The sequence below is a fragment of the Robiginitalea marina genome, assembly GCF_024006985.1.
GTDB classification, from domain to species: Bacteria; Bacteroidota; Bacteroidia; order Flavobacteriales; family Flavobacteriaceae; genus Robiginitalea; species Robiginitalea marina.
Genome location: NZ_JAMXIB010000013.1, coordinates 1 through 56,541, shown reverse-complemented (window position 1 = coordinate 56,541; position 56,541 = coordinate 1). Strand labels below are relative to the sequence as shown.

Annotated in this window: 52 protein-coding genes and 1 tRNA gene (1 of these 53 only partly in view); 30 read left to right on the top strand and 23 right to left on the bottom strand. The window is 56.6% G+C overall.

Annotated features, from left to right (window positions below; all coding sequences use genetic code 11):
- From NG653_RS13215 to NG653_RS13190, 6 genes are all read left to right on the top strand, one after another.
- On the top strand, positions 1-284 hold the 3' end of the coding sequence (locus NG653_RS13215) for a Crp/Fnr family transcriptional regulator (protein ID WP_252742193.1). It extends 349 nt beyond the left edge of the window; only the last 284 of its 633 coding nucleotides appear in the window; the start codon falls outside the window, past its left edge; its stop codon occupies positions 282-284.
- A gap of 30 nt (positions 285-314) precedes the next feature.
- Entirely contained in the window at positions 315-2,048 is a 1,734-nt protein-coding gene (locus NG653_RS13210; RefSeq protein WP_252742192.1) for a SulP family inorganic anion transporter, read from the top strand.
- A 73-nt stretch (positions 2,049-2,121) separates the two neighbouring features.
- Positions 2,122-3,540 carry an MBL fold metallo-hydrolase gene (locus tag NG653_RS13205; protein WP_252742191.1) on the top strand — a complete coding sequence of 473 codons (1,419 nt, stop codon included), beginning with the start codon at positions 2,122-2,124 and terminating at the stop codon, positions 3,538-3,540.
- A 123-nt stretch (positions 3,541-3,663) separates the two neighbouring features.
- Positions 3,664-5,076: an MBL fold metallo-hydrolase gene (locus NG653_RS13200; protein WP_252742190.1), complete on the top strand. Its 1,413-nt coding sequence runs from the start codon at positions 3,664-3,666 to the stop codon at positions 5,074-5,076.
- 255 nt (positions 5,077-5,331) lie between these two features.
- Positions 5,332-5,943, top strand: coding sequence for a Tll0287-like domain-containing protein (locus NG653_RS13195; protein WP_252742189.1), 612 nt, complete (start codon positions 5,332-5,334; stop codon positions 5,941-5,943).
- 12 nt (positions 5,944-5,955) lie between these two features.
- A complete protein-coding gene (locus tag NG653_RS13190; protein ID WP_252742188.1) occupies positions 5,956-6,639 on the top strand; it encodes an aspartate/glutamate racemase family protein in 684 nt (227 codons plus the stop codon).
- On the opposite strand, the gene NG653_RS13185 is transcribed toward NG653_RS13190, so the two are convergent.
- The 4 genes from NG653_RS13185 to NG653_RS13170 are packed head-to-tail and all read right to left on the bottom strand — an operon-like array spanning position 6,623 to position 10,182.
- On the bottom strand, positions 6,623-7,537 hold the full coding sequence (locus tag NG653_RS13185) for a sterol desaturase family protein (RefSeq protein ID WP_252742187.1): 915 nt from the start codon (positions 7,535-7,537) through the stop codon (positions 6,623-6,625). The genes NG653_RS13190 and NG653_RS13185 overlap by 17 nt on opposite strands.
- A gap of 2 nt (positions 7,538-7,539) precedes the next feature.
- Positions 7,540-8,496, bottom strand: a complete 957-nt coding sequence (locus NG653_RS13180) for a sulfurtransferase (protein ID WP_252742186.1) — start codon at positions 8,494-8,496, stop codon at positions 7,540-7,542.
- Positions 8,480-8,962: a monoheme cytochrome C gene (locus tag NG653_RS13175; RefSeq protein WP_252742185.1), complete on the bottom strand. Its 483-nt coding sequence runs from the start codon at positions 8,960-8,962 to the stop codon at positions 8,480-8,482. The genes NG653_RS13180 and NG653_RS13175 overlap by 17 nt, the downstream gene beginning before the upstream one ends.
- Positions 8,962-10,182, bottom strand: a complete 1,221-nt coding sequence (locus NG653_RS13170; RefSeq protein ID WP_252742184.1) for a sulfite oxidase — start codon at positions 10,180-10,182, stop codon at positions 8,962-8,964. The genes NG653_RS13175 and NG653_RS13170 overlap by 1 nt, the downstream gene beginning before the upstream one ends.
- A 228-nt stretch (positions 10,183-10,410) precedes the next feature.
- Here NG653_RS13170 and NG653_RS13165 point away from each other — a divergent pair, with 228 nt between their 5' ends.
- The 3 genes from NG653_RS13165 to NG653_RS13155 are packed head-to-tail and all read left to right on the top strand — an operon-like array spanning position 10,411 to position 12,684.
- Complete coding sequence (locus NG653_RS13165) at positions 10,411-11,658, top strand: NAD(P)/FAD-dependent oxidoreductase (protein ID WP_252742183.1); 1,248 nt, start codon at positions 10,411-10,413, stop codon at positions 11,656-11,658.
- Positions 11,659-11,709: 51 nt separating this feature from the next.
- A complete protein-coding gene (locus NG653_RS13160) occupies positions 11,710-12,267 on the top strand; it encodes a YeeE/YedE family protein (RefSeq protein ID WP_252742182.1) in 558 nt (185 codons plus the stop codon).
- Positions 12,268-12,270: 3 nt separating this feature from the next.
- Positions 12,271-12,684, top strand: a complete 414-nt coding sequence (locus NG653_RS13155; protein WP_252742181.1) for a DUF6691 family protein — start codon at positions 12,271-12,273, stop codon at positions 12,682-12,684.
- Here NG653_RS13155 and NG653_RS13150 read toward each other — a convergent pair.
- Entirely contained in the window at positions 12,681-13,448 is a 768-nt protein-coding gene (locus tag NG653_RS13150) for a sulfite exporter TauE/SafE family protein (RefSeq protein ID WP_252742180.1), read from the bottom strand. The two genes, NG653_RS13155 and NG653_RS13150, sit on opposite strands and share 4 nt — an antisense overlap.
- Positions 13,449-13,516: 68 nt before the next feature.
- On the opposite strand from NG653_RS13150, the gene NG653_RS13145 reads away from it, so the two are divergent.
- Together NG653_RS13145 and NG653_RS13140 are read left to right on the top strand one after the other, a co-directional pair.
- Positions 13,517-15,331 (top strand): sodium:solute symporter family protein, encoded by a 1,815-nt coding sequence (locus tag NG653_RS13145; protein ID WP_252742179.1) that lies wholly within the window; start codon positions 13,517-13,519, stop codon positions 15,329-15,331.
- An 84-nt stretch (positions 15,332-15,415) separates the two neighbouring features.
- Positions 15,416-16,504: an acyltransferase family protein gene (locus NG653_RS13140; RefSeq protein WP_252742178.1), complete on the top strand. Its 1,089-nt coding sequence runs from the start codon at positions 15,416-15,418 to the stop codon at positions 16,502-16,504.
- On the opposite strand, the gene NG653_RS13135 is transcribed toward NG653_RS13140, so the two are convergent.
- Positions 16,501-17,094 (bottom strand): riboflavin synthase, encoded by a 594-nt coding sequence (locus tag NG653_RS13135; protein ID WP_252742177.1) that lies wholly within the window; start codon positions 17,092-17,094, stop codon positions 16,501-16,503. The two genes, NG653_RS13140 and NG653_RS13135, sit on opposite strands and share 4 nt — an antisense overlap.
- Positions 17,095-17,151: 57 nt before the next feature.
- On the opposite strand from NG653_RS13135, the gene pdxA reads away from it, so the two are divergent.
- From pdxA to NG653_RS13095, 8 genes are all read left to right on the top strand, one after another.
- Positions 17,152-18,219, top strand: coding sequence for a 4-hydroxythreonine-4-phosphate dehydrogenase PdxA (pdxA, locus tag NG653_RS13130; protein ID WP_252742176.1), 1,068 nt, complete (start codon positions 17,152-17,154; stop codon positions 18,217-18,219).
- A 66-nt stretch (positions 18,220-18,285) separates the two neighbouring features.
- Positions 18,286-18,831: a YceD family protein gene (locus NG653_RS13125; RefSeq protein WP_252742175.1), complete on the top strand. Its 546-nt coding sequence runs from the start codon at positions 18,286-18,288 to the stop codon at positions 18,829-18,831.
- Between the two features lie 9 nt (positions 18,832-18,840).
- Positions 18,841-19,038: a 50S ribosomal protein L32 gene (gene rpmF / locus NG653_RS13120; protein ID WP_252742174.1), complete on the top strand. Its 198-nt coding sequence runs from the start codon at positions 18,841-18,843 to the stop codon at positions 19,036-19,038.
- 166 nt (positions 19,039-19,204) lie between these two features.
- Entirely contained in the window at positions 19,205-20,200 is a 996-nt protein-coding gene (locus NG653_RS13115) for a beta-ketoacyl-ACP synthase III (RefSeq protein WP_252742173.1), read from the top strand.
- 28 nt (positions 20,201-20,228) lie between these two features.
- Complete coding sequence (gene accB / locus NG653_RS13110; protein WP_252742172.1) at positions 20,229-20,711, top strand: acetyl-CoA carboxylase biotin carboxyl carrier protein; 483 nt, start codon at positions 20,229-20,231, stop codon at positions 20,709-20,711.
- Between the two features lie 56 nt (positions 20,712-20,767).
- Complete coding sequence (gene accC, locus NG653_RS13105) at positions 20,768-22,123, top strand: acetyl-CoA carboxylase biotin carboxylase subunit (RefSeq protein ID WP_252742171.1); 1,356 nt, start codon at positions 20,768-20,770, stop codon at positions 22,121-22,123.
- Positions 22,124-22,165: 42 nt separating this feature from the next.
- Positions 22,166-23,299, top strand: a complete 1,134-nt coding sequence (locus tag NG653_RS13100; protein WP_252742170.1) for an NAD(P)/FAD-dependent oxidoreductase — start codon at positions 22,166-22,168, stop codon at positions 23,297-23,299.
- A 54-nt stretch (positions 23,300-23,353) separates the two neighbouring features.
- The gene (locus NG653_RS13095; RefSeq protein ID WP_252742169.1) at positions 23,354-24,730 is read left to right on the top strand and encodes a GntP family permease; all 1,377 of its coding nucleotides are present in this window, start codon (positions 23,354-23,356) and stop codon (positions 24,728-24,730) included.
- Here the strand turns inward: NG653_RS13095 and NG653_RS13090 are convergent.
- From NG653_RS13090 to NG653_RS13065, 6 genes are all read right to left on the bottom strand, one after another.
- On the bottom strand, positions 24,727-25,713 hold the full coding sequence (locus NG653_RS13090) for an ABC transporter ATP-binding protein (RefSeq protein ID WP_252742168.1): 987 nt from the start codon (positions 25,711-25,713) through the stop codon (positions 24,727-24,729). The genes NG653_RS13095 and NG653_RS13090 overlap by 4 nt on opposite strands.
- A 56-nt stretch (positions 25,714-25,769) precedes the next feature.
- Positions 25,770-27,923 carry a prolyl oligopeptidase family serine peptidase gene (locus tag NG653_RS13085; protein WP_252742167.1) on the bottom strand — a complete coding sequence of 718 codons (2,154 nt, stop codon included), beginning with the start codon at positions 27,921-27,923 and terminating at the stop codon, positions 25,770-25,772.
- A 92-nt stretch (positions 27,924-28,015) separates the two neighbouring features.
- Complete coding sequence (locus NG653_RS13080; RefSeq protein WP_252742166.1) at positions 28,016-29,005, bottom strand: aspartate-semialdehyde dehydrogenase; 990 nt, start codon at positions 29,003-29,005, stop codon at positions 28,016-28,018.
- Positions 29,006-29,195: 190 nt separating this feature from the next.
- Positions 29,196-29,606 (bottom strand): large conductance mechanosensitive channel protein MscL, encoded by a 411-nt coding sequence (gene mscL / locus NG653_RS13075; protein WP_252742165.1) that lies wholly within the window; start codon positions 29,604-29,606, stop codon positions 29,196-29,198.
- Between the two features lie 77 nt (positions 29,607-29,683).
- Positions 29,684-30,790, bottom strand: a complete 1,107-nt coding sequence (gene alr / locus NG653_RS13070; protein ID WP_252742164.1) for an alanine racemase — start codon at positions 30,788-30,790, stop codon at positions 29,684-29,686.
- On the bottom strand, positions 30,774-31,427 hold the full coding sequence (locus NG653_RS13065; RefSeq protein WP_252742163.1) for a thymidine kinase: 654 nt from the start codon (positions 31,425-31,427) through the stop codon (positions 30,774-30,776). The genes alr and NG653_RS13065 overlap by 17 nt, the downstream gene beginning before the upstream one ends.
- A 108-nt stretch (positions 31,428-31,535) precedes the next feature.
- Between NG653_RS13065 and NG653_RS13060 the strand changes: the two genes are divergently transcribed.
- Together NG653_RS13060 and rsmI are read left to right on the top strand one after the other, a co-directional pair.
- Positions 31,536-32,222, top strand: coding sequence for a DUF8457 domain-containing protein (locus tag NG653_RS13060; RefSeq protein ID WP_252742162.1), 687 nt, complete (start codon positions 31,536-31,538; stop codon positions 32,220-32,222).
- 70 nt (positions 32,223-32,292) lie between these two features.
- Positions 32,293-32,976, top strand: a complete 684-nt coding sequence (rsmI, locus tag NG653_RS13055) for a 16S rRNA (cytidine(1402)-2'-O)-methyltransferase (protein ID WP_252742161.1) — start codon at positions 32,293-32,295, stop codon at positions 32,974-32,976.
- A gap of 2 nt (positions 32,977-32,978) precedes the next feature.
- On the opposite strand, the gene NG653_RS13050 is transcribed toward rsmI, so the two are convergent.
- Positions 32,979-33,584, bottom strand: a complete 606-nt coding sequence (locus NG653_RS13050) for a carboxymuconolactone decarboxylase family protein (RefSeq protein WP_252742160.1) — start codon at positions 33,582-33,584, stop codon at positions 32,979-32,981.
- A gap of 50 nt (positions 33,585-33,634) precedes the next feature.
- Here NG653_RS13050 and NG653_RS13045 point away from each other — a divergent pair, with 50 nt between their 5' ends.
- Positions 33,635-34,063 carry an OsmC family protein gene (locus NG653_RS13045; RefSeq protein WP_252742159.1) on the top strand — a complete coding sequence of 143 codons (429 nt, stop codon included), beginning with the start codon at positions 33,635-33,637 and terminating at the stop codon, positions 34,061-34,063.
- Positions 34,064-34,135: 72 nt separating this feature from the next.
- The gene (gene recJ, locus NG653_RS13040) at positions 34,136-35,827 is read left to right on the top strand and encodes a single-stranded-DNA-specific exonuclease RecJ (protein WP_252742158.1); all 1,692 of its coding nucleotides are present in this window, start codon (positions 34,136-34,138) and stop codon (positions 35,825-35,827) included.
- Positions 35,828-35,830: 3 nt separating this feature from the next.
- On the opposite strand, the gene NG653_RS13035 is transcribed toward recJ, so the two are convergent.
- Positions 35,831-36,610 (bottom strand): UDP-2,3-diacylglucosamine diphosphatase, encoded by a 780-nt coding sequence (locus NG653_RS13035; RefSeq protein WP_252742157.1) that lies wholly within the window; start codon positions 36,608-36,610, stop codon positions 35,831-35,833.
- Positions 36,611-36,666: 56 nt separating this feature from the next.
- Positions 36,667-37,119 (bottom strand): 6-pyruvoyl trahydropterin synthase family protein, encoded by a 453-nt coding sequence (locus NG653_RS13030; protein WP_252742156.1) that lies wholly within the window; start codon positions 37,117-37,119, stop codon positions 36,667-36,669.
- Positions 37,120-37,204: 85 nt separating this feature from the next.
- Here NG653_RS13030 and NG653_RS13025 point away from each other — a divergent pair, with 85 nt between their 5' ends.
- The 4 genes from NG653_RS13025 to NG653_RS13010 all read left to right on the top strand — a co-directional run bounded on the left by NG653_RS13025 (position 37,205) and on the right by NG653_RS13010 (position 41,735).
- Positions 37,205-37,849, top strand: a complete 645-nt coding sequence (locus tag NG653_RS13025; RefSeq protein ID WP_252742155.1) for a 2OG-Fe(II) oxygenase — start codon at positions 37,205-37,207, stop codon at positions 37,847-37,849.
- Between the two features lie 71 nt (positions 37,850-37,920).
- A complete protein-coding gene (locus NG653_RS13020; protein WP_252742154.1) occupies positions 37,921-39,756 on the top strand; it encodes an ABC transporter ATP-binding protein in 1,836 nt (611 codons plus the stop codon).
- Positions 39,757-39,933: 177 nt separating this feature from the next.
- Positions 39,934-40,626 carry a hypothetical protein gene (locus NG653_RS13015; protein WP_252742153.1) on the top strand — a complete coding sequence of 231 codons (693 nt, stop codon included), beginning with the start codon at positions 39,934-39,936 and terminating at the stop codon, positions 40,624-40,626.
- The gene (locus NG653_RS13010) at positions 40,626-41,735 is read left to right on the top strand and encodes a BamA/TamA family outer membrane protein (protein ID WP_252742152.1); all 1,110 of its coding nucleotides are present in this window, start codon (positions 40,626-40,628) and stop codon (positions 41,733-41,735) included. The genes NG653_RS13015 and NG653_RS13010 overlap by 1 nt, the downstream gene beginning before the upstream one ends.
- A 166-nt stretch (positions 41,736-41,901) precedes the next feature.
- Here NG653_RS13010 and NG653_RS13005 read toward each other — a convergent pair whose 3' ends face one another.
- From NG653_RS13005 to NG653_RS12995, 3 genes are read right to left on the bottom strand one after another with little or no spacing between them, the layout of a single operon-like run.
- On the bottom strand, positions 41,902-42,675 hold the full coding sequence (locus tag NG653_RS13005; RefSeq protein ID WP_252742151.1) for an enoyl-CoA hydratase/isomerase family protein: 774 nt from the start codon (positions 42,673-42,675) through the stop codon (positions 41,902-41,904).
- 15 nt (positions 42,676-42,690) lie between these two features.
- Positions 42,691-44,025 carry an MATE family efflux transporter gene (locus NG653_RS13000; RefSeq protein ID WP_252742150.1) on the bottom strand — a complete coding sequence of 445 codons (1,335 nt, stop codon included), beginning with the start codon at positions 44,023-44,025 and terminating at the stop codon, positions 42,691-42,693.
- A complete protein-coding gene (locus NG653_RS12995; RefSeq protein WP_252742149.1) occupies positions 44,003-44,533 on the bottom strand; it encodes a GNAT family N-acetyltransferase in 531 nt (176 codons plus the stop codon). Before NG653_RS12995 ends, NG653_RS13000 begins: the two co-directional genes overlap by 23 nt.
- Before the next feature lie 57 nt (positions 44,534-44,590).
- On the opposite strand from NG653_RS12995, the gene NG653_RS12990 reads away from it, so the two are divergent.
- Positions 44,591-45,388 (top strand): universal stress protein, encoded by a 798-nt coding sequence (locus tag NG653_RS12990; protein ID WP_252742148.1) that lies wholly within the window; start codon positions 44,591-44,593, stop codon positions 45,386-45,388.
- A gap of 493 nt (positions 45,389-45,881) precedes the next feature.
- Here the strand turns inward: NG653_RS12990 and NG653_RS12985 are convergent.
- A tRNA-Ala gene (locus NG653_RS12985) sits at positions 45,882-45,955 on the bottom strand.
- Between the two features lie 129 nt (positions 45,956-46,084).
- Between NG653_RS12985 and NG653_RS12980 the strand changes: the two genes are divergently transcribed.
- On the top strand, positions 46,085-46,795 hold the full coding sequence (locus NG653_RS12980; protein WP_252742147.1) for an SDR family oxidoreductase: 711 nt from the start codon (positions 46,085-46,087) through the stop codon (positions 46,793-46,795).
- A 1-nt stretch (position 46,796) separates the two neighbouring features.
- Here the strand turns inward: NG653_RS12980 and NG653_RS12975 are convergent, their stop codons facing one another.
- The 4 genes from NG653_RS12975 to NG653_RS12960 form a co-directional block, all read right to left on the bottom strand.
- On the bottom strand, positions 46,797-49,532 hold the full coding sequence (locus NG653_RS12975) for a PD-(D/E)XK nuclease family protein (RefSeq protein ID WP_252742146.1): 2,736 nt from the start codon (positions 49,530-49,532) through the stop codon (positions 46,797-46,799).
- Positions 49,533-49,600: 68 nt separating this feature from the next.
- Complete coding sequence (locus NG653_RS12970) at positions 49,601-50,980, bottom strand: OmpA family protein (RefSeq protein WP_252742145.1); 1,380 nt, start codon at positions 50,978-50,980, stop codon at positions 49,601-49,603.
- A 113-nt stretch (positions 50,981-51,093) separates the two neighbouring features.
- On the bottom strand, positions 51,094-52,287 hold the full coding sequence (kbl, locus tag NG653_RS12965) for a glycine C-acetyltransferase (protein WP_252742144.1): 1,194 nt from the start codon (positions 52,285-52,287) through the stop codon (positions 51,094-51,096).
- Between the two features lie 4 nt (positions 52,288-52,291).
- Positions 52,292-55,417, bottom strand: a complete 3,126-nt coding sequence (locus NG653_RS12960; RefSeq protein ID WP_252742143.1) for a UvrD-helicase domain-containing protein — start codon at positions 55,415-55,417, stop codon at positions 52,292-52,294.
- A gap of 110 nt (positions 55,418-55,527) precedes the next feature.
- Here NG653_RS12960 and NG653_RS12955 point away from each other — a divergent pair, with 110 nt between their 5' ends.
- Complete coding sequence (locus NG653_RS12955) at positions 55,528-56,136, top strand: superoxide dismutase (RefSeq protein WP_252742142.1); 609 nt, start codon at positions 55,528-55,530, stop codon at positions 56,134-56,136.
- Positions 56,137-56,541: the final 405 nt, after the last annotated feature.

Below are 56,541 nucleotides of genomic sequence, written 5' to 3'. Positions count from 1 at the left end.
ACCGCTCGTGGCGGAATTTCGTCTTCCAGAGCTATAACAACCGCCTCAACGAGATGTTACAGGCCATAGACAACATCGCCTTTTTGAACATGGACGAGCGCCTGGTGAACTACCTGCGCGAGAAAGCCCGGGTAAACCATGATTCCATCATCCACAACACCCACCAGGAAATCGCCTATGACCTTCACAGCTCTCGGGTGGTGATTTCCCGCCTGCTGAAGAAACTGGAGCAGATGGGCAAAATTGAAATCCACCGCAACTACCTGAAGATTTTAGACCTTTAAGGGTTCGCGGGGGATGAAAAGAACCAATCCATGCTGAAGCGCTTTTTCCCGATCCTGCAATGGTTGCCCGGATACCGGAAGGAATGGCTTTCCGGTGACCTGTCTGCCGGCCTGACCGTGGGCATCATGCTCATCCCCCAGGGGATGGCTTATGCGATGATTGCCGGCCTCCCACCCGTTTTTGGCCTGTATGCCGCCCTGATGCCCCAGATCGTTTACGCCCTGATGGGGACTTCGCCCCAGCTTTCCGTGGGCCCGGTGGCCATGGATTCCCTCCTGGTCGCCTCTGGCCTGGGGGCCCTGGCCCTTTCCGGGATCGAAGAGTACATCGCCATGGCCGTTTTCCTGGCGCTCTTTATGGGGGCCCTGCAGCTGGGGTTCGGCCTGCTGCGGATGGGTTTCCTGGTGAACTTCCTCTCCCGCCCTGTGATCAGCGGGTTTACCTCTGCCGCGGCCATCATTATCGGGCTCAGCCAGCTCAAGCACCTGCTGGGCACCGACATTGCCGGGAGCAACCAGGTACATATTTTGCTGGCCAATGCCGCCAAAACCCTTTCAACCACCAACCTCACCACCCTGGCCATCGGCCTGGGGGCCATTTTCCTGATCAGCGGGCTGAAGCGGGTAAACCCCAAAATCCCGGCGGCCCTGGTGGCCGTGGTCCTCGGGGTGCTGGCGGTGTACTTCTTTGGGCTCTTCGACCTGGGCGTCAGAATTGTGGGCGAGGTACCCGGGGGGCTTCCCGCCCCCACGATGCCGGAGGTTGAGGTAAGCCGCATTTCCGAACTCTTCCCCATTGCCCTGACCCTGGCCCTGATCGCCTTTATGGAGGCGATTTCCGTGGCCAAGGCCGTGGAAGAAAAGAAAGGGGAAAAACGGGTCGATGCCAACCAGGAGCTGGTGGCGTTGGGGGCCTCGAACATCGCAGGCGCTTTTTTCCAGTCGTATCCGACCACGGGGGGCTTTTCCCGTACCGCGGTGAACGACCAGGCCGGGGCCCGGTCCGGGGTGGCCGCCCTGGTCAGCAGCGCGGTGGTGGCCCTGACCCTGCTGTTTTTGACGCCGGCCTTCTATTACCTGCCCAATGCCGTGCTGGCCTCCATCATCATGGTGGCGGTTTTTGGCCTGATCGACGTGAAATACCCCCTGCAGCTGTGGAGGAACCGCAAGGATGAATTTATCCTGCTCCTGGTCACCTTTGTGCTGACCCTGGGGATGGGGATCAGGGAGGGCATCCTGCTGGGCGTGCTTTTATCCCTGCTGTTGCTGGTGTACCGGATCTCCAAGCCGCACATCGCCATTTTGGGCAAGATCAGGGGGACGAATTATTTCCGGAACGTGGACCGCTTTGCCGAAGACGTGGAAGACATGGCGCAATTCCTGATCCTCCGCTTTGACGGGCAGCTCTTCTTTGGCAATACCGACTATTTCCGCGAGCAACTCCAGCGGCAGGTCCGCAAGAAGGGGGAGGGACTGCAGTATGTGATCCTGAACGCCGAGGCCATCAGCTACATCGACAGCACGGCCGTTTTCATGCTCCGCGCCCTGGTGCAGGAACTCCGCAAGCGGGGCATCCGCTTTGCCGTGGCCGGCGCCATCGGGCCCACGCGCGACATCCTGTACAGCAGCAGGCTGATAGAAGACATCGGGCCCGAAAACCTCTTTGCCGATACCTTCCAGGCCTATACCCATTGCAAGGCGAGCGCCGGGCGGTCCGAACTGGAGGCGAAAATTGCCACCCAGACCACCCGGGGCCTTGTGTAACCCAGGTCACTGAAGGTTCAGCCCCCGATCGCTATTTTAGTAACCGTAATCTAATCAATACCTTAAACGCACGATGAAAGTAGAACAAATTTATACCGGATGCCTGGCGCATGCCGCGTATTACATCGAGAGCAAGGGGGAGGCAGCTGTCTTTGACCCCCTTCGGGAAGTCCAGCCCTATATCGACCGGGCGCAGATCGACAATGCAGAGATCAAGTACGTTTTTGAGACCCACTTCCACGCCGATTTTGTCAGCGGCCACCTCGACCTGCAAAAGAAAACCGGGGCGACCATCGTTTTCGGCCCCAATGCCAGGCCGTCTTATGAGGCCCTGATCGCCACAGACGGGCAGGTATTCCATGTGGGCGATTACAAGGTAAAGGTCATCCATACCCCCGGGCACACCATGGAAAGCACCACTTACCTGCTGATCGACGAAAATGACCAGATGCACGGCATCATCACCGGCGACACCCTCTTTATCGGCGATGTGGGCCGGCCCGACCTGGCGCAGCACGTGGTCTCCGACCTGACGGAGGAAAAACTGGCGAGCCACCTCTTCGATTCGCTCCGCAACAAGATCATGCCCCTGCCCGACCACCTGATCGTATACCCCAACCATGGGGCCGGTTCGGCCTGCGGCAAGATGATGAGCAAGGAAACCACCGATACCCTGGGCCACCAGAAGGAGGTCAACTACGCCCTCAGGGCCGACATGACCCGGGAGGAATTCATCAAAGAGCTGCTTACCGGGCTTACCGCGCCTCCGGGGTACTTCCCCCAGAACGTCCTGATGAACATACAGGGGTACGAATCCCTTGACGATATCATGGAGCGGGGCACCCAACCCCTGAGTGCTGAGGCATTTGAGGCCGCAGCCAATGAAACCGGGGCCCTGGTGATGGATACCCGCGATGCGGAGGAATTTGCCAAAGGCTTTATCCCGAACAGCATCAACATCGGCCTCGACGGGAATTTTGCCCAGTGGGTGGGGGAAATGATCCCCGATGTGAAGCAGCCCATATTGATGGTGATTGAACCCGGCAGGGAAGAAGAGGCGGTCACCCGGCTCTCCCGCGTGGGGTACGACAACACCCTCGGGTTCCTTAAAGGGGGCTTTGACACCTGGAAAGCCTCCGGCAAGGATGTGGAAACCACCCGCCGGGTCACCGTGGAAGAGGTGGTGGAAGAATTCGGGAAAGGACAGCTGCCCCTGGTGATCGACGTGCGCAAGAAGAGCGAATACGATTCCGAACACCTGGTGGATGCCGTCAACATCCCCCTTAATGAAATCAACCGGCACCTGGCCGAAATCCCCAGGGACAAGCCGTTTTTGCTGCACTGTGCCGGCGGGTACCGCAGCATGATCGCTTCATCGATCCTCAAGCAACGCGGATGGGACAACTTTGCGGACATCACCGGGGGCTTTGACGAGCTCAAGGAGACCCCCCTGCCCAGGACCGATTACATCTGCCCCAGCACGCTACTGTAGGCCCTGTAGCCCAAAACGCAAGCCCGGCATCATAGAGCCGGGCTTTTTTGTTTTGTAACTTCAGTTACTGAGCATTTAAGCCCGGGGCACTACTTTTGTCCCTACAGTAAAAGATTGCGAATCATGACTATTGAACAAATTTATACCGGTTGCCTGGCCCAGGGGGCTTACTATATTGAAAGCAAGGGCGAGGCCGCCATTATCGACCCGTTGCGGGAAGTAGGCCCTTACATCAAACGGGCCCGGCAGGACGGGGCGGAAATCAAGTATATTTTCGAGACCCACTTCCACGCCGATTTCGTGAGCGGACACCTCACCCTGGCGAAAAAGACCGGGGCCCCCATCGTGTATGGGCCCCTGGCCAACCCCAGCTTTGAGGCCATCATTGCCAAAGACGGGCAGGAGTTCAAAGTGGGCGACCTTACCCTCGTGGCCCTGCACACCCCCGGGCACACCATGGAAAGCACCACCTACCTCCTGCGCGACGGGCAGGGGAAGGACCACGCCATTTTCAGCGGTGACACCCTGTTCCTCGGCGACGTGGGGCGCCCTGACCTGGCCCAGAAGGCGGCCGACATGACCCAGGAACAGCTGGCGTCTACCCTGTACGACAGCCTGCGCAACAAGATCATGCCGCTGTCCGACGATATTATTGTCTACCCGGCCCACGGGGCGGGTTCGGCCTGCGGGAAGAACATGTCGAAGGAAACCGTCGATACCCTGGGGAACCAGAAAAACACCAATTACGCGCTGCGGGCCGATATGACCCGCGAGGAATTCGTGGCTGAAGTCACCGAAGGCCTGCTGCCGCCCCCCCAGTATTTCCCGTTGAACGTGAAGATGAATAAGGAGGGCTACGAAGACGTGGACCATGTGCTGGAGCGCGGGATGCAGGCGCTCAGCCCCGATGCGTTTGAGGTGGCGGCCAACGAGACCGGGGCCATTATCCTGGATGTGCGCCATGAGGATGAATTTGCCGCAGGGCACATCCCGAGGTCGATTTTTATCGGGCTCGACGGGAGCTTCGCCCCCTGGGTGGGGTCGCTGGTAGCCGACGTGGCCCAGCCGATCCTGCTGGTAGCCCCTGAAGACCGGGTGGAGGAGGCAGTAACGCGCCTTTCCCGCGTGGGCTTCGACAATACCATGGGGTACCTCAAAGGCGGCTTTGAAGCCTGGAAGAAGGCTTCCAAGGAGTACGACACGGTAAGCCCGATCAGCCCGGAAGGGTTACAGGATGTACTGGAATCTTCGGACCAGATCAGGGTATTCGATGTCAGGAAAGAGAGCGAGTACCTCTCCGAACACCTGGTGGATGCCGAAAACACCCCCCTGGATTTCCTGAACGACTACCTGAGCGCCTTCCCCAGGGAAGAGGTTTTCTACCTGCATTGCGCAGGAGGGTACCGCAGCATGATTGCGGCGTCTATCCTTAAAAGCCGCGGGATCCACAACCTGGTGGATGTTACCGGGGGGTTCAAGGCCATCAAGGAAGCTGGGCTGCCGGTGACAGACTATGTCTGCCCTTCCACCCTGTAGGCAGGCACGGGAAAACTTTTTTCACCTGTGTAACTTTGGTTACTGAAAAAGGCTGAAAAACCGTTTAGCTTGGTACTGTGGTTGCAAAAAACCTTTCAAAAGAATGGATAGTTCCCGCAAGGGACATGTTTCATAACTAAATGGTTGAGTTGATTGTTTTTAGTGAGGAAAGCGGCCTGGTATAAAGGGCCGCTTTCTTTTTTTGGACCCCTTGCAAGCACCGGTCCGTTGCAGAAAACCTGAAAATACCACCTTATGAAAAAGCTCGTACTGGCAGCCCTGATCGCCACCCTGGCGTTTTCCTGTAAAGACAAAGCAACCCGCGAAGGGGCTTCCGACGCAGCCGCCGGGGAAGAAGCGGCCTATACCGAGGCGGAATACCTGGAGGCCGGGCGGGAGTATGCCCTGCAGGTGCAGGGGGCCCTGGGAAAAACCCTCCAGCAAAAAATGATGGAAGAAGGTACCCTGGGGGCCATCGGATTCTGCAAGGTGGAGGCCCTGCCCATTACCGACAGCCTTTCGCGGTCATTCGGGGTCGCCATTACCCGCATTACGGACAAGCCCAGAAACCCATACAACCAGGCTTCTGAACAGGAACTGGAACTTATTTCGGCCTTCCGGGCCGCCCTGGCGGAAGGGCAGGCTCCAGAACCCCGGATCGTAACCGTCGACGGCACCCCCCATTATTACGCGCCTATTGTCACCAACGCCATGTGCATCAAATGCCATGGGGCGCCACAAACGGACCTCTCCGACGAGGTCGTTAAAACCCTGGACCAGCTATACCCCAACGACCTGGCCACCGGATATTCGGCCAACGAGCTCAGGGGGCTGTGGAAAGTGGCCTTTACCGGCCGGAAACCCTGAAACCCTTGCCCTATGAAAACCCTCGGCCTAATCGGAGGCACCTCGTGGCACTCCACCGTAGTGTATTACCAACTGATCAACAAATGGGTTGGGGAGGCCATCGGCTCCCAGGCCAACCCGGAGTTGATCCTGTACAGCATCAATATCGAAATCATGCGGGAACAGGACCGGGACAAGATCAATGCCAAATACCTGGAGGTTTCCGAAAAACTCATCGCCGCCGGGGCGGAAGGGATCCTGATCTGTGCCAATACCCCCCATATGGCCAGCGCCTATGTGCAGCCGAAAATACCGGTGCCCATTTTGCATATTGCCGAAGCCACGGGCAGGGAGGCATCGCGCCTGGGCCTGAAGAAACTGGGCCTGCTCGGCAACCGACCCACCATGACCGGGAGCTTCATCCCGGAGGTGTTGCGGGAAAAGTTTGGGATCACCACCATCATCCCGGAAGACCATTGCCTTTCCCAGGCCCACGAGTATGTCTCCAAAGAGCTTACCCAGGGGAAGTTCACCGAAGCGGCCCGGAAGTTTTTCATGAACCAGATTAACCTGCTACAGGAGAGGGGGGCCGAGGGCATAATTTTAGGGTGTACCGAACTCCCATTGCTCATCGATGGCAGCCAGGTGGGCCTTCCCACCCTGGCCACCACCGACTTGCATGCCCGCATGGCCGTGGATTTTATCCTCGGGGATTAAGCCGGGCCCCGGGAATCCGTTCCCTTTTTTTCGGCTTGCTGAAGCCATAGAGGTTCTGGTGGATGAAATCCTGCGGGAAATCCTCATCGCCGGGGAAGCCCAGTTCTATGGTGCCGCTGTCTTCGGGGACGTAATTGGTTTTGAAAATGTAGTCCCAGAGGCTCAGGCTGATCCCGAAATTCACCCCGAATGACCCCTTGGGCAGGGTGTACGCATGGTGGTAGAGGTGCATCACCGGGTTATTGAAGACATACTTCAGCGGACCCCAGGTCAATTTGATGTTGGCGTGGTTCAGGTGCCCGATGGAGATGGCCGCAAAGTGGACGATATACGCCTGCTCGGGTTCAAACCCGCCAAGGATCATCACCCCGAATACCTTCAGGGGCTTGTAGAGGATGTTCTCCATCCAGTGGTACCTCAGGTGGGCGGCGAAGCCCATTTCCTTCACGCTGTGGTGCACTTTGTGGAAGTTCCAGAGCACGGGGAATTTGTGCAGCAATACGTGGGTGAACCACTGCACAAAGTCGAGCACGATGAAAAACGACAGCAACTGCGCCCACATGGGCCATGCGCTGATGTCCACGATGGCCAGGCTTTTGGCGGTAATCCCAAGGTCCTTGAATAAAACTTCCAGCATTTTGTAGACCCCGCTGATGACAATGGCGAAGATGAAGAAGTTGAAGAACATGTAGAAGGCATCGAGCCAGAAATCCCTCCGGAAAATGGCCTGGTTTTTCCTCCAGGGGAAGGCAATTTCCAGCAGCCAGACCACCAGGGAGATGGCGACCAGCCCCCAGAAGTAGTTGGTGTACCAGGGGACTTCGAAGAGGATCGATTTCCATGTCCAGGTAACGGTGCCCGAAAAGGCATTTGCGAAAGCGTCTAGGTATTTTTCCATAGCTAATTTAAAATTGAGGTGAGACTGTCTTTTTCAATCGGGAGCCCCGGGGTGGAACTCCATTCCAGCCAGGAGCCGTCGTAGTTGCGGACCCGGGTATATCCGAGCAGTTGGGTCAGCACAAAACTGGTGTGTGCCGACCGCACCCCGGAATGGCAATAGGTCACGATCAGGCCATCCCGGTCGGCCGGAAGGTCTTGGTATATTTTTGCAAGTTCCTCAGGCGTGCGGAAGGTTTTATCCCCGTTGTAGCGGACGGACTCGGCCCAGTCGATGTGGAGGCTTCCCGGGATATGGCCGGCAGCCAAAGCCCCGTCTTTTTGCCGTTTCCCGCTGTATTCCTCATGGGTGCGGGTATCGATCAGCGCCCATTCCGGGCTTCCGAGCAACCCCAGCAGGGTGTCTTTTTCAATCCGGAGCGATGGGTCGCCCGCCCCGGCAAAGCGAAAGTTTGCCGGGGACGGGGCGGTGTATGCTGCATTCAGGGGGAGCCCCTCGCCCTGCCAGGCCTGCAGCCCTCCGTTGAGCAGGCGCACCTGCTCAAAACCGTAAAGGCGCATCGCCCACCAGAACCGGGCCGCATCTGGACCTCCCTGGTCGTCGTAAACTACCAGGGTATCTTCGGGGGAAATCCCCAAGCCCGAAAGGAGGGCTTCCAGCGCTTCCCCGGAGGCGACCAACCCGGGGGTGGCCTGGTCACGGGCCTCGATGTCGGACCGCCACATCGGGAGGGCTCCCGGGATGTGGCCCTGGTCAAAGGCTTCGCGCTGCCTGAAATCGATCACCTTGAGGTGCTTGTGCCCCGACAGGCGGACGAGTTCATCCACGGAAACCAGGGAAGCCGGATGGGCATACGCCCCTGGCTGTACTGCCGTTTCGGCCACGGGCGCAACGGCCTCCTGCTGCCGGCAACTGCCCAGCAGCAGGATTATGATGAGGATACTACTGCTCCAGCGCATACCATTCGATATTTTCCAGGTTAGGCCTCCTTCCCTTTTTCTCTGGGGCGTAATAGGTGGCCAGATAGGTTACGATAATGTCTTCGTTCTTGCCGAGGTCCCAGAGGTTCTGGGTTTCCTGCATCCATTTGATGGTTGCACGCCACCGGTCGGCCGACATCCGGTTCTGGGTGACCAGTTTGGCGGAATGGCAGTTGGTGCAATTGTTTACCACGGTCATCAGGCCCTCGCCCTCCACAAAGCCCGTGCGCACATGGATGCCGTTTTCGATCTTGTCGTAGTCGTCTTCCTCCACTGTTGCCACCGCTACGGTATCCACCTTAGGGTCAGGGCGGAAAGCCGAAAAGGTCGGGTCGATCATCAGGTAGACCAAAAAGGCCCCCATAACCATAAACAGGGCGAAGATCATCCCCATCATCCGGGAGATAGCCCGGGCGCTTTGCTCAAATTTTTGGGAGGGTTCCATCATACGACCTTTACAGCGATTCGGTGGCAGGCATTGTTGAGGTACCCTTTGGGGTTCCATCCAGGCAGGACCATGGGCTGGGCGTTCCCCCGGCTATCCACTGCCCTGGCCCACACTTCGTAATACCCCTTTTTGGGGAATTTTGCGGTTGCCGAGAAATGCTGCCAGGCCAGGCGGTTGACCGGGGCCTCCAGCGCGCATTCCTTCCAGGTGCTGCCAAAATCGATGGAATACAGCATTTGCGTCACCTCCAGTTCCCCGGCCCAGGCATGGCCACGGAACGACAGGCTCTTGCCCAGGGGCAGGGTTGCCCCCGTTTTGGGGTAGGTGATCAAAGATTTAACCGGCATGGATTCGATGATGCACATATCTTCCTCGGCCACTTTGTCTCCGGGGGCTACCGGGTTACAGGGGACCTTATAGGAATCCCCGGTCATTTTCGGCCCGTCGTGTACCTTGTTGCGCACGCTGATGCCGGTAAGCCACTTGCCCGACACGGAAGCGGGCCAGCCGCCGGCGACCAGCCGAAGCGGGTGCCCGTGCGCCAGGGGGATGTCTTCCCCGTTCATCCGGAAGGCCACCAGGGTCTCGTCCTGCAGGGCCTTGGCCATGGGCATGCCCCGGGAAATCGGTTCCTTTTTCGGGTCCCCGCTAAGGTGGGTGTCTGCGGCGTGGTACCCGATGTAGACGGCATCGCCTTTGACCCCGACATCGTTAAGCAGGTCCCGCAGCCTGACCCCGGTCCATTCGGCGCAGGCCACGGCCCCGACCGTCCACTGGTTTCCCTTGGCGGGCGGGTCGAATTCAGCCCTGCCATTCCCCCCGCATTCCAGGGTGAGCTGGTAGGTGTATTGGGGGAACTTCGATTTAAGGTCTGCCAGGGTATAGCTTTTGGGCTTCTGCACCGACTCCCCGTCAAAGGTGAGGGTCCAGGCCTTCAGGTCGATGCTTTCCGGGATGTTTCCATTGTTGCGGATAAACATATACCGGTTGGGGGTGATCTTGTCGTCGAGGTGGTGCGCCAGGGATTCGATGTTCCAGGGCTTGTCGTTGAGGACCACCATTTCGGGGTCCTTGTTAAACAGCTTGAAGGGGTCGGGGTCCTGGAGCCCCAGGGGGATATATCCCTCGGGGAGGTAATTTCCAAAAACGATTTCGGCCCCAAGCAACGCACTGAGCGCCGTAAGCCCCGAATTTTGCACAAATTTCCGGCGGTTCATTGGAATACAGGTTGTGATTGACCGATAAACTTAGGGGATTTTCCAGTAGTGTTCTGTAACCTTTGTTACAAAAACGGGGAGGTTTTTTCATGGAGCCCCGTGGGGCTAAAGGGCAAAATGAGGAAAAACCCGGGAAACTGGCGATGATAATGCCGACTGTAACCTAGGTTACAATTAAAGGGGTTGGAAATACCTACCTTTAATTTTTGTTAAACAACCTGCATTCTTATGAAATCACATTACGAAATACTGGTGATTGGCGGGGGAACAGGGGGCATTATGACAGCCGCCCGCTTCCTCCAGGAAGATAAAAGCCTTAAGGTCGGCATTATAGAACCTTCGGACACCCATTATTATCAACCGGCCTGGACCCTGGTGGGCGCCGGCACCTATGATTATAAAAAGACTGCCCGCCCCATGGCCTCAGTGATCCCCAAAAGGGCTACCTGGATCCGCGATTACGCCACGGGGTTCAAGCCAGGGGAAAATATCGTGACCACCCAATCGAGCGGCGACATTTCCTACGATTACCTGGTGGTGGCCCCTGGCCTGGCCTACGACTGGAGCCTGGTTCCCGGGCTGGGGGAGGCGATGGACAAAGGGGTGGTTTGCAGCAATTACACCGACCCTGAACACACCTGGGAGGTGTTGAAGAAGTTCAAAGGGGGGACAGCCCTGTTCACCCAGCCCGCCACTACCATCAAATGCGGGGGTGCCCCCCAGAAAATCATGTACCTGGCGGAAAGCTATTTCCGCAGGGCCGGGGTAAGGGACAAGACTACCGTGGTGTTTGCCACACCGGGGACCACGATTTTTGGGGTGCCCGAAGTCAAGAAAACCCTGCTTGAAATCGTGGACCGCAAGGACATCAACCTCAGGTTCGGCTATAAACTGGAAAAGGTAGACGGGCCCAACCAGATTGCCTGGTATTCCTTTATGGACCACGAGCACGAATACAACCACAAAGACATCAAACTGGAAAAGGACGGGAACCTCACAGGGGTGCATTACGACCTGCTGCACACCGCACCCCCTTCGGCTGCCCCGAAATTCATCCAGGAGTCGCCCCTGGCCAATGAGGCCGGATGGCTCGATGTCGACAAGCATACCCTGCAGCACCCGAAATACTCCAATGTGTTCGCCCTGGGCGATGTTGCAGGCATCCCCGCTGCCAAAACCGGGGCGGCCATCCGCAAACAGGTGCCGGTGGTGATCGGGAACATCCTGCAGCTGCGGTCAAATAATATCCTGGGCAGCAAGACCTACCACGGCTATTCCTCCTGCCCCATCGTCAGCGACTATGGCAAGATGGTGTTGGCGGAATTTGATTACGACAACAAGTTCACCCCCGACCCCAAACTGAAGATGATGCTGATCGGCGATTCCTCCAAGGAGCACTGGAGGCTGTGGATGCTTAAGAAGTACGGGCTTCCTTATCTTTACTGGAACAAGATGCTGAAAGGGAAGGATGTGTAACCCGACCCGTTTTTGAGAACAAATACAAATACCCCTTATAAACCCTAATTTATGGATTGGATTATGCAACCCTGGCCCTGGTATGTTTCCGGGGCTGCAATAGCGTTGGTGATGCTGTTGCTTTTACTGGTCGGCAGGAATTTCGGGATGTCGTCTAACCTAAGGACCTTCTGCACTATGTGCGGGGCCGGCAAGACTTCGGAGTTTTTCCGGTTTGACTGGAAGGAACAACAATGGAACCTGATCGTGGTGGTCGGGGCTATCATCGGCGGGTTTATCGCCGCCCACTACCTGACCGCCGACCCGGCGGTGGCCATTAACCCCGTAACCGTGGCGGAACTCAACACTTTGGGTTTTGAGAGCGCCGGGAAAGCCTACCTCCCCACAGAACTCTTCTCTTCGGGGGTGTTCAGCGAGCCGGCCACCCTCGGCCTGCTGGCGCTGGGCGGATTCCTGGTGGGCTTTGGGGCCCGGTATGCCGGGGGATGTACCTCAGGGCATGCGATTTCGGGCCTGAGTAACCTGCAGTGGCCGTCCCTGTTGGCCGTCATCGGGTTTTTTGCCGGCGGCATGGTGATGATCTATTTTCTGTTCCCCTTAATCTTTTAAGCGATGCGAAGCCTGAGTTATCTATTGATCGGGATCCTGTTCGGGATCACCATGTTCAAATCGGAGGCCGCCAGCTGGTTCCGGATTTACGAAATGTTCAAGTTTGACGCCTTCCATATGTACGGGATCATCGGCACCGCTGTGGTGCTGGGGGTGATCATCGTACAGGCGATCAAACGGTTTAAGGTAAAGTCCTTTTACGGGGACCCCATCCAGTTTGAGCCCAAGGAAAAAAGCGTTCCCCGCTACCTTATCGGGGGCTTTATCTTCGGGCTGGGCTGGGCCCTTGCCGGGGCCTGCCCGGGCCCTATGTTTACCCTTGTTGGGGCCGGGTACCTCCCGATCCTCATCGTGATTGCAGGGGCCGTACTCGGCACCTGGGCCTATGGGTTAGTAAAAGAAAAGTTGCCGCACTAACCTGCCGGGCGGAGGAGCAACAGGGCAGCCCCCAGGGCCGTCAGCACCAGGATCAGCTTGCGGAACAGGGGGTCCCGGATGCTCCTTACCAGCCTGATTCCCACCAGCAACCCGAGCACCAGGGCAGGGAAGAGCCTCAGGTTGGCCTGCAGGACGGCCGGGGTAATGGTGCCCCACGCAAAGATGTGGAGGGGCAGTTTTACCAGGTTGATCAACAGGAACAGCCAGGCGACCGTGCCTATGAATTCGTTTTTGGGCAGCCGCATGGCCAGGAAGTACAGGTTTGAAAACGCCCCGGCCAGGTTCCCCACCATACTGGTGATCCCGGCCAAAATCCCCATGACCCCGGCAAACCCCCAATGGTTCGGGATGTGTTTTGATTTGCGGAGGTCCCACCAGGCCATTACCCCCACGCTCACCAGGATGATACCGCCCATGGCCCATTTGAAGGTTGCCTCCGGGAGGTCTTTCCCGATCCAGGCCCCGAACAGGAGCCCGGCCAGGATCCAGGGCAGCAACCGCCACACGTATTCCCAGCGGGTGTGCCGGTGGTAATGCAGCACGGCAAAAATGTCGCCGCAGATCAAAAGGGGCACCAGCAGCCCTGTGGAGGTACGGGCCCCGTAGGCCAGGGCCATGAGGGTTACGATCAGCACCCCAATGCCTTTCAGGCCCGATTTGGAGATACCCAGCGCAAAACTCGACAGCAGGGCGAGGACAAGGGCTAAAAGGCCCGTTTCTTCCAGGGGAGGGTGCGCAATCATGGGTTGAAGCGAAAGGATAAAGGTATTTTAAAAAAACAATATCTTTAGACGCTAACCAAGCCCTGACCATGCAACTGACCCCCCTGGATTACGCCCTGATCATCGGGTTTTTCACCCTGGTATTGATCATCGGGATTTCGGTTTCCCGCAAATCGGGTAAAAACACCACAGAATACTTCCTTTCCGGCCGAAGCATGCCCTGGTGGCTGCTGGGGTTTTCCATGGTAGCGACCACATTTTCCACCGATACCCCCAACCTGGTGACCGATATTGTGCGGACCAACGGGGTTTCGGGCAACTGGGTCTGGTGGGCCTTTTTGCTGACAGGGTTGCTCACCGTGTTTGTATACGCAAAGCTATGGAGGCGGTCCGGGGTGGCCACCGACATGGAGTTCTACGACCTCCGCTACGGGGGCAGGCCGGCGCATTTCCTCCGCGGGTTCAGGGCCCTTTACCTGGGGGTGGTCTTCAACATCATGGCCATGTCTGCCGTGACCCTGGCTGCAATCAAGATCGGGCAGGTGATGCTCGGGCTCACACCGGTGGAGACCGTCCTGCTCGGGGGGGTGGTTACGGTCATCTTCAGTGCCGTAGGGGGGTTTCGGGGCGTGGTTTACACCGATTTCCTGCTCTTCTTCGTGGCCATTGCCGGCGCGGTCGGCGCGGCCATTTACCTGGTGAACCTGCCCGAGGTAGGGGGGGTGGCGCAGTTGCTGGCTCATGAGAATGTAGCGGGGAAACTTTCCATCCTTCCCGACTTTTCAGACACCGAAGCCCTGATGGGGATTTTGGTGATCCCCCTGGCGGTTCAGTGGTGGAGCGCCTGGTACCCGGGGGCCGAACCGGGAGGGGGTGGGTATATCGCCCAGCGGATGCTCGCCGCCCGCGATGAAAACCACGCCATTGGGGCTACCTTCTTTTTCAACATCATGCATTATGCCCTCCGGCCCTGGCCGTGGATTTTGGTCGCCCTGGCTTCCCTTGTGGTTTTCCCCGATGTGGCCAGCATCCAGGAGGCCTTCCCGAACGTGGAGGAGGGCAAGCTTGGCCAGGACCTTGCCTATTCCGCCATGCTCACCAAACTGCCCCCCGGGCTGTTGGGCATTGTGCTGGCCTCCCTGGGGGCGGCCTATATGTCGACCATTTCCACGCACCTGAATTGGGGGTCGTCCTATGTGGTCAACGATTTTTACAGGCAACAGGTACGGCCCGGGGCTTCCGAAAGGGAACTGGTGAACGTCGGGCGCATCACCACGGTGGTGTTGATGGTCCTGAGCGCCATCCTGGCCCTGTTCCTGACCAATGCCCTGCAGCTTTTTGACATCATCCTGATGTTCGGCGCCGGGACGGGGCTGATCTTTATCCTACGCTGGTTCTGGTGGCGGATCAACGCATGGAGCGAAATTTCCGCCATGTTTGCTTCGGGCATCATTTCCCTGCTCTTTGGGTTTACGGACCTGGGGGCCACCCTCTTCGGGGGCGGCGCTGTGGAAGGGCTTTTGCCCGCCTGGAGTAAGTTTCCCCTGGTGGTGGGGATTACCACCCTGGTCTGGGTTGGGGTTACGTTTGCCACCCCGGCAGAGACCCAGGAAACCCTCAGCCGGTTTTACCGGAAGATCCAGCCTGGTGGGCCTGGCTGGCGCAAGGTAGTGGGCCTGGCGCGGGAGGCCGGCGAACCTGTGGACCGGGCCGGGAAGTGGACTGTGCCTTCGGGCATCCTGGCCATGGTGCTGGGCTGCCTTTTGGTGTACGGCTGCATGTTTGCCACCGGCAACTGGATTTATGGCAACTATGGCCTGGCCCTTGGCCTGACCCTGGGGGTAGGGGTGGCGGCCTGGCTGTTAAGGAGAATCTGGAGCCAGATTAAAGGGGAAATCCTGTGACACGGACCATGACAATTCCCGATACGCACCGGGAAATTTTCAAGCGAATAGAACCTGACCAATTCAATAAATAGCTGTAAACCGATGAAACAACGCATTGCTTCCGTCGACATTTTCAGGGGCCTTACCATTGCCCTGATGATTTTGGTGAACACACCGGGGACCTGGTCTTCGGTCTATCCGCCCCTGCTGCACGCCGAGTGGCACGGGTATACCCCCACCGACCTGGTCTTCCCGTTCTTTTTGTTTATTGTGGGGACCTCCATTGTTTTTGCCTACCGGAATAAGACCCCCGGCCCTGCGGTCTACAAAAAAATTGGGATACGCAGCCTGAAACTTATCGGGCTGGGGCTTTTCCTGGGGGCCTTTACCCTTTCGTTCCCCTTTATCGAACCATTCGAACAAATCCGGTTTCCCGGAGTGCTCCAGCGGATTGGGGTGGTCTTCCTGGCTGCTTCCCTCCTCTACCTTCACCTGAACTGGAAGGCCCTCCTGGGACTGGCAGCGTTTATTTTACTCGGATACTGGGTCTGGATGGGCTTTATCCCCCTCGAGGGGCAGGTGCCCACGTTTGACCGGGCCCCGAACAACTGGGCCAACTATGTGGACCTGCACGTATTTGGCACCCATATGTATAAGCCTGATTACGACCCCGAGGGGTTGCTCAGTACCCTGCCGTCCATAGTGACCGCCATTTTCGGGATTTTCACGGGCCTGCTCCTGCTCAGCGAACGGAAGGACAAATTGCGCAGGATGCTCTTCACCGGGTTTGTCCTGGTGGTGCTTGGGCACCTCTGGGACCTGGTTTTCCCCATCAACAAGGCGCTTTGGACCAGCAGCTTTGTGCTGGTGACTGCAGGGTGGGCGAATGTGTTGCTGGGGCTGATCTACTACCTGACCGATGTGCGCGGCATGCGGTTCGGGAGCCTCTTCAGCTACGCTGGGGCCAATGCCATTACGGTGTACTTCCTCTCGAGTTTTATCAGCAAGCTGTTCTACATGATTTCGGTAGGGGAAGGGCAATCGGTCCACGGCTGGCTCTTCCAGACCCTGTTTGTGCATGAGGGGCTGCCGCTGGAATTCTCCTCCCTCCTCTACGGCCTGGCCGTGGTGGCCTTCTACCTCTGGCTGGGGTGGTGGATGTACCGCAGGAAGATCTTCATCAAGGTTTAGCGCGTATACCCCTCCAGCAGGCGGGCAACGTACTTCCCGATCACGTCGAATTCCAGGTTCACCCGGCTTCCTTCGCGGTACTGGGAAAACCGGGTGTGCTCGTAGGTATAGGGGATGATGGCCACGCTGAAGGTGCCCGGCCCTGAATCCACTACCGTAAGGCTCACCCCGTCTACGGTAATGGAACCTTTCTCAATGGTAACCTGGCCCGGCCCCGCCGTATAGGCGAAATGGAATACCCAGCTCCCGTCGTGGGCTTCCACCCGGGTGCAGTGCGCCACCTGGTCGACATGCCCCTGTACCAGGTGGCCGTCGAGGCGGGCCCCCAAAACCATGGCCCGTTCCAGGTTTACCAGGCTCCCCGGCCCGAGGTCCCCCAGGTTGGTACGGCTAAGGGTTTCTGCAATAGCGGTTACCGTATAGGTGTCTTCCGCGATGTCGACCACGGTCAGGCAGACCCCGTTATGGGCCAGGCTCTGGTCAATTTTCAACTCCCGGGCCAGGGGCGACCTCAGGGTTAGGTGGAGGTTGCCCCCCTCGGTTTCCAGGCGGGCCACCTCTGCAAGGGTTTCGATGATTCCGGTAAACATAGTAACGGGAAATTGAGTAATTTTGGACTGCTTGTTCAGCTACAAAGGTACGACTTCATGCAGGAATCGGAGGAGATTATCAAGGTGGGAATTTCAATTGGCGACCTCAACGGCATTGGGGCGGAAGTGGTCCTGAAGGCTTTTGAAGACCCCCGGATGCTGGAATTCTGCACCCCGGTTATCTTTGCCTCGAACAAGACTATTTCCTTTTACAAGAACCACTTCGGGTTCAGCATGAATTTCCATGGCATCCCGGAGGCCTCCGAAGCCATCGACGGAAAGATCAACGTGGTGAACGTCTGGAAAGATTCCCCGGAAATCGCCTTTGGCCAGGCCACCCAAACCGGTGGGGAATACGCCATCAAGTCGCTCAGGGCAGCCGTGGAGGCCCTGAAAGCGGGGTTGGTGGACGTGCTGGTCACGGCCCCCATCAACAAGAAAACCGTGCAAAGCGGGGAATTCAAATTCCCCGGCCATACCGATTACCTGGCGCGGGAGCTGGGGGGCGACAGCCTTATGTTCATGGTCACCGATACCCTGAAGGTAGGCCTGTTGACCGACCACGTGCCGGTTAAGGACGCCCCCTCCCTGATTACCGAAAAGCGCATCAGGGAAAAGGTTCTGGCCATGGAGCAGTCGCTCATCCGCGATTTTGGGGTGCAACGGCCCAAAATAGCCGTTTTGGGGATCAACCCCCACAGCGGGGATGACGGGGTTATCGGGAAGGAAGACGATGAGGTGCTGAAACCCGCCCTGCGGAAACTGGCCGATAACGGGCACCTGGTGTTCGGGCCCTATGCGGCCGATACTTTTTTCGCCTCTGCGAATTCCCGGAATTTCGACGGGGTACTGGCCAGTTATCACGACCAGGGGTTGATCCCCTTCAAGACCCTGTCTTTTGGGAAGGGCGTGAACTTTACGGCAGGCCTCTCCAGGGTGCGCACCTCTCCCGACCACGGGACGGCCTTTGACATTGCAGGCAAGGGCGTTGCGGACCCGGAGTCGTTCAAAGAGGCGGTATTTATGGGGATCCGGATCTTCAGGAACCGGTCCGAATATGAGGAACTGACGCGGAACCCCCTGAAAAAGCACAAATTAAAGCGGAGTCCAAAAGGCATGGACTAGCCGCAAAAAGGCGTTGAAACGCTTGGCGTTTAGTAAAAAAAGGATATCTTTGCACGCCCTAAATGTATGGATAAGGAGATGAGGCATAAGGAATTCACGATTCCTTTCTCGGGGTTGAAACTGGGGAAACATCATTTTGATTTTCAAATTGACCAGTCGTTCTTTGACGCTTTTCAGTACGAGGAATTCAACGATGCGCAGGTCAGGGTAGACCTGGTCCTGGAGAAGATGAGCACGATGATGGAGGCGCACATCACGGCGGAAGGCTGGGTAAACGTGGACTGCGACCTCACCAGTGAGCCCTATGACCAGCCCATTGCCGCGGAGTTGAACCTTGTGATAAAATTCGGGGAGGAATTCAATAACGAGGACGATGAAGTCCTGGTACTTCCCCATGGGGAACACCAGTTCAATATCGCCCAGTATGTTTATGAGATGCTGGTACTGGCGGTTCCCGGAAAGCGGGTACACCCCGGGGTGGCTGACGGAACGCTCGATTCGGAAGCCCTCAGGAAACTTAAAGAACTGGAGCCAAAGGAGGTCAGGGAAAACCAGGACCAAACCGATCCCAGGTGGGATGCATTGAAACAATTATTAACGGACAAAAAATAACAGAGCATCATGGCACATCCTAAAAGAAAAACTTCCAAGACCAGAAGGGATAAAAGGCGCACGCATTACAAAGCCAGTGCCCCTACCCTGGCCAAAGACCCCGCCACCGGTGAGATGCACCTGTTCCACAGGGCGCACTGGCATGAAGGAAAGCTGTATTACCGCGGACAGGTCCTGGTCGACAAGACTGAGGAAGCTGCAGCCTAAACAGCGCGTCATAAAAAGCGACTCCCACTTGAGCAAGTGGGAGTTTTTTTATGGGCCCAATTCATTCAAAAATCCCTGTTTTGGGTGGATTATCGCAGAAAATCCTTAATTTTCACGAATTTTGAAGCATTTTTCACAGGGTTCTTTTACAAAAACCTGAAGGGTAATGAATACGATAACGGCCGCGATTACCGCAGTGGGGGCTTATGTCCCGGAATATCGGCTTACCAACGCCATCCTGGAGACCATGGTGGATACCAACGATGAATGGATCACCGCCCGGACCGGAATCAAGGAGCGCAGGATTCTTAAGGACCCGGATAAAGGCACCTCATACCTGGCCATTAAAGCAGCGGAAGACCTGATCCGCAAAAGGAACCTTGACCCCGCGGAGATCGACCTGGTCCTGCTCGGGACGGCTACCCCCGACATGCCTGTCGCTTCGACCGCAGTTTACGTGGCCACCCAGATCGGGGCCGTGAATGCTTTTGCCTACGACCTGCAGGCGGCCTGTTCCAATTTCCTTTACGGCATGTCCACGGCAGCCCGTTTCATCGAATCGGGCAAGTATAAAAAAGTACTGCTCATCGGGGCCGATAAAATGTCTTCCATCATCGACTATACCGACCGTACCACCTGCATCATCTTCGGCGATGGGGGCGGGGCGGTCCTCTTTGAACCCAACACGGAAGGCCTTGGGCTCCTGGACGAGTACCTGCGCTCCGACGGTTCAGGGAGGCAATTCCTCAAAATAGAGGCGGGGGGTTCCCTGATGCCCCCATCGGAAGAGACCTTGCGCGATAAAAAGCACTTTGTGTACCAGGATGGGAAATCGGTGTTTAAGTTCGCGGTTTCCAATATGGCCGATGTGGCCGCCCGGATCATGGAGCGGAACGAACTCTCCCATGAAGACGTCAACTGGCTGGTGCCCCACCAGGCCAACAAGCGCATCATTGATGCCACAGCCAGCAGGATGGGCCTGGAGCCTTCCAAAGTAATGATGAACATTGAAAAATACGGCAATACCACCTCCGCTACGCTCCCGCTTTTGCTTCATGACTACGAGAAGCAATTGAAAAAGGGCGACAACCTGGTTTTTGCGGCCTTTGGAGGCGGCTTTACCTGGGGGGCCATCTATTTGAAATGGGCCTATAATTCATAAAAAAGAACAACCCACAAAACGTGCATCCATGGATATCAAAGAAATTCAAAGCCTCATCAAATTCGTGGCCAAATCGGGCGCCAGCGAGGTAAAGCTCGAGACGGATGAGATTAAAATCACCATCCGCACCGGCCCTGGCGGGAGCTACCCGGAAGCCACCTATGTGCAGCAGTACCCCCAGCCGGCCCAGCCGGCAGCCCCTGCCCCTGTAGCCCCTGCAGCCCCTGCAGCGCCTCAGGAAGAACCAAAAAAGGAAAGCGAGGATTCCAAATACATTACCATGAAGTCCCCCATCATCGGGACATTCTATCGGAAACCTTCCCCTGACAAACCGGCTTTTGTAGAAGTGGGCGATACCATCTCCAAGGGGGATGTCCTGTGCGTGATTGAGGCCATGAAACTCTTCAACGACATCGAGTCTGAAGTTTCCGGAAAGATCATCAAGGTTTTGGTGGAAGACTCCTCCCCGGTGGAATTCGACCAGCCCCTTTTCCTGATCGACCCCTCCTGACCGGTCCCTGCCCTGTCAGCGCCACGTAAAACCACAAACTACCAAGAAGAACCGTCATGTTCAAGAAAATACTGATTGCCAATCGCGGGGAAATCGCGATGCGGATCATTAGGACCTGTAAGGAAATGGGGATCAAGACCGTCGCGGTCTATTCCAAGGCCGATGAGGAAAGCCTGCATGTCCGCTTTGCCGATGAGGCGGTTTGCATTGGTCCTGCCCCCAGCTCTGAGTCGTACCTGAAGATCCCCAATATTATTGCAGCGGCCGAAATCACCAATGCAGATGCCATCCACCCGGGGTATGGCTTCCTGTCGGAGAATTCCAAGTTCTCCCGGATTTGTGCCGAACACGACATCAAATTCATCGGGGCCACAGGCGACCAGATCGATAAAATGGGCGATAAGGCCACGGCCAAGGCAACCATGAGGGAGGCCGGCGTGCCCACCATCCCGGGTTCCGAAGGCATCCTGAAAGACCTGGATGACGCCCGGAAAGTCGCCAAAAAGATGGGGTACCCGGTTATGATCAAAGCCACCGCAGGTGGCGGCGGCAAGGGGATGCGCGCTATTTTTAAAGAAGAAGACCTCGAGAAACATTTCGACGGGGCCGTCAAGGAAGCAAAGGCCGCTTTCGGCAATGGCGGGATGTATATGGAAAAACTCATCGAGGAGCCCCGCCACATCGAGATCCAGGTCATTGGCGACCAGTACGGCAAGGCGTGCCACCTTTCGGAGCGCGACTGCTCGATCCAGCGGCGCCACCAGAAACTGACCGAGGAAACCCCTTCCCCTTTCATGACCGACAAGCTGCGCGAAGAAATGGGGCAGGCCGCCATCAAGGCAGCGGAATACATCCGTTACGAAGGGGCCGGCACGGTGGAATTCCTGGTCGACAAGCACCGGAATTTCTACTTTATGGAAATGAATACCCGCATCCAGGTGGAACACCCCATTACCGAGCAGGTCATCGATTACGACCTGATCCGCGAGCAGATCCTCGTGGCCGGGGGGGTGCCCATTTCCGGGAAGAATTACGTCCCCAAGCTGCATTCCATCGAATGCCGCATCAATGCCGAGGACCCCTACAACGACTTCAGGCCGTCGCCCGGGCGCATCACCACCCTGCATACCCCCGGGGGCCATGGGGTGCGGCTCGACACCCATGTGTACAGCGGCTACGTGATCCCGTCCCATTACGATTCCATGATCGCCAAGCTCATCACCACGGCCCAGACCCGGGAGGAGGCCATCAACAAGATGAAGCGGGCCCTGGATGAATTCGTGATCGAAGGGGTGAAAACCACCATCCCCTTCCACCAGCAATTGATGGAACACCCCGACTACCTGGCCGGAAATTATACCACCAAGTTCATGGAAGGGTTTACCATGAAACCGGCCCCGGAAGATTCCTGATCGGGCCAACCAGGGAAAAACGGGCCATCCAATACCACCCTTATGGAACTCAGCTACTGGGAAATCAAGACCTGGCTTAGCAGGCTCGACTACTGTATTGTCGGCAGCGGGATTACCGGGCTGAGTTGTGCCCTTGAACTTCGCCAGCGCCACCCCGATGCCCGCATCCTGGTCCTGGAACGGGGGGTCTTTCCCCAGGGGGCCAGTACCAAAAACGCCGGTTTTGCCTGCTTTGGGAGCCTTACCGAAATCCTTTCAGACCTCCAGACCCACTCCGAGCAGGAAGTGATGGAACTGGTTTCCGACCGCTGGAGTGGCATCCAGCTGTTGCGTTCGCGACTGGGCGACATGGCCATGGGCTATCGGCAGTGGGGCGGGTATGAGGTGTTCCTGGATGGGGAAACCCGAAGCCTGGAGCGGTGCAGGGACGAAATGGGGCGCATCAATGCCCTGCTTTATCCGGTGTTTGGCCAGGACGCCTTCCGCCCGGCAGAGAATTCCTTTGGATTCAGGGGGGTGCTGCCCACCCTCCTGCTCAACCCCCTGGAAGGACAGATCGATACCGGCCGAACCATGGAGGCCCTGCTGGACAAGGTCCGCAGGCAGGAAAACCCGGTGATGATCGTCAATGGGGTGCGCCTGGAGGGTTATGAAGACGGGGACCTCGGGGTGCGGGTACAGACCAGCCACTTCGAATTCAGGGCTGCCAGGCTCCTGATCGCCACCAACGGGTTTGCCGCGGAACTGGACCCCCTGCCCGTGCTACCCGCCCGGGCACAGGTGGTGGTAACCGAACCCATCCCCGGGCTGGCCCTGAAGGGGACCTTCCATCTGGAGGAGGGGTATTATTATTTTCGCAATATCGGCGACAGGGTGCTGCTTGGCGGGGGGCGCAACCTCGACAAGGCCGGGGAAACGACCACGGAATTCGGGCAGACGGCCCTTATCCAGGACCGGTTGGCTACCCTCCTGGAAGAGGTAATCGCGCCGGGGCGGCCCCTGCAGATCGCCCATCGATGGAGCGGCATTATGGGGGTGGGCCCCCAAAAGCGCCCGGTGGTGAAACGACTTTCCGAAAACGTGGCCTGCGGGGTGCGCCTCGGCGGGATGGGCGTTGCAATCGGCAGCCACGTGGGGCGCCAGCTGGCACTGCTGGCCGGCCGGGAACCCATTTAGGGAGTGCCCCGGCTTCCAACCCGGGAAGCCTGTCGATTTTCACAGGTCATAATTTTGGCCGATCTTAAGGCCGGCCTTTACCTGAACCAGCCTATGGAACTGGCATTACTCCTTGGGGCGGTGGGAGCCATCATCTGGATGACCACCCGCCTTAAAATGCACCCCTTCCTCGCCCTGCTCCTGGTTTCCCTGGGGTATGGCGCCGGGTCGGGCATGGCCCTTTCGGACCTCCTGCTGGCCGTGCAGGATGGTTTTGGGGGCACCCTGGGGAAAATCGGGCTGATCATTGTCCTGGGCATCATCATCGGGTCTTTCCTGGAACACAGCGGGGGGGCGAAGGCAATTGCCGCCCGGGTGCTTTCCTGGATCGGGGGCGGACGGGTACCCCTGGCCATGGGGGTCCTGGGGTATGTGGTTTCCATCCCGGTATTCGCCGACAGCGGCTTCATGCTGCTCGACCCCCTCGGGAAAAGCCTGAGCCGCAAGGCGCGGATTTCCCTGGCAGGCCCGGCCATTGCCCTGGGCCTCGGCCTGATGGCTTCCCATACCCTGGTGCCCCCCACCCCGGGCCCCATTGCGGCAGCGGGTATCCTGGGGGCAGATTTGGGCCTGGTCCTCCTTTTCGGGGTCCCGGTAAGCCTCCTGGCCCTGGCGGTGTCGGTTTGGTTTGCAAGCCGCTATGCCGCGCGCACGCCCCTCGACCCGGGCCCTGAAGTGGCTCTTCAGGGTGGGCCAGCCCCGGAAACCGGTACGCCCGGCCCCGGTTTTTTCAAGGCTTCCCTCCCTATTGTAGTACCCATCGCCCTGATTGTCCTGAAATCGGCTTTCGGCCCGGCCCCCGGGGGGCCAACCCAAGGGCTGCAAACCCTGGTCGGGTTCCTGGGGGAGCCGGTAATTGCACTCCTGATCGGGGTTTTCCTTTCCCTCTTGCTTCCCGCCCGGTTGGAACGGCAGATGTGGTCCGCTTCGGGCTGGGTCGGAAAGGCCATCGCCGATTCGGCTTCCATCCTGCTGATCACGGGTGCAGGCGGGATCTTTGGCACGGTCCTGCAGCGGTCAGGCCTGGCCGATTCCCTCGGGGCGGTGCTGGTGGACTATCAGATAGGGATTTTTCTTCCCTTCGTGCTGGCGGCCGCCCTCAAAACCGCCCAGGGCTCCTCCACGGTGGCCCTGATCACTGCCGCCTCCATCCTGCTCCCCCTCATGCCTTCCATCGGGTTGGAAGGGGAGGCCCAAAAAGCACTGGCCGTGGTGGCCCTTGGGGCGGGATCCTCGGTAATCTCCCATGCGAATGACAGCTTTTTCTGGGTGGTTACCCAAATGAGCGGGATGGATGTGCGCACCGGATACCGGCTGTTTGGGGGCGGGACGTTTTTACTGGGTACTACCGCGGCCCTGGCCGTTTTTGCCTGTTCCCTTCTTTTTACCTAATCGCCCTCGATGGGCATGCGTTTATTGATCGTCTCGAGGGAGACATTCAGGAAGACATTTTTGCCCTCCTCGTAGGGCTGGGGGGCATCGAAGTAAACCGGTTTGCCCGATTCCAGCTCCCCCTGGATGCGGTAGTGGCTCCCGAGGTAGAAGGACTGACGAACGGTAACCGGCATCCCCGATTTTTCGGAAATCCGGAATTCGTGGGAATACACGATAATGTTCCGGGTGGTTTCCGAATAGGCTTTCAGCACCGCAATGGGGATCAGGTTGGCTTCCCCCAGCAATTCCGCGGTATACAGGTTCCCGGGTTTTTCGAAGATTTCCTTAGCCGGGCGCAGGTCAAGGGCCACCGTGTCTTTCAGGATCATGACCCGGTCGGCAAAAGGCAACACATCTTCTCGGTCGTGGGTGGCACAGATACAACTGATGCCCTCTTTTTTCAGGAAGCCGAAGAGGTTCCTCCGGAGCCTGTTCCTGAGGAAATGGTCGATATGGCTGAATGGCTCGTCGAGCAGGAGGAGTTCCGGTTGCAGGGCCAGTACCCGGGCCAGGGCCACCCGTTGTTGCTGGCCGCCGCTTAGGCGCCACACCTTTTTGTCGCGGTAGGGCAGCAGTTCCATGGTTTCCATCAGTTCCCGGGTGCGGGCTTCGGTTTTTTCAGGTTCAGCCGGGGAGAGGTGCTGGCTGATATTCTCGGCCACGGTGGTATAGGGCATCAGGTCGAAATCCTGGGCCAGGTATTTCATGAAAGGCCCCCCCGGAAGCAATTGGAAGGCGGGGCCTTTTATCGGGTGGTCTTTCCATTGGATGGTCCCCTTTTCAAAGGGGAGCATGCCGTAGAGGAGCTTCAGCAGGGTGCTCTTCCCGCATCCGCTTTCCCCCATCACGGCAAGGATTTCCCCAGGGGCCACCTCAAAGCCCAGGCCTTCCAGGACCGGTTCCTGATCGTAACTGAATGAAAGTCCGCTGACCGTTAGCATGGCGTAAAAAAAATCCGTTTCGGAAAGAAACGGATTTCAGGGTTAAAAATAAAGCCCTACTCCTTAAAATCTTTAAGCACCGCCTGGTTGGGCAGGCTTTCGTACCCCATATTGAACAGGGTAAAACCAAAGATGTCGGCCGTCTGTTCGATGGTTTTGCTGATTGGCGTACCAGCCCCGTGGCCCGCATTGGTTTCTATGCGGATAAGGACCGGGTTCGCCCCCTGGTGTTTTTCCTGCAAGGTGGCCGCAAACTTGAAGCTGTGCGCCGGCACCACCCTGTCGTCATGGTCTGCCGTGGTGATGAGGGTGGCCGGGTAGGCGACCCCCTCCTCAATGTTGTGCAGGGGCGAATACCCCTTCAGGTACTCGAACATTTCAGGGCTATCGCCGGAGGTCCCGTAGTCGTAGGACCAGCCAGCCCCTGCGGTAAAGGTGTGGTAGCGGAGCATGTCGAGCACCCCAACGGCAGGCAGGGCCACCTTCATCAGGTCGGGTCGCTGGGTCATCACCGCACCCACCAGCAGGCCCCCATTGGATCCGCCCCGTACAGCCAGGTATTCGGGGGAGGTATAGCCTTCTGCGATGAGGTATTCAGCGGCGGCGATAAAATCGTCAAACACGTTCTGCTTGTTCATCTTCGTGCCGGCGTCATGCCACTTTTTCCCATATTCCCCCCCGCCCCTAAGGTTCGGTACGGCATAGATGCCACCCTGTTCCAGCCAGATGGCATTGGTGGTGCTGAAACCCGGGGTCAGGCTCACGTTGAAGCCCCCGTACCCATAGAGGATGGCAGGGTTCCTGCCGTTGAGGGCCAGTCCCTTTTTATGGGTGATCATCATGGGGATACGGGTGCCGTCGGCTGAGGTGTAAAACACCTGTTTGGACTCGTAATCATCGGGGTTGAAATCGATCTCGGGCTTCCAGTACAGCTCATACTCCCCGGTTTCCACGTCGAAGCGGTATGAGGACCCCGGCGTTTTATAATTGGTGAAGCTGAAATAGAGTTCCTTCTCTTCCTTTTTGCCGCTGAAACCGGAAGCGCTTCCCGGGCCGGGCAGGGCCACTTCCCGGACCAGGTTGCCCTCGTAATCGTATTGCAGGACTTTGGAGAGGGCATCCACCATATATTCCGCGAAGAAATAACCCCCTCCTGTTCCGGGGCTCAGCACGTGTTCCGTTTCCGGGATGAAATCCACCCAGTTTTCAGGCCCGGGATTTGCGGCATCCACCGTAACGATTTTCTGGTTGGGGGCCTCCAGGTTGGTAACGATGTAGAGCCGGGAGCCTGCGTTCTCGATCACATAGCTATCGCTGTCTTCATGGTCCAGGATAGGCACAATGGGGGCCCCGGGGGTTTTCAGGTCCTGGAGGAAGAGCTTGTTTCCCGAGGTGGTATTGGAAGCGGACAGCACCAGGTAGCGTTCGTCTTCGGTTACCCCCCCAAAAACATACCGGTGTTTTTCTTCCGGACGGCCCCCAAAGACCAACTGGTCGGCTTGCTGGGGGGTGCCTAATTTGTGGTAATAGACCTTGTGCTGGTCTGTTTTGGCGGAGAGCTCGCTCCCATCGGGCTTGTCGTAACTCGAATAGTAAAATCCTTCGTTGCCCTTCCAGGAGACCCCGCTGAACTTCACATCCACCAGGGTATCTTCCACGATCTCACGGCTGACGGCGTCTATCACGATGATCTTCCGCCAGTCGCTGCCGCCTTCGGAGACGGAGTACGCAGCCAGGCTGCCATCCCTGGTAAAGCTCAGGCCGGCCAGGGAGGTTGTCCCATCTTCGGAAAAGGTGTTGGGGTCCAGGAACACTTCTGCTTCCCCCTCCCCTTTTTTGCGATAGACCACCGACTGGTTTTGCAGCCCGTCGTTTTTATAGAAGTAGGTATAGTCGCCTTCCCGGAATGGGGTCCCCAGCTTTTCGTAATTCCACAGCGTTTCGAGGCGGTTTTTCAGCGCTTCCCGGAAGGGGATGTTGTCGAGGTAGGAAAAGGTCAGTTCATTCTGGCGGGAAACCCAGTCTTCCGTCTCAGGGCTGCGGTCATCTTCCAGCCACCGGTACGGATCGGCCACCGGGGTTCCGAAATAGGTGTCAACGGTGTCAACCCGTGAGGTTTCAGGATACTTCAGGGGCATGGAGGAGTCGTTTTTGGATTGGCATGAGAACAGGACAAGGCCCGGGAGGAAAAGAAGGAGTGCTTTTTTCATTGGGTCATGGCTTATCAATGGTCCCCAAAAATACCAAATAATGCTGTTGGCCGGAAAAGGGCAAAACCCTTTAACAGATTTTTAAGGGCCTTTCAGACCAGGCCCTTTTCCACCAGATATTCTGCAATCTGAACGGCATTGGTGGCGGCCCCTTTCCTGAGGTTGTCGGCTACGATCCAGAGGTTTAGGGTGTTGGGCTGGCTTTCATCGCGGCGGATGCGCCCCACAAAAACCTCGTCCTTCCCATGGGCATAAATGGGCATGGGATACTGGTTTGCGCCGGGGTCGTCCTGTACCACCACCCCGGGGGTTGCCCGGAGCAGCTCCCGGACTTCGGCCAGGTCGAAATCGCGGCGGAATTCCACATTAACCGCTTCCGAATGCCCCCCTGAAGTGGGGATGCGCACGGCGGTGGCCGAGACGGAGAAGGTACGGTCATCCAGGATTTTTTGCGGTTCCCGGGCCAGTTTCATCTCTTCCCTGGTATACCCGTTTTCGAGGAAAACATCGCAATGGGGAAGGGCGTTGCGGTGGATGGGGTGGGGGTAGGCCATTTCACCCGGGGTGCCCGCCATTTCGCGCTCCAGCTGGCGCACGGCCCGGATCCCGGTCCCGGAAACAGACTGATAGGTGGAAACCACGACCCGTTTCATCCGGTACACCCGGTGAAGGGGGGCCAGCACCATGACCATCTGTATGGTGGAGCAGTTGGGGTTGGCGATGATGCGGTCTTCAGGGCCCAGGACATCGGCATTGATTTCCGGGACCACCAGTTTTTTTGATGGGTCCATCCGCCAGGCCGAGGAATTGTCAATGACCGTGGTGCCGGCTTCGGCAAATTTTGGGGCCCATTCCAGGGAAGTGTCGCCCCCGGCGGAGAACAGGGCAATGGCGGGCCGTTCCCGCAGCGCTTCTTCCAGGCCGATAACAGGGTATTCCCGCCCCCCGAAGGCAATGCGTTTGCCCACTGAACGGGCAGAGGCGACCAGCAGCAATTCATCGAGGGGGAACCCGCGCTCGGCCAGGACGGCCAGCATCACCTCGCCTACCATTCCGGTAGCCCCTACCACGGCAATTTTCATAGCAAACAATTTAAGCCCCCAAAGGTAGCCATGCTTCGGTTACGCGCAAAACCAGGCCGAAAGGATTATTAAAATTGAAACAAAATGTGCTAAATGAAACAAAAAAGAACCGCTGCGGGGGACCGCAACGGTTTTAAGGGTTACAATTGGCGTGGTATAGCGGGTTCGCGCCCTGGGCGCGAGGGATTCCTTATTTCTTTTTAAGCAGGTCCCTGATTTCAGAGAGCAGTTCCTCCTGGGTGGGGCCTTTCGGCTCGGGCGCCGGCGCCTCTTTTTTGGTGCGGACCTTGTTGTACGACTTCACGATCATAAACAGCACAAAGCCCACAATGATCAGGTTGATGATGGAATTGATCCAGGCCCCATACCGGATGGCGCTTTCGGGCGTGGCCACGCTGCCATCCTCGGCGAGGACGGCCTCAGAAAGCACGAGTTTGAAGTCCGAAAAATCGATTCCCCCGGTAAAATAGCCCACAAAAGGCATCATGATGTCGTTTACGAAACCGTTTACGACCAACCCAACGGCCCCGGCCAGCAATACGGCCACTGCCAGGTCAATGACGTTGCCCGTCATGATAAAATCTCTGAATTCCTTTAGCATGGTTTTGAAGTTTAGCGGTTGCTTTTATCTGCCGGTTAAGGTAAAAAAAATTATAATTCGCGCCTACGCACACCAGGTCATTCCAGGATGAGCCGGGGTACCCGCTGGGAAATCCCTGCCAGCAACTCATAGGAAATAGTCCCGGCAGACCCTGCAAAGGTTTCCGCAGACTGCCCGGGCCCGAAAAAAATGGCGGTATCCCCTTCCTGGCAGGCGATCCCGGTAATGTCTACCATGGTCATGTCCATACATACGTTCCCGAGGATGGGGGCCCGTTGCCCGCCAATGGTCACCCAGCCCCGGCCCTGCCCGTACTGCCGGCCAATGCCGTCGGCGTGTCCGATCGGCAGGGTGGCGGTTCGCCGCCTGTCCGTGGCCTGGAACCCTTTGTTATACCCCACCCATTGGCCGGGTTCAATGTCGTGGACCTGGGAAACCCGGGTGCGCAACCTGGCCACCGGCCGCAGGCGGGCATCGATACCCGGGTCGTTGGCATACCCGTATAACCCGATCCCGCAACGGACCATATCGGCCTGTGCCCGGGGGTAGTTGAAAATGCCGGAGGTATTGAGCAGGTGTTTAAGGGGGGTGCCCGGAGCCAGGGCGCCCCAACGCCCCGCGATGGCCTCGAAGGCCCGGATCTGCCCCAGGGTGAATTCGCGTTCCTTCGGGTCGTCGGAGGCGGCCAGGTGCGAGAAAATGGACCGGGCCTTTACGATTTCGCTTGCACCCAGGCGGGCCAGGATCCACTCCAGGTCGTCTTCCGGGAAGCCGAGCCGGTTCAGGCCGGTGTTGAATTTTATATGTACGGGATAATGCCGTTGCCCTTGTTTTGCCGCTTCTTCGAGGAAGGACGTGAGGATGCCCCTGCTGTACAGGCTGGGTTCCAGGCAGTGTTCGATGAGTTCCCCCAACCCGCCCGGTTGCGGGTGCAAAACCAGGATGGGCATCCGGATCCCCTGTTGGCGCAGGGACACCCCTTCCCGGCTGAACGCAACGGCCAGGTAATCGGCCCCCAGGGTTTCGAGTTTCCGTGCAATGGCGAAGGCCTCACTCCCATAGGCAAAGGCCTTGACCACCCCAAGGAACCGGGTTTCGGGCAGCAGCCCCGACCGGATCAGCCGGTAATTGTGTTCCAGGGCCGTCAGGTCGATTTCCAGGGCCGTGTCAGGAGTCTGGTCCATCCTCCTGAGATTTGGCGTTGAGGATTTCAGGGTCGGTTACCTCGAGCCTCCCGATCCGTTCCCTAAGCATGGCGTGGTAGAACGCCGCCCTGCTGAGGGGTTCGTACTGGTCGGTTTCCCCCAGGAGCACCAGCCGGTTGCTGTCGGATTTGCGGAAGCTGTAATGGGCCAGGTTGCCCGTGCGGGTACAGATGGCGTGGACCTTGGTCACGTATTCCGCGGTGGCCATCAGGGCGGGCATGGGGCCGAAGGGGTTTCCCTTGAAGTCCATGTCGAGTCCTGCCACCACCACCCTCACGCCCCGGTTGGCCAGGTCGTTGCACACGGTAACGATCTCGTCGTCGAAAAACTGGGCTTCATCAATGCCCACCACCTGGCAGTCGTCCGCCAGCAGGCGGATATTGGCCGCCGCCGGCACAGGGGTGGACCGGATTTCATTCTCGTCGTGCGACACCACTTTCTCCTCGTGGTAGCGGGTATCTACAATGGGCTTGAAAATCTCGACCCGCTGACGGGCGAACTGGGCGCGCTTCAGGCGGCGGATCAATTCTTCCGTTTTCCCCGAAAACATGGAGCCGCAGATTACTTCGATCCACCCGAATTGTTCTTCGTGATTAACGGTGTTTTCGAGAAACATTTTGTAATTTTAGGCGAATTTCCATCGGAGTCCGTGATCCCACTTGTGGGCCGCCGTAAAAGTATGAAAAATACGCGCCCCGGGGGGAAGGGCCATATCAAAAAGGCTATGAAACGAAAATTGAAAGAGGAATTGGTCCGGTTGTGCGCCTCCATCATCGCAGACGATGAGATGAAGGAACTGCCGGCCCTGTATGAGGCAGCGAGGAAGCTGTATGAAAAGATGGCCGTCCTGAATTTTATCGAGGAAAAACTGCAGGACGTTGAGGTGGATGTCAGCAAAAGCGAAGTGGCGTCCAAGTTTGAAACCATAGCCTCTGCCGTGCTGAACGAGAACAAACTGGTCCCGGAATCGAACCCCCATGAAGAGGACATCATTACCCCGGGGATCGACACCATCAAGCATATGGTTTCGGAGATGCCTGGGGGCGAGGAACTGGAAGAGGTCCTGGCCCGGCTGATCGGCAGGGAGAATTTTATCAAGAGCGACAGGGATATCGTTACGCCCACCCCTTCGGACCTGGCTGCATCAGCCCGGGTCAGGTCGCTCAACGACACCCTTACGGAAAAACAGTTGTCCATAGGCCTGAATGACCGGCTGGCTTTCGTGAAGCACCTCTTCAACGACAGCACCGAAGATTTCAACCGCATCCTTTCCCAGATCAACACCCTGGAATCCCTGGAAAAAACCCGGGAGTTTATCGAGAACATGGTCAAGCCGGAATACCAGCAATGGAAGGGGAAAGAGGACTATGAGGCCAGGTTTATGGCATTAATCGAAAGGCGGTATTCCTGAAAGAACGGAATCAAAGAAGGTTCAGTAAGGCCGGGGGCGGCAAGGCTTTCCGGCCTTTTTTTACACGGATATGAGCAAAGAAGGCACCCTGTACATCGTTCCCACCCCCATCGGCAACCTCGGGGACATGACCCTCAGGGGGCTGGAGGTCCTCAAGTCGGTAGCCACGGTACTTGCCGAAGACACCCGAACCAGCGCAAAACTTCTCAGGCATTATGGGGTGGACACCCCACTGAAGGCCTATCACATGCATAACGAACACCGGTTGGTGCAGGAACTATCCTCCCGCCTGCAGGGGGGGGAATCGATGGCCCTCATATCGGATGCCGGCACCCCTGGGATTTCCGACCCCGGATTCCTCCTGGTCAGGGAATGCCTTCGGGCCGGGGTAACGGTGGAGTGCCTGCCGGGGGCCACGGCCCTTATCCCGGCCCTGGTCAGCAGCGGCTTCCCCACGGACCGCTTTGTCTTCGAGGGGTTCCTGCCCCCAAAGAAGGGACGGCAGAAACGACTGGCCTCCCTTGCCGGGGAGGCCCGTACCCTGGTTTTTTACGAATCGCCCCACCGGCTGTTGAAAACCCTGGAGCAATTCCGCGAGGTTTTTGGCCCGGAGCGGGAGGTTTCCGTGAGCCGGGAGCTCACGAAGCTCTACGAAGAGACGGTGCGCGGCACCCTGGAGCAGGTTTTGGCCCATTTCCAGGCCTCCCCGCCGCGGGGGGAACTGGTGGTTGTGGTCCGGGGGGCAGGTGCCTGATTTCAACCGGCGTCTCCGCCCGCGTGCTTTCCGGTTTTCCACCCGGTTTTGGCGAGGTATTTCTCCCCGCTTTCCACCGCTCGGGGTTCCAGGGAGGTCCCCATGGAATCGTTCCAGCGGTTCAGGTACCCGAACAGGGCGATAACCCCCAGCATCTCGACGATTTCCCCCTCATCCCAGTACTGGTGGAGGCGATCCTGCAGTTCCCGGTCCACGGCATTGGGCACCTGGGAGGCGGCCAGGGCAAAATCGAGGGCGGCCCGCTCTGCTTCTGAGAAAGCCCCGTGGGTCCGGTACTCCCAGATATTTTCCAGTTGTGCTTTTTCGGCCCCGTACCGCTCTGCCGCCCTGATGGCGTGGGCCTGGCAATACCGGCATCCGGCGGCATTGCTGCTGACCCAGGCGATCATCCGCTTGAGGGCGGAACTCACCCGCCCCTCGTTGGCCATTACGGCCTTGTTCAGGCCTATAAAGGCCCTTGAAATTGCAGGCCTCCGCTGCATGGTCAGCACGGAGTTCGGGCAGAACCCGAGGGTTTCCATGAAGAATTCAGCCAATTCGCGGGTCTCGGGGTCGGCATGGGGGTCCAGGGGGGTTACCAGTGGCATATTCGGGCTATTTTATTGTACTTTTGATCCCTTACAAGAAACGAAAAATTATGGCTTCCACCAATCGAATCCTCACCCGCTGGAAGGGCGGATTGGCCTTTGAGAGCGACAACCCGTCGGGCCACACTTTTACGATTGATACCAGCCCCGACGAAGGCGGCCAGGGCCAGGGGCTTCGGCCAAAGGCCCTCATGCTGAGTTCCCTGGCGGGCTGCTCCGGCCTGGACGTGGCCTTTATCATGCGGAAGATGAAACTGGAGGTAGAACAGTTTGAAATCGCCATTAATGCACGCCTGACAGAATCCCAGCCCCAGACCTATGAACACGTGGAGATGGAGTTCCATTTCCACGGGGACGCCCTGAAGGAAGAAAAACTCAAGCGGGCGGTAGACCTTTCCGTAAACAAGTACTGCGGGGTGATGAAAATGTTCCGGCAGTTCGCCGAAGTGGAGGTAAGCACCCATTTCCACCGGGAATAGCCCGGGCCTTAAAGAACCCCTGCTATTGCAAAGGCTTTTCAGGCAGCCCCCCTATTTTTGACCCACTGAGTTATGCGCTGGACGTTTAAACCCGAACCCGACCACGACAAGGCGGCCGAACTGGCCCGGTCGCTGCAGGTAGACCCCCTTGTGGCCGGGTTGCTGGTACAGCGGGGGATAGGCAGTTTTGAGGAGGCGCGCCTGTTTTTCCGCCCGGCCCTGGAACACCTGCATGACCCCTTCCTGATGCGCGATATGGACCGGGCTGTCGCCCGGGTCGAAAGGGCCCTGCAGGACGGGGAGCGGATCCTGGTCTATGGCGATTATGACGTGGACGGGACCACGGCAGTTGCCCTGATTACGGGGTACCTCAGGGAATATACCGATTTGGTGGCTTCCTACATCCCGGACCGGTATGCCGAGGGGTATGGGATTTCCTTCCAGGGTATCGATTTTGCCGCGGACAACGACATCACCCTGATCATTGCCCTCGACTGTGGCATCAAGGCCCTGGAGCAGGTTGCCTATGCCCGGGAGCGCGGCATCGACTTTATCATCTGCGACCACCACCGGCCGGGGGACCTGCTTCCGGAGGCGGTTGCCGTGCTGGATCCCAAAAGGGAAGACTGCCCGTATCCGTTTGGGGAACTTTGTGGCTGCGGGGTGGGGTTCAAGCTCCTGCAGGCCCTGGAACAACGGAAGGGCACCCCTGTAGAGGAACTGTTGCCGTACCTCGACCTGGTGGCAACTGCCATCGCTGCCGATATTGTCCCCATTACGGGGGAGAACCGGGTTCTCACCTACTTTGGCCTGCAGGTGATCAACAGCCGTCCCCGGGCCGGGTTGCGGGCGCTTATGGCCGGCATAACCCGGACAGCATACCAGGTGTCTGACCTGGTCTTCCAACTGGCGCCCCGCCTGAATGCCGCAGGCAGGATGGAACACGGGCAGCAGGCGGTTGACCTGCTCACCGAGCGGGATTTTAACCGGGCCCTGCAACAGGCGGCCCGGATAGAATCGCTCAATTCGGGCCGTCGCGTCGAGGACCAGCGGATTACGGAGGAGGCCCTTTCCATGATCAGGGAAGGGGGGGAGGAAATGCGGTTGAGTACGGTCGTCTACAAGGAAGACTGGCACAAAGGGGTGATCGGCATCGTGGCTTCCAGGCTTACGGAAACCTATTACCGCCCCACCCTGGTCTTTACCCGCAGCGGCGGCAAGCTAACGGCCTCTGCAAGGTCGGTTAAGGGGTTCGACCTGTACCAGGCCCTGGAAGCCTGCTCCGATTACCTGGTGCAGTTCGGGGGGCATACCTATGCGGCCGGGTTAACCCTGGAAGAACCGAATTACGAGGCGTTCAAGGCCCGTTTTGAAGAGGTGGTTGCAGCGTCTATCCTACCCGGGCAATTGCAGCCTGAAATCCAGGCTGACCTTTCCATCCACCTGGGCCAGGTTACGGAAAAGCTGGCGCGCATCCTGGAGCAGTTTGCCCCATTTGGCCCCGGGAACCCGGCCCCTGTATTCCAGGCAGGCCCCCTGTACGATACGGGCTATGCCCGGGGGGTGGGGGAAGGCGGGGCCCACCTGAAGCTGGCGGTCACCCAGGACGGGGTGGGCCCTATCGAAGCCATCGGGTTCGGGCTGGGAGAAAAACTGCCCTTAATACGGGGGGGGCGTCCGTTCCAGGCGGTCTTTTCCGTGGAATTCAACCAATGGCAGGGGCAATCGCGCCTCCAACTGCGGATCAGGGATATCAGGGAATAGGGATCACCCTGCAGCTCCGCCTTCAAAGGATTCCAGCGACAGGCGTTGCCCGTCAAACACGGCATAGCTGAAGTACTGTATCCAGTCGCCCAGGTTTACGTAGCGGGAGGTGTCCGAAAGGGCGATATCGAGGGGCAGGTGCCGGTGCCCGAAAACAAAAAAGTCATAATGGTGGGTTTCCAGCTTCCTTTTGGCGTACTGGACCAGCCATTCCCGGTCTTCCCCGAGGAAACGCACATCGTCTTCCCCTGAAATCAGCCGGTTCTTTACAGAAAAATACTGGGCAAGGGGCACCCCCAGGTCGGGATGCAGCCATCGGAAGCACCATTGGGCCAGGGGATGGGTAAAGACTTTCTTCATCCGTTTGAACCCCTTGTCATGGGGTCCCAGGCCGTCTCCGTGTCCCAGGAAGAAGGCCTTTTCGCCAATATGGAAAACCTGGGGTTTGTGGAATACCGGGATATTCAGTTCCTGCTCGAAATACCCGCGCATCCAGAGGTCGTGATTCCCCACGAAATAATACACCGGGATGCCGCTGTCGGTCAACTCGGCCAGCTTGCCCAGGGTCCGGGTGAATCCTTTGGGCACCACATGGGCATATTCAAACCAGAAATCGAACAGGTCGCCCATCAGGAAAATGGCTGCGGCATCTTCCCGGATGTGCCCGAGCCACCGTACGAACCGCCGTTCCCGCTCCAGGCTGTCCACGGCATTCGGGGCCCCCAGGTGGTTGTCGCTGGCGAAGTAAACCTTCTTTCCTTCAGGTACCTCAATGGTATTCATCCGATGTTGCAATTCAGGGTCCGGATAGCCCCGGACGATTCATTTGCAACCCCTTTTCAGGGATTGTCTGCCGCATGCCATTCGGCATAGGCCGTACCGGTTTCCCGGAGCCTGATCGAATGCAGGGCAATGTTTTCAGGGAGCCGCGCCCTTATTTTTTGCGCAAAATCGATCACCATGTTCTCAGACGTGGGCTGGTAATCGGCCAGGATCACCTTGTGTCCGCTTTCCTCCAGGGTGGTGGCCAAAGCGATATGGGGGGTATTCCTGTTAAAAACGGTGGCGTGGTCGAAAGGGTCCACGATTTCTTCCTTTACAATGGCCTTCAGGTCGCCAAAATCGATGACCATCCCAAGCTTCCTGTGGCCTTCCTCCCGGATGGGGGTACCGATGACCGTAACCGACAGGTGATAACTATGCCCGTGCACGTTGCGGCACTTGCCGTCATAACCGTAAAGGGCATGCCCGGTCTCAAACGTAAATTCCTTGGTAATCCGGATGCGTTCCATGATTTCTTTTCAATGGTACAAAAGTAGGAATAATGTATAACGAATACCCTTTTGGGCTACATTAGCGAAATTTTTGCCCCCTTATATGAATGACGGACTTTTTGAGCAATTGGACTTTGAGCCCAACGCTCTGTTCGAAAAGATCATTACGGGATTGATGGAAAGGCATTATTGCCAGCTCCCGGATTTCCTGTCCCCGGGAGAAACGGATGCCCTCAGGGAAGCGTTGCTTCAGAAATACCAGGCCGACCAGTTTAAAAAGGCCGCCATAGGAAACCGCTTCAGCGAGCAGGTACAGCATGCGGTGCGCGGCGATTTTATCTACTGGATCGAGCGGGAGGCGGCCTCCCCTGCGGAGCGGGCCTTTTTGGAGAAGGTGGACCACCTGGTGGCCTACCTGAACCGCACCTGTTTCCTGGGGATTGCCCGGTCGGAATTTCACTACGCCATTTATCCGCCAGGCAGTTATTACCAAAGGCACCTTGATGTATTTCAGAATGACGACAGGCGGAAACTCTCCCTGGTTTGTTACCTGAATGAGCCCGACTGGCGCCCCGAAGACGGGGGCAACCTGGTATTGTACCCGGGGTCGGAACAGGGAGGAGGGGAAGTGGTGATCGTACCGACCCCGGGAAGGCTGGTCATTTTCGAAAGCCAGGTGCTGGAGCATGAAGTGAAAGCGGCTTCAAGGGAGCGCCTGAGCCTTACCGGGTGGCTCAAAACCCACTAGCTTCGCCCATTCCTTTAAAGGGCAGTACGGGCAACACTGGAAGGAGTTCCGTACCTTGCAGGTAAAAAGCCGTGCCGAGACCTGCCCTGAAATCCATTACCGAAGAAGAGCGGATTTCCCTGAAGGATTCCTTTAAGGGCTGGCGATCCATACCCCGTTTTTTCCGGGAGATTTACCAGGCCGGGCCGGGCCTCTTTGCAGGTAATATCGCTGCCCGGATCCTGAAGGCCTTTGGGCCGGTGGCCTTGCTTTGGGTGGGAAAATTGATCATCGACGAGATCGTCAGGCTGTTACAGGAAGAGGGGGCCGATATGGGGACCCTGTGGCGCTATGTGGCCATGGAGTTGGGCTTGGCGCTGCTGACGGACCTTTTGGGGCGGGTGGTAAACCTTACCGACGGCTTGTTGGGAGACCTGTATTCCAACGCTTCCTCGGAACGGATCATCCGAAAGGCCCAGGAGCTGACCCTCGAGCAGCTCGAAGACCCGAAATTCTACGATAAACTGGAGCGCGCCCGTACCCAGACCAGCAGCCGCGTAAACCTGATGAGCAATGTGCTGGGGCAGGCAGAGGCCCTTTTGTCCGTCGGGTCGCTTATCGCCGGGTTGATTTTCTTTGAACCCTGGCTCATTGTGCTGCTCTTTTTGAGCATTGTCCCCTCCTTCATCAACGAAGTGCGCTATTCCTCCCAGCGCTATTCCCTCGCCCGGAGCTGGACCAGTGAGCGGCGCGAGCTGGATTACCTGCGCTATATAGGCGCGAATACCCTTACGGCCAAGGAGGTAAAACTGTTCGGCCTTACGGGGTTTCTCGCTGCCCGGTTTAAGAACCTGGCGCACCGGTATTACCTGTTGAACCGCCGTATCGCAATACGCCAGAGCCTGTTCGGCGGGCTGTTCAACCTGTTGGGGGTGCTCTCGTATTACGGGGCCTATGTGCTGATCATTTACCGCACCCTGGGCGGGTTGCTGACCCTGGGGGAGCTTACCTTCCTCTCGGGCTCCTTCAACCGCCTTCAGGGCAGCCTCCAGGGGCTTTTCTCGCGCTTTACGCGCATTTCGGAGAGCGCCCTGTACCTGAAGGATTATTTTGACTTCATCGACCTGCACATCCCTGCCCCGGAGCTGGAGCCGGTTCCCCTGCCGCAACGGATCACCAGGGGGTTTGAATTCCGCGACGTGCATTTTACCTACCCCGGGAGCAAGACCCCGATTCTGAAAGGGGTTTCCTTTACCCTCAGGGCAGGGGAAAAGATGGCCTTTGTGGGGCAGAACGGGGCTGGAAAAACAACCCTGGTCAAACTCATCCTCGGCTTCTATACCCCTACCAGCGGGCAGATCCTCCTCGACGGGATGGATATTTCCCGCTTCGACCCACAGGCCTACCGAGACCGTTTTGGGGTGATTTTCCAGGATTTTTTCCGCTATGAATTCACACTCAGGGAGAACATCGCGGTGGGCAACATAGACGCCCTGGACGACGAAGGCCGCATAATGGAGGCGGCCCGCAAGAGCCTGGCCGATTCCGTGGTGCGGGAGGTGGAGGAGGGGCTTGAACAGCAATTGGGCCGGAGGTTTTACCAGGGCCAGGAGCTCAGCGGGGGCCAATGGCAGAAAGTGGCCCTGGCCAGGGCCTACATGAAGGATGCGGAGGTAATGGTACTCGATGAACCCACGGCCTCCCTCGATGCCCGGGCCGAATATGAAGTCTTCCGGCGGTTCATCGGCCTTACCAAAGGCCGCACCAGCATAATCATTTCACATCGGTTCAGCACCGTCCGCATGGCCGACCGCATCCTGGTCCTCGATGCAGGGCGGATCGTCGAATTGGGCACTCACGAGGAGCTGTTGGAAAAAGGTGGGCTCTATGCCGAGTTATTCCACCTCCAGGCTGCCGGCTACCAGTAGGCATGGCTCTGGCCAGCCGTTGCCGGGGTTGGGGCTGACCGACCTGGAAGAGAATGCACATAACATGATGAAAGGCGGCTTATTTGCCTATCTTTAGGCAGTGTTATCCGATGAACCGGGTGGTTCCGGGATTTCTTCCGGACCATAAGTAAAGAAACCGAAAAGATAGAGGAGGCCATGGTACATTTAAGAGAAAGGGGCTCCCGGTTACTGATCCCGATCCTTTTCGTTTCCCTGATTTACATGCTACCGAATTCCAAAGTGTTTGCCCAGGATACTGCCAATGATACCATAACAACCCCGTTTCGAAAGGGAAGGTGGTTGAGCGGCCTCAGCGGCTCATTTTCTTCAAACACCCTGAAACTGGCCTCTTCTGAAGAACTTTTTTCTTCCAATGGGTATGGGATAGAGATTTTTACGGGGAAGTTTTTCAGGGATCGCTGGTTCATAGGCTTAAATGTGCTGGCCACCAGTAGCAGTGGCGCCGGCCTTATCGAAAGGGAATCGGAAAGCCTCCTCCTCGGGCCTTCCCTGAGCCATTACTTTTTGAAGGATTCCTATGGGTCATTGTATGTCTCAGTATTGCCGGGCTTTATCCGGGTTCGGGAAGAGGGCAATGTTTTGCTCGGAGGGGAGGTTCTGAGTCAGAATGCCGAGGGCCCAGGTTTCGCCACCCGGCTCCGCCTGGGATATTCCTATGTGGTTTCCCGCAGGATTGTCCTCGATGTTGGGGTGGGGACCAATTTGTCCTGGCTGGACCTGTCGTACAGGACTGTAGAAGAATCCGCCGAACGGCAGGAATCCATTTTCTCAAATACCACCTTCTTTTCCTTTGGGTTTAATGTTTTGCTGGATGAATTCTTTTTCTGATGCGCTGTTTCCTCCCCTTACTGCTGCTACTACTGATTTTTCCTTTCCAGGCTACAGCGCAGCGCGATGATGGCGCCATTATACGAAGTGATACGCTAAACAACAAAAGCGGCCTTAAACTGATAGGGATCCCCGTGATTTTCAGCACCCCGGAAACCGGGTTTGGCTTTGGCGGAGGAGGCCAGCTATTCCTAACAGGGGAAAAGAATATTTTCAAATCGAGGAAATCGAATATCCTGTTTACAGGGATTTATACCGCGAACGCCCAACTGGTCATCCAGGCACTACCCCAGATCTACTTCGGGTCCGGGGATTACTATTTGGACGGAGTTTATGAATACCGGGTATACCCCAATTTTTTCTGGGGAATCGGCAATAACACCCCGGAATCCAATGAGGAGGCCTATGATATGACGAGCCATAAATTCCGTGCGGATTTCCTCAAAAGGCTGCCCCCTTCGCTGAATTTTGGGCTGCGGTTCAATTTCGAGAACCACCAGGTGACCGAGGTCGAAGAAGGGGGCCTGCTGGATGCCGGGGATATCCCGGGGAGCGACCGGGCCGTGATCGTGGGTCTTGGGGCCATATTTAACCTCGACACCCGGGACCAGGTGGAAGACCCGAAGGGCGGATACTTTGTTAGTTTCAGCGCCCAGTTTTCCAGTGAAAATTTTGGGGCCACCCATGGGTTTAACCGGTTTATTACCGACTTGAGGGCATATCGCCCGCTGGGTAAAAAGGGCCTCCTTGCCGCCAGGCTATACCTGGAGAACAACTTCGGGGAGGTGCCGTTTCAGGCCAAGGCACAATTCGGGGGCGGGGATATGGCAAGGGGCTATTTCAAGGGCCGTTTCATAAATGACCAAATGTATGTGCTGACCGCCGAATACCGATGGCGCTTTCTGCCTCGCTGGAGCCTGGCTGCTTTTGGGCTGATGGGGGAAGTTGGCGATACTAACCAGGACTTCTTTAAGGCACCCCATTTCAGTATGGGGGGCGGGGTCCGTTTTAAGATCCTTAAGGAACAGAACACCCTGGTCAGGTTGGATTATGGAATCGGGGAAGAAGGAAATAGCGGGGTCTATTTTGGGGTAAACCAGGCATTTTAAAAGGTTTCCGTCGGCAGGGGGGTAATTAGGGAATTTGACAATTAGCGAATGTGACAATTAGCGAATTAGCGAATTAGCCAATTTGTTGATTAGCGAATTAGCCAGCTGGTTCGAAGTTCAGGGTCCGGGTCTGCCTTCCCGGGTCAGGGTGTGGGATTGCCTGCTTTCACCCCTTTTCCTTAAACCTCCTGAGGGTCTCCTGAGTCTTTTGGGAAAGGGCCAGTTTTCCCGTAAGGGCGGCCCTGGCCGGCAATAACTCGCCCCAATGGGCCGTCCCCTCCCAGAGCGATTGCTTCATAAGGGAAAGGGCTTCCGGGGAATAGGAGGCGAGTTGGGAAGCAAAAAATTCCGTTTCGGAATCCAGTTCCCTGCGGGTTTCGAAAACCCGGTTAAATAAGCCGTGCTCCTGGGCCCAGTATGCGCTTTTCCATTCCAGGGGGGCCAGGGCCATAGCAGCCAGGCCGCCTTTTCCCGCTTTGCGTTCCACGGCCGGGGCAATCACAAGGGGTGCGATTCCGATACTGAGTTCTGAAAGCCGAATGGAAGCGGCTTCCGAGGCCATCACATAGTCGCAGGCCGCAATAAGGCCCACACCACCCCCAACAGCCTTTCCGTGGACACGTCCGACGATAGGCCTGGGGCAGGTGCGCATGGCGTTGATCAGGCGGGCAAAACCATTGAAGAAAGCAGCGCTCTGTTCCGGGGTGGACACCTGAAGCAGTTCGTCAAAGGAAGCCCCGGCACAAAAGGCCCGATCGCCTTCGGATTGGATGAGGATTGCGGAAACCCCCGGGCTTTGGCCAAGGCGGTCAATTTCACCGCACAGGCGGCCCAGGAGTTCAGAATTCAGCGAATTGCTGGCCGGGTGGCCGAATTCCAAAATGGCCAGCGGGCCTTCCAGCCGGGTATACAGGCTTCCCTCTTTTCGGGTTGTTCCCATGGTTTTTCCCCAAAGTTAGGCCTTTTGTAAAAGGGGGCGAAATTTCCTGCGGAACTTCCAGATGAGGGGTACTCCCCTGGCCACCATCCAGCAGGTAAAGGCAATCCAGATGCCATACAGGCCCCATTCCAGAATTTTTCCCAGGAAAAGCACGGGTACGAAAACCAGGAAGGTTGCCCCCAGCAGCACGTTCCTCAGATAGCGCATCTGTCCGAGCCCCTTGAAAATCCCATCGTATATAAAGGCTACCGTATTGACCGGGAGCCCGAGGATGACGATAAAAAAGATGCTGTAAAAGGCCTCCAGCACCATCGGGTCTGAAGAGAATACCCGGCCAATGCCCGTGTAAAATACCCCTGAGGTGACCATAAGCAACAGGCTGACCCACAATCCGTAACGTGCCGTTTTTCGGGCCAGCAACCAAAGGCTGTCATAATCTTCGGCCCCGAGGAAACGGCCTCCCAGGATCTTCCCGGCAGCAGAATACCCGTCTACAAAGAAGGCGGCAAACAGCCAAAGGTTTATCGCAATGGTATGCGCCCCTATGTAGCGGTCTCCCAGGGCCGTGGCTTCCCTGACTGCCAGGAGGAGGGCGGCATTCAGGGAAAGGGTCCGGACAAAAAGGTTCAGCGCCATCCCGACCAGCCTTTTCAGCTCAGGGTGCAGGGGCCACTTCAGGGACAGGCTCACGGGGGTACGGGTAAGCAGGAGCCATAGGGCCATCACGGCCATCACGGCCTGTGCAATGAGGCTGGCCCAGGCTGCGCCTTCGAGGTGGAGCGCGGGGATCAGGTCTGGCACGCCATAGACCAGGATAAGGTCGAGGAAAATATTCAGGCTGGCCCCCGTAATGGCAATCAGCATGGGCCATCCCGTATTCTGCAGGCCCTGGAAGATCCCCATGATGGCAAAGGTGAGCAGGGTCAGGGGGAAGCCCCAGACCCGGATACTGTAATACGAAATGCAATACTCCAGGATGGTCCCCGAGGCGTTCAGCAGTCCGAAGATTTCGCGGCTGAAAGGGAGGGTGGCCACGAGGATCAGCAGGCTCACCCCGATGTTCAGGCTTATGGCCTGTGCCGGCAGGGAAGTGACGTCAGCTAGTTTGCCGGCGCCGTAAAACTGGGCCATAATCGCCGAAATGGCCGAGCGGGTTTGCCCCAGGATCCAGATCAGCATGCTTAGGAATGAACCTACAATCCCTACTGCGGCCAGAGACTCCAGCCCGGTTTCCGGGATGTTTCCCACAATGGCCGTATCGGTAATGCTTAGTACGGGTTCGGCAATGCCCGCAATAATTGCGGGGACGGCCAGGCGGTTGATGTTTTTACGGGTTAGTGCGGGGTTCACCTGGCGAAGATAAGAGGAGCTCGTAGCAATAAAAAGGGAGAGGGCTTTGTTTCGGAAAAAAGACGTTACCCAGGCGCTGGTATCCGCGGGCCTCATAAAACCGCTGGTTACGAAGATTTTGGCTAAAGGTGTCGAGTCGGATGGATACAGCGCCTTCCCTGGCCGCTTTCCCTTCGGCAAAGTCCATGAGTTTCCGGGCAAAGCCTTTTCCCTGGAGCCCTGGATGTACTGCCAGGCGATGCACGTACCGGTTATTGTCGTCGGGGCTGAGCCATTGGACGTCCCGGTATTCCGGATCCATTAGGGTAGAAAGCACGATTGTGCCGATGAGCGCCCCTTCCTGTTCCAGGACCCAAAGCTCTGCCCGTTCCACGTCGCTGCGAAATGCATGCTCCGAAGGGTAGTGTGCGTTCCACTGGTGAATCCCCTGCCTCTGAAGGGCAGTGGCGCACTGGTCGGTAAGCGCCAGGATGTCGGGGATATCCCGTATTTTTGCTTGGCGGATCATGGCTGGACCTCGATTTTTATTGTAAATTTAATGGATTAATAAAAAAACCGGCTTTCTATGAAAAACATTCTGGTCCCTATTGGAAACTCCCCGGATTCCCATGAAACCCTGCAATATGCCGTAAACTTTGCAGCTGCCTTTGGAGCCAGGGTGTATGTAATGGAAGTAGTGACCCTCAGTGCCCGTGCAGGGGACCTGGCCAACGTGAAGGAGAAGGTCGTGGAAAGCAGTAAGGAACGGGTACGGGAGATTATCGAAAAGATTGATCCGGCCGGGGTGGAGATTAAGGTGGCCACCTTTACAGGCGATATTATCGACGGCCTTAAGGATATTGACCGGGAGCTGGGCATAGACCTGATCATTATTGCCCCCAGGAGCGTGGAACTGGATGAGGACCTGTATCTGGGCAACACCTCCGGGCGGATTATCAAAAGGACGGACATCCCCACGCTGATCGTGCCGAAGGGCATCCGCTTCGAACCGTACAAGTCGGTCCTGACGGCATTTAAATCGGGGGTGCTGAAGCGTAAGCGCATCCTGGACCCCCTGATGGCCATCCAGAAAAAGTTTGATTCCACCATCAGCCTTCTCCTGGTGAAAACCCCGGGCTATACGGACGATGATTTGCGGATCAATACGGCGTTGATGGACATCAGCTCCCAGGTGACCATGACGGAACAGGCGAACACCTACCTCGGGGTCCTGGAACAGCTGCAGGTGCACCACCCCGACCTGCTATGCGTTTTCCGCAGGAAGCGGGGTTTTTTTTCAGCCCTCTGGGAGAAAAACACCATCCGAAAGTCGGAGTTCTCCGTTCGCATCCCCGTGCTGGTGCTGAGCGTGAAGAAGTATTAGCAGGGCCGGAGTAGCTTCGCTGCTCCGGTGAACTTCAGTCCTGCAAATGCAATTTTCATTGCTTTTACAATGCCTTTCGGCATGCTTCGACTGCCGATTTTAGCAGGGCCGGAGTAGCTTCGCTGCTCCGGTGAACTTCAGTCCTGCAAATGCAATTTTCATTGCTTTTACAATGCCTTTCGGCATTGGCGCTTCAGAAAACAAAAAAACCGCTCAAGTAGTGCCGGAGTAGCTTCGCTGCTCCGGTGAACTTCAGTCCTGCAATTACAGTTCGCTTCGCCTATCGGCTCAGGTGTCTTAAAACAAAAAATCTGCTCAAGCAGGGCCGGAGTAGCTGGCGCTGCTCCGGATGATCTCCAGTACTGCAAATGCAATTTTCATTGCTTTTCCAATGCCTTTCGGCATTGGCGCTTCAGAAAACAAAAAACCGCTCAAGCAGGGCTTGGCGGTTTTTCTTATTTCCGAATCGCGCAATGAAAATTGCGCTTGATCGTGGAGAATACCGGAGTCGAACCGGTGACCTCTTGCATGCCATGCAAGCGCTCTAGCCAGCTGAGCTAATCCCCCATTGAACTAGACCGCAAAAAAAAGACTTTTTCGCGAAGTATCAAAATACTGGGCCCAAATTCTGCCGGGAGGGCAAAACAACCTTTTTTCTGTGTAATTTGTACACAACGCATAAAAAAGATGGAAAAAATGGAAGAATTGGAAGGAAAAGTAGCCTATATCACCGGCGGGTCGAAGGGGATTGGCCTGGGTATTGCAGCGGTATTGCTCGAAAAGGGGATGCGCGTCGCCATTACAGGGCGCAGTGAAAAGGCCCTCGGGGAGGCTGTACAGGCTTTGGGGGGAGGCGAAATACTCCCCCTGGTTTCGGATGTTTCCAAAGCCGGGCAAGAAAGGGAGGCCATAGCCAGGGTCCTCGATCGCTGGGGTCGGTTGGACGTGGTCGTGGCCAATGCAGGGGTCGGGCATTTCGCACCCATTGACTCGCTGGGGGAGGAGGCATGGCAGCAGATGCTGGATACCAACCTCACAGGGGTCTACAATACCCTCAGGGCGGCACTTCCGGCCCTTAAGGAATCGAAGGGCTATTACATCACCATTGCCAGCCTGGCGGGTACGAATTTCTTCGCTTCCGGGGCCGGGTACAACGCAACCAAATTTGGGGTTGTTGGTTTTACGCAGGCCGTGATGCTCGACCTCAGGCCCCATGGCATAAAGGTAAGTACCATTATGCCGGGATCTGTAGCCACCCATTTCAACAACCACACTCCTTCTGCGAAAGATGCATGGAAGATCCAACCCGGCGATATAGGCCTCCTGGTGCTCGATTTGCTGCAAATGCACCCCAGGACGCTGCCCAGTAAAATAGAAGTAAGGCCCACCCGACCGGACCTGAAATAGATTACCGGGTTTCCTTAAGGGCAAAGGGTACGGCCGGGTCGAAGAGTTCTGTCAGCAGGGCCGTCAAAACCCCTTCGAAGGCTTCAAGGATCTCAGGGGTGATGGGTTCGCGGTATTTCCTACCCGTATCGGGGACGCCAAACCATTGCCATCCGGCCCCGAGGTTTTTGAAGGAAACCACGCCTGCCCTGAATCCGTTCTGGGGAACCGGCTGCTCGCCCTGTATGAGCCAGGCATAACACAGGACCTGGAAGGCCTTTGATTTTAAGGGGTCGGTGCGCAGGCTGTCCCACTCTGGAACCCGCAGGTCGCGGGCTTCAACTTTTCCCGATTTGTAATCAATGATCCTGAGTTCCCCATCGACTTCTTCAATGCGGTCTACGGTCCCCTTAAGCAGGACCCTGGCGGGTAGGGAAGGGATATCCACCTGCCGGGTCAGCCGGGTCTCGACCCCGAGGATCCGGATCTGGTGCCTCGAGGTGCGATCGGCGTCCATGTCCAGGAATCGCCGGAGGTATTGAATCATTACCTCCTTTGCAATCAGGTTTTTGCCTCTGGCCTTGGCGCCTTTAAGGTAATGTTTCTGAAATGCCTTCTGAATCTCTGTAGGGGCCTCTTTTTTAAGCTGGTCGATCAGGCTTCTGGTCAGCAGTTGACCGATGAGGGGGCGGTACAGGTTCTCCAGGCTTTCATGGATCACGGTTCCGAAGGTATTGGCGGCAATAGTTTCCTCAAATTCCTCGCTATCGCGGATGCCAAGGATGTATTTTCGGTAAAAGCCCAGGGGATTGTCGATGTACGTGCTCAGCGAAGTGGGGGAAAAACCTTCGCCAGCCTTATCCTTTAAGACGGCAAGCAGCTCGTCGCTTTTCCCTATGCTAAACATACGCTCCGGAAGGGCGCCAATTGCAGGGGCTACCAGGGTATGGGTAAGGTGCTCAGACAAAAGCGGATCGGTGCGCAATTGATGGATAAACCGGCTGGGTTCCCCCCCTTCCAGGACATCCGGTTCAGTGTTATAACACAGGTAGACGGTTTGCGCCCGCTGGAGCAGTCGGTAGAAGTGGTATGTATAAACGGCGTCTTTTTCTTTGTACGTGGGCAGTTTGAATTCTTTTTTTACCTCATAGGGGATAAAGGAATTGTTCGACTTCCCAGAGGGCAGGATGCCTTCATTGACGGAAGTGATGATCACCGTTTCAAAATCGAGGTTTCGACTCTCCAGCATGCCCATAATCTGCAGGCCCTCAAGGGGTTCCCCCTGGAAATCGATCCGGTTTTCCTCCAGTAACTGGTCATAAAGGAGTTTCAGCGACCGCAGGTCGGTGATAAAGGGGTATTCCCGGCACATTTCAAGGACCTGGTTGAACAGGGCATGGAAATGCTGCAGGTATTCGAGGACAACCCGATCGCCACTGGCTTCGTAAAGGGGTTTCAGGGTCTCAAGGAGCCTGGTGAAGCCCCGTACCACCCCATCGGGGGGCAGGTGGGCGGGTTCCAGAAGGTGTTGAGAAACAGCTTTGGGCATGGCTTTTACCGAAAGGTCCGCTAACCCCAGGTACGGCCTGTTCTCCTTTAATAGGGTAGTGGCAAAGCCTGCGGTCTTAAACCCCAATTCCACGAACCAGGGCTGCAGGATCGGATGGGAAAGGACCCTGAGAAGTTGGGGGACGTGCCATCCGGCTGGGGTCAAACCGGCATGCAGTTCAAACAAGTCCCCAAACAGGTGTGCGGTGGGGCTGTCCTTTACCGGGTACCCCATGGTGACATTAGCGGCAGGGATTTCCGGGGGCAGGCTGTGCAGGATGGGGTTGAGCAGGCTTTCATCGCCCAGGACCAGGGCGGTATTTTCCAACGTTCCCTGAAGTTTCAGGAGCAATTCCCCACAGAATTTTGCCTGGGAAACCTGTTTGGGCAAACCCGTAATTACGATTTGTTTCGGTGCTTCAAAGGAGGTACTTATCCCTCTTAAGGCGTTATTTCTGAGTTCTGGCCACCCCTCCCGGTGCTTTCGGATAAACAGGCCGGCGTCGTGGATGGGGTTGTCGAGGTAGTAGGGATCGGCGTCCCAGAAAATTTCGGCCCTTCCTGAGGCCAAAAACGCCCTGATGATCTCTTCCTCGGCCCTGGTGAGGGCATTAAAGCCGGCAAAAACAAAGGTTTTGGCCTGTTGGGTTCGCAAATAGGGCTCGAGGGATTCCGCAGCTTTGCGATATACCTGCCCCTGGTATCCCAACCCCTCTGATTCCAGCTTTGCCCGGAAACGGCGGTAGATGGATTCGAGCGATTTCCAGAACCGCACCCGTTTGTCGATCATGGGCGTGGAGGAACCATCCGGCGTCCAGTGCCGGATTTCCTGAAGGGAACCGAGATGTGCAAAGAACGTTTTTTCAGGGACGAGGTATCGGTCGACCTCATTAAAGTCCTGCAGCAGGGTCCTACCCCATTTGCTGAAATCGTAGAATGATTCCTTTTCCACCCCCTCCTGCTCGAGCAGGGTTTCATAAAGGGAAAAATGGAGTTTGGAAGGCGATGCATACCGAAGGCCCGAGAGGTGTTCCAGGAAATCTTCTATGCTCCATATTTCAGGACAAAAGATGGGTGCCCCGGCCTTCCGGGCCATAAGGTTCTTAAGGAAGAACCCGGCCCGCTTACTGGGCAAAATAAAGACGCAATCCAAAGGGGAGGTGTTCCACAACGGAAATTCGTCCAGCACCGATTCCAGGAAGGTCTTCATGGCTTAAAAATAAAAAAGCCCCGGCATTACGCCAGGGCTTTTTCCAGTATGAATGATTTACAACTTGATTAGTTGTTCTGAGATTCTCCGTGAATTTCAACCCTACGGTTGGTCCTTCTGCCTTCGCTGGTATTGTTATCAGCGATCGGACGGTCCTCACCGTATCCAACGGCAGTCATCTTATCAGAAGGAATACCTTTCTCAATCAGGTAATTCATTACCGATTGGGCCCTTTCCTGAGAAAGGCGCTGGTTCAGGGCGGCACTACCTGAGCTGTCGGTGTGCCCTTCAATCCTGAAGGTTACGTTCGGGTAATCATCAAGGATGTCTGCGATGTTGTTCAGAACCTCGGCAGATTGAGGCTTAATAGTGGCTTTGCCTGTATCGAAAAGGATAGTCTTGGCATAGTCCAGAAGCGCCTGGCGTACAGCTTCAGTAACTTCAGGGCATCCCTGGTTTGCTACAGTTCCCACGAGATCCGGGCAGCGGTCGTCTTTATCAGCCACGCCGTCACCGTCACGATCCGGCCATGGGCAACCATTGTTCTCAGCAGGTCCGGCCTCATTCGGGCACTCATCGTCCTTATCGGCTACGCCGTCACCGTCAGTGTCAGGGCAACCGGCCAGGGCAACCAGTCCGGGAGTGTTCGGGCAGGCATCGTCTTTATCGATAACAGTGTCCCCATCGCTGTCAGGACATCCGTTGTATTCTTTCGGTCCGGGAGTGTTCGGGCAGGCATCCTTACCATCTTCAATGCCGTCGCCGTCTGAATCCGGGCAACCGTTGAAGGCCTCAAGTCCGGCTACTTCCGGGCAGGCATCGTCTTTGTCGTAGATTCCGTCACCGTCAGTATCGGTTCCGCCGAAACGGATCGAAACACCAGCCAGGTGCTGGAAGTGGGTAACCCCGTAGTCTTCAAAGGCATGCTTGTACTGAGACTGGAGGGTAACACCCAGGAAATCGTTAAACCAGTAGTTAAAACCAAGGCCACCGTTTACGGTTCCTGCCCCAATTTCATCTACCCAGGTATAACCTCCTCCGAATTCCACGAAGGGATCGAATTTCTTCCCGGAAAAAATATTGTATTTAATGGTACCGTCAACAGCATAGTGGGATACATCGTCTATGGTGAGGTCCCCGAGTTTTTCGATCCGGTTGAGGGATCCGCGAACCCCTACGGAGAAACCGTCTCCTACATAACGGGAAACAGAAAGGTAGGAAATCGAAGGGATGATGTTCCAGTGGTCGTTTGCATTGAAGTACTCATCAAACAAGGCACCTGTTTCGTAGTTCGGCAAGAAAGAAGCAGCATCAGCGTTGGTGGGATAAACATCAATGGCGTTTACACCAAGACTGAACTGCCAGGGATTATTCTCATCCTGAGCTTGGATATTGTTTAACCCTAAAATAAGCAGGCCAACAACCAATAATCTGCTAAGCTGTTTCATGTTCGAATTTTTAAGTTTAAGTGTTTATCAGACGCAAATGTAAGTTGTTAAGAATTATTAACAAAATCAATTCCTCATTTTTTCTATCCTGCCGGGACCCCGCATAACGGAAATCAAATCACCCCAAGCTCCCTGCCTACCTCAATAAAGGCCGCAATGGCCTTATCCAGATGTTCCTTTTGGTGCGCAGCGGATAGCTGCACCCTGATACGCGCCTTGCCCTGGGGTACTACAGGGTAAAAGAAACCAATGACATAGATTCCTTTTTCCAGCAGCTTGTCGGCCATTTTCTGGGCGAGTTTGGCATCGTATAACATTACGGGTACAATGGCCGAATCCCCGTCTATGATGTCAAAGCCGGCGGCTTTCATCCCCTTCTTGAAGTAGATGGTATTTTCATCGAGGCGTTGCTTCAGGTTCTGATCTTTTTCGAGGAGGTCGAAAACCTTCAGGGAGGCCCCAACAATGGCCGGGGCCAGGCTGTTGGAAAAAAGGTAGGGGCGGGAACGCTGCCGGAGCATTTCGACAATCTCTTTTTTTCCGGTGGTATACCCCCCCATGGCCCCGCCCAGGGCTTTCCCCAAAGTGCCCGTAATGATATCAATCCGGCCCATGACACCTTTTTCCTCCAGCGTGCCAATGCCGTGTTCGCCTATAAAACCGGTGGCATGGCATTCGTCAATCATAACCAGGGCATCATAGGCGTCGGCGAGATCACAAATTTTGTCGAGGGGTGCCACCAGGCCATCCATGGAAAACACCCCGTCGGTAACAATAAGCTTGAACCTGGCCCCGTCGGCATTGGCCTGTTGCAGCTGTTTTTCCAGGTCTTCCATGTCTCCGTTGGCGTATCGGTACCTCATGGCTTTGCAAAGGCGAACCCCGTCAATGATTGAAGCGTGGTTCAGGGCATCGGATATAATGGCATCCTCGGGCCCGAGCAGGGGCTCAAAGACCCCGCCGTTGGCGTCGAAGGCGGCCGCATACAATATGGTATCTTCCGTACCGTAAAAATCGGCAATCCTTTTTTCGAGTTGTTTGTGGATATCCTGGGTGCCGCAGATGAAGCGGACTGAAGACATCCCGAATCCGTGGCTGTCGAGGGTGTCTTTGGCCGCCTGGATCACTTCCGGGTGGGCAGATAACCCCAGGTAATTGTTTGCGCAGAAATTCAGCACCTCCTCCCCTGTGGATATGCGTATCACGGGCCCCTGAGGGGAGGTGATGATCCGTTCCTTTTTATATAGCCCGGCCTCGCGGATGGCTTCCAGTTCTTTTTCCAGGTGTTCTTTTAGGGATCCGTACATAGTATCAGATGAATTCAGGGGTTATTTGGTTCTTGTCGATGTAGACCAGGATGGCCGCCGCCACGGGGTGGCCCATTTCCCGTAGTGTATCGGCGTATTGCCCTACCTGCCTGTGGTATTCCTGTTTAGGGGTCCCCGTCTTGTAATCAAGGATGGCCACCCCCCCGTCGAGGAGCACCAGGCGGTCGGGCCTCAAAATTAATCCATTTTTTGTTAGCAGTTCCCATTCGTTAAGCCCCCTGGCCCCAGGGGCGAAATAAGGCTCGAGCCGGGGGTGGCCAACCACCTTAAGGAGCAGTTCCCCAAAGGCTTCCCGGTCTTCATGGGCCAGTAATCCCTCGCCTTGCAGACGGCCCACGGCCAGGCCTACGTCGTCCCGGGAATGGATCAGGCTGAGGGCATGGTGGAGGATGTTTCCATATTGGATGGCCCTCGCCTGGTCGGTATCCCAGAGGATCCCTGAATGGGTTACCATCCTCAGGGATGCCCGGTCCCTGGCCGAATACCGAAAACGCACGCGTTCCCTGGCCGCGGGCACTACCGGCTCCCCGTTCCCGGGGAGGGCGCCAAAGGAATAGGTGGACTGTCCGTCTTCCCAGAACCCATTTTCCCTGAGGTACCGGCAGTAGACTTCCCCATAGGACTGGGGCCCGGAAGCGGTATCTTTTTGCGGGGTTTCCCTGCTGATCACGAAAAGCGCCCTGATGGCCCGGGTGTGGGCCACATACAGGAGGTTATAGGCGTCCAGCTCCAGCCGGTGCCGTTCTTCCTCATAAAGCTCCGGCGCCGGTGCGGCATAGGTCTTCAGTTCTTTTTTCCGGCTGAGCAGCAAGTGTCCGAAGCCTGCAAAATGCTGCGGGGCTACCGGAAACCATAGCTTTGGGTTCTTTTCCCGGTAAATGGGGGTGTCGGCAAACGGGTAGATCACGATGGGGAATTCCAGGCCTTTGGATTTGTGGATGGTCATCAGGGTAACGGCATTGAACCCTTCCGGCGCCTGTATGCTCAGCTTGTCGTGCCGGGCCTCCCAATAGTCCAGGAAAGACCGGATGGATGAATCCTCGCTCCGGCCGACTTCCAGGACAAGGTCCATGAGGAAAACCAGGTAGGCATCGTTCTCCCCCCCCAGGCGGAACTGCCTGATGGCCTCTTCCAACAGGTCATAAACGGGTTTCAGCCGGTCAGCCCCGGGGGCAAACCCGTATTCGCGCTCCAGGAGCTGGTCCGCCCCGGCAAGGTGCCGGGCAATCCACTGGTGGCGGTCGGCCCGCCCTTCGCTGAGGAACAAAAGCAGCCCGAAGGCATGGTTCCTGTCTTCGGGGGCGACCAGGTGGTGCAACAGGTGGATCAGGAACCGGATTTCCGGATGGTTCTCCAGCAGCAGGGTTTCCGAGGAGATCACGGGGATGCCTGCCTCCATCAGGTGGCTGGAGATCATCACCCCTTCCTGCCGGCGACGGGTCAGGATGCAAAGCTCCCGGTAAGGATACCCCTTTTTCGCCAGTTCCTGCACCCGTGCCAGGGTCCTGTCGAGATACTCCCGGGAGGCGTCGTCGGCGTCGGCAGGCACCAGATCGATTTGGACCAGCCCCTGTCCCTCCCGTTCGGACACCTGTTGGTTGCCCTTGAGGAAGAGGTCTGAGTAGGAACCCTCACCCATGTAGGTGCTGATATGGCTGAAAAAATCATTGTTGAAAGCGACCAGGGGCTTGAGGCTTCGAAAGTTTTGCGGCAGGGCCTCCAAATGGGCTGCCACGGAAAAGGGGTTATCGGTTCCCCTGGCCAACCGGAGGAATTGTTCGGCTTTCCCCCCCCGCCAGCGGTAGATCGCCTGCTTGGCATCCCCCACCAAAACCAGGGACCCCCTGCGACCCTGTTCATCCTCGCCCTGCAGGGCACTTCCGATCAGGGGGATCAGGTTTTCCCACTGCAACCCGGAGGTGTCCTGGAATTCATCGATGAAATAATGCCGGTACCGTTCCCCAAGGCGTTCATAGAGGTATGGGACGGGTTGGTCCTTTAATTCCTTTGCGATTATGGCATTGAAGGAGGAAATGGGCAGATACCCCCCTTCATCCCTGAGCAGGTCCAGTTCCTGTTTCAGCATGCCAAGGACCGTAAACGGGGCGCAATTCGTGTATGCATTTACCAAAAAACCCCTCTTTTGGATGCCGTCGCGAATGCCCTCGAAATAGCCGGTTAAGACGGGTAGCAAGTCATCCAGCAGGGTTTTTTTGGCAGGGTCGGCCTTTTTGGGATACAGGGGTTGCTGACCGAAATTTTGTTTCCAACCGGCTTCGAAATTCTGGTTGAAATCGCCCTGCGCCACCTTGTCCAGGAAGTCGGGAAAATAGCCGCTGCTGAAATCAAGGCGCTCCAACCCATGGGCTTCGATAAGTTCTTTGGCTTCCCGGGCCGCACTCACCAGCAGGGCTTCCGTCTGCCGCCTGGAGACCCCCAGGAGTTCCCTCAGGTTCTGGAAGTCGTTCATGGCCTTTCCCCGAAAGTCCTCCAGATACGGGTAGTGGTTCTCGTCGAAAAGGAGTTGGCCCATCTCAAAGAGGTCCCTGCTGATGTCCCAACTCCGGTCCTCTTCCGCCTTTTCCAGGGCAAACTCGATTAGCGCTGCCGTGAGGCCCGGGTGGCTTCCGGCTTTTTGAATCAGGGCATCCACCGCCCGGGCGAGCAGTGCATCGGTGTCTAGGACGACCTCAAAATTGGAAGGCAATTCCAGGTCCTGGGCAAAAGTGCGCAAAATGCGGTGGTTAAACCGGTCAATGGTGCTGACGTCAAAAAAGGCGTAATTGTGGAGCAATTCCTCGAGTACCTTTCCGCTTTGCCTGACCAGGAAGGCACGGTCTTCCCCCAGGCCTTCCCTAACGGCCTCAAACAGGTCGGAGGGCTTTTCCCCTTCCTGCAGGCAGGAGAATTCCATGAGGTTTTTCAGGATGCGATGCTTGAGTTCCGCTACAGCTTTATTGGTAAAGGTAATGGCCAGAATCCTCCTGAATTCCTGGTCCGCCCCAGGATGGAGCAGCAGCCTTAGATATTCCCTTGCCAGGGTAAATGTCTTCCCGGAGCCTGCTGAGGCGTCATAGATCCGAAAAGGTTTGGATTCAGCGTTCATCATCTGCAAAATAAGGATTCCCCGCAGGTTCTTAACAAATAATTAGCGCAAAGTGTTTGTTAAAATCTGTACATTTGGTAAACACCGTTTGTTAACATAAAAACCAGTTACCTATGTCATTCCAATTACCGAAATTACCTTATGCATATGATGCCCTGGAGCCGCATATCGATGCGCGCACCATGGAAATCCACCATACAAAACACCACAACGGATATACTTCCAAGCTCAATGAGGCCATTTCAGGCACTGCCCTTGAGGGAAAGCCTATTGAAGACCTCCTCAAAGGCCTGGACATGTCCAACAAAGCTGTAAGAAACAATGGGGGAGGGTATTTCAACCACTGCCTTTTCTGGGAGGTCATGTCCCCGGACGGAGGCGGCGCGCCGTCTGGTGAGCTGGCCGCGGCCATTGACCAGGCCTTCGGTTCATTCGAAGGATTCAAGGATGCCTTTAGCAAGGCAGCTGCCGGGCAATTCGGTTCAGGATGGGCCTGGCTCTGCGTGCATAAAGGCGGTAAAGTGGAGGTATGCTCCACCCCGAACCAGGATAACACCCTAATGCCCGGAGTGGGTTGCGGCGGATATCCGATCCTCGGGATCGATGTCTGGGAACACGCCTACTACCTGCATTACCAGAACCGGCGTCCCGATTATATAGAAGCCTTCTTCAACGTCATCAATTGGGGCAAGGTCGCTTCAGACTACAAGGCCCGTCGTTGATTTTGCACGTCTTAGAAAAAAGCCCCGGGAATTGCTTCCGGGGCTTTTTTTTTGGCAATAGAAAAGGGCAGAAAGCTCTGCCCTTTTCATCCCAAATCTTACCATAAACTTAACCTACTTATGCTATGGCACGACTAATTTACTGGTAATAAGTAAAATAACAAAGAAATTGTAGGGAAAATAAAGAGGCTGCCCTGAGGGCTTACGTGTTAAAATCTTTAAATTCAACAAAATAGGGAATTTTAAAGGGGTTACGTGAAATAAAAAAGGCAAGGACGCTGCCTTGCCTTTTTCCCCAAATCTTACCATAAACTTAACCTACTTATGCTATGGTCCTCCAAAAGTAAGGGGAACTCCACGCAGGGGGAAAGCTTTTGGGCGAATACCGTTAAAAACCGTTGAAAT

What these genes read in the sequence shown, in the direction of transcription:
- NG653_RS13180 (WP_252742186.1), bottom strand. Translation starts at nt 8,496, where the DNA reads ATGCGCTGGAGCAGTAGTATCCTCATCATAATCCTGCTGCTGGGCAGT.
- NG653_RS12995 (WP_252742149.1), bottom strand. Translation starts at nt 44,533, where the DNA reads ATGATCCGCCAAGCAAAAATACGGGATATCCCCGACATCCTGGCGCTT.
- NG653_RS13175 (WP_252742185.1), bottom strand. Translation starts at nt 8,962, where the DNA reads ATGGAACCCTCCCAAAAATTTGAGCAAAGCGCCCGGGCTATCTCCCGG.
- NG653_RS13045 (WP_252742159.1), top strand. Translation starts at nt 33,635, where the DNA reads ATGGCTTCCACCAATCGAATCCTCACCCGCTGGAAGGGCGGATTGGCC.
- NG653_RS12975 (WP_252742146.1), bottom strand. Translation starts at nt 49,532, where the DNA reads ATGAAGACCTTCCTGGAATCGGTGCTGGACGAATTTCCGTTGTGGAAC.
- NG653_RS13090 (WP_252742168.1), bottom strand. Translation starts at nt 25,713, where the DNA reads ATGCTAACGGTCAGCGGACTTTCATTCAGTTACGATCAGGAACCGGTC.
- NG653_RS13085 (WP_252742167.1), bottom strand. Translation starts at nt 27,923, where the DNA reads ATGAAAAAAGCACTCCTTCTTTTCCTCCCGGGCCTTGTCCTGTTCTCA.
- NG653_RS13200 (WP_252742190.1), top strand. Translation starts at nt 3,664, where the DNA reads ATGACTATTGAACAAATTTATACCGGTTGCCTGGCCCAGGGGGCTTAC.
- NG653_RS13125 (WP_252742175.1), top strand. Translation starts at nt 18,286, where the DNA reads ATGGATAAGGAGATGAGGCATAAGGAATTCACGATTCCTTTCTCGGGG.
- NG653_RS13195 (WP_252742189.1), top strand. Translation starts at nt 5,332, where the DNA reads ATGAAAAAGCTCGTACTGGCAGCCCTGATCGCCACCCTGGCGTTTTCC.
- NG653_RS13005 (WP_252742151.1), bottom strand. Translation starts at nt 42,675, where the DNA reads ATGGGAACAACCCGAAAAGAGGGAAGCCTGTATACCCGGCTGGAAGGC.
- NG653_RS13150 (WP_252742180.1), bottom strand. Translation starts at nt 13,448, where the DNA reads ATGATTGCGCACCCTCCCCTGGAAGAAACGGGCCTTTTAGCCCTTGTC.
- NG653_RS12970 (WP_252742145.1), bottom strand. Translation starts at nt 50,980, where the DNA reads ATGAAACAGCTTAGCAGATTATTGGTTGTTGGCCTGCTTATTTTAGGG.
- alr (WP_252742164.1), bottom strand. Translation starts at nt 30,790, where the DNA reads ATGGACCAGACTCCTGACACGGCCCTGGAAATCGACCTGACGGCCCTG.
- recJ (WP_252742158.1), top strand. Translation starts at nt 34,136, where the DNA reads ATGCGCTGGACGTTTAAACCCGAACCCGACCACGACAAGGCGGCCGAA.
- pdxA (WP_252742176.1), top strand. Translation starts at nt 17,152, where the DNA reads ATGCAGGAATCGGAGGAGATTATCAAGGTGGGAATTTCAATTGGCGAC.
- NG653_RS13190 (WP_252742188.1), top strand. Translation starts at nt 5,956, where the DNA reads ATGAAAACCCTCGGCCTAATCGGAGGCACCTCGTGGCACTCCACCGTA.
- NG653_RS13080 (WP_252742166.1), bottom strand. Translation starts at nt 29,005, where the DNA reads ATGAAAATTGCCGTGGTAGGGGCTACCGGAATGGTAGGCGAGGTGATG.
- NG653_RS13165 (WP_252742183.1), top strand. Translation starts at nt 10,411, where the DNA reads ATGAAATCACATTACGAAATACTGGTGATTGGCGGGGGAACAGGGGGC.
- NG653_RS13185 (WP_252742187.1), bottom strand. Translation starts at nt 7,537, where the DNA reads ATGGAAAAATACCTAGACGCTTTCGCAAATGCCTTTTCGGGCACCGTT.
- NG653_RS12955 (WP_252742142.1), top strand. Translation starts at nt 55,528, where the DNA reads ATGTCATTCCAATTACCGAAATTACCTTATGCATATGATGCCCTGGAG.
- kbl (WP_252742144.1), bottom strand. Translation starts at nt 52,287, where the DNA reads ATGTACGGATCCCTAAAAGAACACCTGGAAAAAGAACTGGAAGCCATC.
- accC (WP_252742171.1), top strand. Translation starts at nt 20,768, where the DNA reads ATGTTCAAGAAAATACTGATTGCCAATCGCGGGGAAATCGCGATGCGG.
- NG653_RS13140 (WP_252742178.1), top strand. Translation starts at nt 15,416, where the DNA reads ATGAAACAACGCATTGCTTCCGTCGACATTTTCAGGGGCCTTACCATT.
- NG653_RS13035 (WP_252742157.1), bottom strand. Translation starts at nt 36,610, where the DNA reads ATGAATACCATTGAGGTACCTGAAGGAAAGAAGGTTTACTTCGCCAGC.
- NG653_RS13065 (WP_252742163.1), bottom strand. Translation starts at nt 31,427, where the DNA reads ATGTTTCTCGAAAACACCGTTAATCACGAAGAACAATTCGGGTGGATC.
- NG653_RS13145 (WP_252742179.1), top strand. Translation starts at nt 13,517, where the DNA reads ATGCAACTGACCCCCCTGGATTACGCCCTGATCATCGGGTTTTTCACC.
- NG653_RS13135 (WP_252742177.1), bottom strand. Translation starts at nt 17,094, where the DNA reads ATGTTTACCGGAATCATCGAAACCCTTGCAGAGGTGGCCCGCCTGGAA.
- NG653_RS13060 (WP_252742162.1), top strand. Translation starts at nt 31,536, where the DNA reads ATGAAACGAAAATTGAAAGAGGAATTGGTCCGGTTGTGCGCCTCCATC.
- NG653_RS13155 (WP_252742181.1), top strand. Translation starts at nt 12,271, where the DNA reads ATGCGAAGCCTGAGTTATCTATTGATCGGGATCCTGTTCGGGATCACC.
- rpmF (WP_252742174.1), top strand. Translation starts at nt 18,841, where the DNA reads ATGGCACATCCTAAAAGAAAAACTTCCAAGACCAGAAGGGATAAAAGG.
- NG653_RS13010 (WP_252742152.1), top strand. Translation starts at nt 40,626, where the DNA reads ATGCGCTGTTTCCTCCCCTTACTGCTGCTACTACTGATTTTTCCTTTC.
- NG653_RS13100 (WP_252742170.1), top strand. Translation starts at nt 22,166, where the DNA reads ATGGAACTCAGCTACTGGGAAATCAAGACCTGGCTTAGCAGGCTCGAC.
- mscL (WP_252742165.1), bottom strand. Translation starts at nt 29,606, where the DNA reads ATGCTAAAGGAATTCAGAGATTTTATCATGACGGGCAACGTCATTGAC.
- NG653_RS12960 (WP_252742143.1), bottom strand. Translation starts at nt 55,417, where the DNA reads ATGATGAACGCTGAATCCAAACCTTTTCGGATCTATGACGCCTCAGCA.
- NG653_RS13030 (WP_252742156.1), bottom strand. Translation starts at nt 37,119, where the DNA reads ATGGAACGCATCCGGATTACCAAGGAATTTACGTTTGAGACCGGGCAT.
- NG653_RS13210 (WP_252742192.1), top strand. Translation starts at nt 315, where the DNA reads ATGCTGAAGCGCTTTTTCCCGATCCTGCAATGGTTGCCCGGATACCGG.
- NG653_RS13170 (WP_252742184.1), bottom strand. Translation starts at nt 10,182, where the DNA reads ATGAACCGCCGGAAATTTGTGCAAAATTCGGGGCTTACGGCGCTCAGT.
- NG653_RS13050 (WP_252742160.1), bottom strand. Translation starts at nt 33,584, where the DNA reads ATGCCACTGGTAACCCCCCTGGACCCCCATGCCGACCCCGAGACCCGC.
- NG653_RS12980 (WP_252742147.1), top strand. Translation starts at nt 46,085, where the DNA reads ATGGAAGAATTGGAAGGAAAAGTAGCCTATATCACCGGCGGGTCGAAG.
- NG653_RS13160 (WP_252742182.1), top strand. Translation starts at nt 11,710, where the DNA reads ATGGATTGGATTATGCAACCCTGGCCCTGGTATGTTTCCGGGGCTGCA.
- NG653_RS13205 (WP_252742191.1), top strand. Translation starts at nt 2,122, where the DNA reads ATGAAAGTAGAACAAATTTATACCGGATGCCTGGCGCATGCCGCGTAT.
- accB (WP_252742172.1), top strand. Translation starts at nt 20,229, where the DNA reads ATGGATATCAAAGAAATTCAAAGCCTCATCAAATTCGTGGCCAAATCG.
- NG653_RS13115 (WP_252742173.1), top strand. Translation starts at nt 19,205, where the DNA reads ATGAATACGATAACGGCCGCGATTACCGCAGTGGGGGCTTATGTCCCG.
- NG653_RS12990 (WP_252742148.1), top strand. Translation starts at nt 44,591, where the DNA reads ATGAAAAACATTCTGGTCCCTATTGGAAACTCCCCGGATTCCCATGAA.
- NG653_RS13015 (WP_252742153.1), top strand. Translation starts at nt 39,934, where the DNA reads ATGGTACATTTAAGAGAAAGGGGCTCCCGGTTACTGATCCCGATCCTT.
- rsmI (WP_252742161.1), top strand. Translation starts at nt 32,293, where the DNA reads ATGAGCAAAGAAGGCACCCTGTACATCGTTCCCACCCCCATCGGCAAC.
- NG653_RS13025 (WP_252742155.1), top strand. Translation starts at nt 37,205, where the DNA reads ATGAATGACGGACTTTTTGAGCAATTGGACTTTGAGCCCAACGCTCTG.